This window comes from Rhodococcus sp. P4_E4 (assembly GCF_056401575.1).
Window position 1 is genome coordinate 113,259 of the sequence record NZ_JBFUJB010000026.1, and the last position, 47,279, is coordinate 160,537.

Below are 47,279 nucleotides of genomic sequence, written 5' to 3' on the forward strand. Positions count from 1 at the left end.
TGGGGTGCCGCGGTCGCGTGGCAGGTGGCTGCCGAACGGCCGGATTTGCTCGATACCGTTACCACGGTGTCGGTTCCGCACCCGCTGGCCTTCATCAAGGCGATGGTGACCAGCACTCAGGGACTGAAATCGTGGTACATGGGGGCGTTCCAATTACCCTTCGTTCCTGAGAAGATTCTGGCCTCGTCATCGCTGGGCGAGAAGTTCCTGGTCTCGAGTGGGCAGACGCCGGAGAATGCGCGGCGCGATCTGAACGCCATGCTCGCTCCCGGCAGACTGCGCGGCGGTCTGAACTGGTACCGCGCGATGTGGATGACCAAGCCGAACCCGGCAGCTGCCCGGGTCACCGTGCCGACCCTGCACGTCTGGAGTGACGGCGACGCCGCCATCGGGCCCAAGGGTTCTGCCCTCACTCCCGCGTTTGTCGACGGTCCGTATCGGTTCGAAGTTCTCCGGGGTGTGAGCCACTGGATTCCCGACGAGGCGCCGACGGAGTTGGACCGGTTGCTCAGCGAGCATTTCAGCAGCTGACCGAGTTGCGTACTGAAGCCCCCGCCGTCCGGCGGGGGCTTCAGTCGTCAGCGAGGTCGTCGACCAGCGGTGGTCAGCGAGTTCCGAATCGCTCCTCCACCTGTTCCTTCGTCAGGCCGAACTCCTCGAGCGTGTACTTGTGCGACGGTTTGCGAGCACCCGAGCGGCTTTCCTCGTGCATGGCCTCCATCGACTGCTGGGCGGTAGATGTCAACGGGATGTCGAAGTGCGTGTAGATGTTCTCGACGGTTCCCAGTGGATCGGTGACGAAGTCCTGATAGTCGACGTCGATGAACTGCGCGGGATTGTGGTGTGCGCGTGCACTGTCGAACTGCTCGAGCCCCCTGGCCCACAATTCGAGCTGACTTTCGCCGATCACCTTGTCGGTGAACGTGTTCGACCAACCCTCTGTCGCCTGGGCGGCCAGGCTGCATACCGACGGAATGATCGTCGTAGGGGAGCGGTGAGTCTGGATGACGAGAGCGTCGGGGTACGCCTCCATCAATTCGTCGAGCGCAAACAGGTGGCTCGGGTTCTTGAGGACCCACCGTCGATCCTGATCGGGCAGACCGATCAGCTGCAGGTTCTTCTTGTGTCGTGCATAGGCGTTCGACCACTCCTGGTCCTTCAGCCATGCGGAGTACGTGGGTAGATTCGCCAGGCACTCGTACGACACGGACTTGAACGTCTGACGCAAGAGTTGCCAACATTCTTCGACTTCACTGGCCGACATGTAGTGCACGCCCATGAATTCGGGATGCTCGACGTGGTGTTGACCGAATGTCTCCTCGATCTTGGCGAAGACCGGGTTCGATTCCCACGTATCGCGAGGCGGGCGAGGCTGAGGGAACTCGGTCAGCCACATCTCGAGGCCCTGGTGAGCCGGGTCGACCGTGAGGAGGCGGTGCAAGGCAGTGGTGCCCGTGCGTGGCAATCCGGTGACGAAGATCGGCCGCTCGATCTTGACGTCGGCGTGTTCCGGATGCTCCTTCCACGCCGATTCGCTGAGGAGACGGGCCACCAGGGCGCCGCGAAGGAATACCCGAGAGATCTTGCTGCCGAAGGGCGTCAGATCCTCGTCGCGGTCGTAAGACTCGAGGAGGACCGACAGAGCCTCGGTGTAATCGTCGACGCCGAAGTCCGTCAGGCCGGTCATCCGCGTCGCCGAGGCATGGAGATCCTCGACGGTGCCGACGTGAGTGCGTTCAGTCATGGTGCTCCTAGTGATGGAATTCGCCGCAGTTGACGTCGATGCATTGGCCGGTGATCGCGCTGGCCATCGGGGACGCCAGGAAGATCGCCGCATCGGATACTTCATCCGTCGTCGGCAGGCGCTTGAGGTCGGTGTTCGACGCAGTGTGCTCGTAGATCTGCTCGACAGTCATGCCGAACTTCTCCGCCTGGTGCGCGAAGTATCCCTTGAGGGTGTCGCCCCAGATATAGCCGGGTGCAATCGAATTGACACGAATTCCCTGCGGGCCGAGTTCGGTGGCCAGGGACTGCGACATGGCGAGCAGGGCCGACTTCGCCATCTTGTAGCTGCCGTAACGCTCTTGCGAATGCCGCAACACCATCGAATTGATGTTCACCACGGAGCCGTCCGACTCGGCAAGTGCCGGCGTGAACAGCTGAGTCAGGCGCAACGCCCCGAGAACGGTCAGTTCGATGCTGTCGCGGATGTGCTGGTAATCGGTGCGAGCCAACGGTTTCATCGACGGAATCGAGAATGCATTGTTGATCAGAGTGTCCACTTTGCCGTAGGCGGCAATGGACTCGGCCACCAGATTCTCGGCGGAAGCCTGGTCGGTGATGTCGGTGGCAACGGTGACGGCGCGCCCACCGGCATCGACTATTTCTTTCGCAACGTCGTCGAGTCGCGATTGCGTACGTGCTGCGAGAACAAGACTCGCGCCGGCCGACGCACATCGAAGGGCCAGAGCGCGGCCGAGTGCCGGGCCGACTCCGGAGATGACTACTACACGGTCTTCGAGCAAGGCGGTCATGATTACCCCAGCATTCGGTTGTCGATGGCGGCCTGGCGCTGGGCAATGCGCGCTGCCCAGTCCTCGGCGGTGATGGTGTTGGTGTCGAAATGCGGCAGGTGCTTCGCAATATCTGCGACGGCGACAATTTCGACGGCGGGACCGTCCTGCGGCGTCAGCTCGCGGGACACGCGCTGCCAACGGAACTGCAGAATGCCGCGCGGATGTCCGACGGTTTCGATCCAGTTGGTGACACCGGGGTTCTTCTCGCTGACCACCATTCGGACCATCCCGTCCGGATCGACCTGTGCCTGGCCGTTGTTGAGGGAGGTCTGATGATTGACGTAGTCCAGTGAGATGTACCAGAGGCTCCCCAGTTGGAAGCCGAGATACGGTGCGTCGGAGGCGGGAACGGTGATGATCATCGCCTGCTCGTCGGTGAGTTCGTAATGTCCCACCGACGAGTACTGCGTTGCCAGCCCGCCCGGTGTCAGGCGTGGTTCGGTCATGGTGTTGACCGTGAGCTTGAGGTAGAACCACTCCGGGAACTGGAGCCACGTCTTGACCCGCGTGACCAGTGCCTTCCCAGCCCGGGCGTAACGCTTCTCGGTCTCTTCGGCGGTGAGAGGTGGCGGCGCTATCCCGATCGAATCGGTGCGCTCGATGCGGATCACGCCGCGCTGCTGACTCCAGTCGCTGTAGACCTCGCGAACGACCAGCTGCGAGGATCCGGGCGCCAGGGTGTAGTAGTTGGCTCGTCCGTCGGCGGGGCCGGGGCCGAACCAAGCGACGAAGTTGCCGTCGTCGTCTATCTCCAGCTCGCGGTCGTCGAAGGCGATTTCGCTGCCGGGAACGTTCGAGTTGGTGTAGTTCCCACTCAACACCTGGAAGCTGAGATCGGCTGTGGTGCCGCGCTTTCCGGTGACCTTGTATTCCTTGTCGTCGTTGATACGGGCGCCGAAGTAGAGGGTGTCCGGGTTGTCGAGACCCATCTTGGTGAATGGTCCGGTGCCCTGGATGAAACTCGGATGGGTCTTTTCGCTGGCCCAGGCGGCATGCGTCGTCGCGATGATTCCGCCGGCCAGATATTGGTATCCCTCCAGTAGATCCTGTTCGGATCTGATGTGCGGCGCAGTCTCGATCAATTTCTCGGCTTCGGCGATCGCCTCGGCAAACGGGTCCGTCAGCACGCTGGCTCCTCACAGTTCCGACTATGTCGCCGGTCCAGAGCGTCGTGGTACAAATATGTACCTATTTGGTAGATGTTGGGTATTTCGACAATAGAACGCGTTCTAGGGAGTGGTCAATGGGTGGACCGGAGAAGACGCCTGAAGCAGCACGCCAGAGGGGGAGACAATCGCCTCCCACCGAACGGGTGGTTCAGGTGCTCGACTACCTCGTCGGCCGCCCTGATCAGCGGTTCGGGCTGTCGGAACTGGCCCGCGCGCTCGAGATCAGCAAGCCCACCTGCTTGGGAATCCTCACGGCGCTGGCTGATCGTGGATACCTGACTCGGGACGAGGTGTCGAAGACCTATGGGCTCGGTCCGGCCTTGATCGCGGCCGGACGTGCAGCTCAGCGAGGATTTGCCGTCGGACCCATTGCCCGCACCCATCTGGAGAAAGTGAGCACGGAGTTCGGAACGACGTGCACGGCGTCCGGTGTGATCGGTGATCAGATCAGCGTTCTCGAAGTGACCGGACCGATCGGAGCGCGTCGCGCTGCCAAGGTCGGTCAGGTGTACCCGTTCGCACCACCGGTCGGACTGATGTACGTCCTCTGGGGTTCGGATCACGACATGGACAGTTGGCTGGGCAAAGAGCCGAGCCTGCCGGTGCGCTTGGATCGCGAGCGTCTGTGGAACGTGGTCCGCGAGTGTCGCGCTGCGGGGTATCTGGTCGAGAGTCTGGATCCAGTCGGGCAGCGACTGCACACGTTGATGGCGGGCGTTGCGACGCACGATCTTCCGCCGGAGGTGCGTGAACTGCTCGGGGAGATGGTGTCGAGCCTGGGCGAGAGGGTGTATCTCGGGCGCGACATCAGCTCTGACGACGAGCATCCCGTCAGTCTCATCGCGGCCCCGACCTACGACGCCGAAGGGCATCAGGCCCTTGTGCTGACACTTTATGTGGGCGGGGCGATCACCGGCGCCGAGATCGAGCGAAGGGCCGCGGCGTTGGTTGCGGCGGCGGATGCGGTGACGGCGGAAGTTGGTGGCCGGAGTCCGGTTCGCGGTTTGTGACGTCTGATTGCCGGTCATTGACCTTTGGGTAGAACGAGTTCTATTCTGTGATTGCGTTCAATTTAGAACCAGTCCGGTACATAAATGTACCGATGCGGAAATGGTGTTCCGCACGGAGTACGTGATGCTCAGGAGCGAAAGACATGGCAACACTCCAGACCCCGCCCACCTACGAGTTGTCGCATTTGCGGGCACTCGAAGCGGAGGCGGTCCATATTTTCCGCGAAGTCGCAGCGACTTTCGAAAAGCCGGTCCTCCTGTTCTCCGGAGGTAAGGATTCCGTCGTGATGCTGCACGTAGCGGCCAAGGCATTCTGGCCTGCTCCATTGCCGTTCGCCGTGATGCACGTTGACACCGGTCACAATTTCGACGAGGTGATCGAGTTCCGCGACCGCACGGTCGATCGCTTCAACCTGCGTCTTGTCGTCTCCAGTGTGCAGGACGACATCGACGCCGGACGCGTCATCGAGGACACCGGAGTCGGTTCCAGTCGCAATCGCCTGCAGACGCACGCGTTGCTGCGCGGAATTCGCGACAACAAGTTCGACGCCGTGTTCGGTGGTGCTCGCCGAGACGAGGAGAAGGCGCGCGCCAAAGAGAGGGTGTTCAGCTTCCGGGACGAGTTCGGGCAGTGGGATCCCAAGGTGCAGCGACCTGAACTGTGGAACCTGTACAACGGCAAACACCGTAAGGGTGAACACATTCGGATCTTCCCGCTCTCCAACTGGACAGAGCTCGATATCTGGCAGTACATCGAGAAGGAACGGATCGACCTTCCCGGCATCTACTACGCCCATCGTCGCGAAGTTGTTCCGCGCGACGGAATGTTGTTGGCACGCACCCGCTTCCTCGAACTTCGTGCCGGCGAGGAGTCCTACGAGGCGTTGGTGCGCTTCCGTACGGTCGGCGACGCAACTTGTACCGGATGCGTCGAATCGTCGGCCGAAACACCGGCCGCTGTCGTGGAAGAAGTTGCGGCGAGCCGTATCACGGAGCGTGGCGCAACCAGAGCTGATGACCGGATTTCCGAAGCTGGCATGGAAGATCGTAAGAAAGAGGGGTACTTCTGATGCCGCAACTGCTGAGAGTCGCTACAGCGGGCAGTGTCGACGACGGAAAATCGACACTCATCGGCCGGTTGCTCTACGACTCCAAGTCGATCTTCGAGGACCAACTCGAGGCCGTGGAGCGAAGCAGTCGAGAACGCGGCGACGAGTACGCCAACCTCGCGCTACTGACCGACGGATTGCGCGCCGAGCGTGAACAGGGCATAACGATCGACGTGGCCCACAGGTATTTCGCGACCCCTCACCGGAAGTTCATCATCGCGGACACACCCGGGCACGAGCAGTACACCCGCAACATGGTGACCGGCGCTTCGACGGCCGACCTTGCCCTGATCCTGGTGGATGCACGCAAGGGTGTGCTCGAACAGACGCGACGGCACGCTTTCTTGTCGACTCTCCTGGGGATACCCCACCTCGTGCTGTGTGTGAACAAAATGGACCTCGTGGGCTGGTCTCAGGAACGGTTCGAGGAGATCAAGGAAGAATTCCGGCAATTCGCGATCAAACTGGACGTCCACGATCTGACGTTCATTCCGGTGTCGGCGCTGTTGGGGGACAACATCGTTGCCCGGACCGAGAACATGTCCTGGTACGACGGGCCTTCTCTGCTGCACCATCTCGAGCAGGTACACATCGCTTCGGATCGCAACTTGATCGACGCGCGTTTCCCGGTGCAGTACGTGATCCGTCCGCAGAAGCAAACGGATGCCGACCTCCACGATTTCCGTGGATACGCCGGAACGGTGGCCAGTGGCGTCTTCAAACCCGGCGACGAAATCGTGGCATTACCTTCAGGATTCACCTCGACGGTGAAGGCAGTCCACGGGCCGGGCGGTGACGTGATCGACGAGGCGTTTGCGCCCTCGGCCGTCTGCATCGAGCTGGCCGACGATCTCGACGTCAGCCGCGGGGACCAATTGTGTCGGCTCAACAACCGGCCGCAGGTCGGGCAGGAAATCGATGCGATGGTCTGTTGGTTGACTGAACAGACCACCCTGTCGGAGAACAACCGCTACTCGTTGCTGCACACCACGCGCTCCACGAAAGCGCAGATCGTCAAGCTCGACTATCGCCTGGACGTGAATTCTCTGCACCGCGACGAGAAGGCAGAATCTCTGTCCCTCAACGAGATCGGTCGCATCTCGATCAAGACGCAGCAGCCGTTGATGTTCGATCCCTACCGCCGCAATCGGGTGACGGGCAGCTTCATTCTCGTGGACGAGACCACGGGTAATACCGTCGCGGCCGGAATGATCAACGGTCCGACACTCAAGGAATCGCGCGTCGTCTGGCACAGTGCGGAGGTTTCTCGTGAGGAACGTGCGACTGCCGGCGCCACCGTCTGGCTCACCGGTCTCTCGGCCTCGGGTAAGTCGACGATCGCGGTGGAACTCGAACGCCGCTTGGTGGCCGCGGGTATCCCGGCGTACCGCCTCGACGGCGACAACCTCCGGCACGGATTGAACGCGGATCTGGGATTCAGTGCCGAGGACCGAGCCGAGAACGTCCGCCGAGTCGGCTCGGTGGCGCAGTTGTTCGCTGATTCAGGTGCAGTGGCAGTGGCCTGCCTGATCAGCCCGTACCGCGAAGATCGTGATCGAGTGCGGGCGGCGCACGAGGCCGCCGGGCTGAAGTTCGTCGAGGTTTACGTCGACACCCCGATCGAGCAATGTGAAGCCCGAGACCCCAAGGGTATGTACGCCAAGGCCAGGGCCGGGGAAATCAAGGGTTTCACCGGAGTCGACGATCCGTACGAGGCTCCAGTCAGTGCCGAGCTGGTGATCAGACCCGAAGACGGAACGCCTACCGAACTTGCGCTGCGAATTATGGAAGTGTTGGACCGGTGAGCGAATCCACACACAGCAGAATCGCCGACGAGGCACTCGCGGCGGAATTGGCGCAGGCCGCTGGTGCGATCCTCCTGGGGATCCGAGCCGAGGGCCTGGGTGTCGACGACGGTCGTGAGCTTGGTCGCCGGGGCGACAAGGCCGCCGATTCCTACATCCTCGACCGGTTGGCCGCCGAGCGGCCGGAGGATTCCGTGCTCTCGGAGGAGTCTGCCGATGATCGCAATCGTCTGGACGCATCCCGGGTTTGGATCATCGATCCGCTGGACGGCTCCAAGGAATACGGCTTGCCGGATCACGCGGATTGGGCAGTGCACGTGGCGCTTTGGGAGCGCGGTAGCGGAATTACCGCAGCCGCGGTTGCTCAGCCGGCGCTCGGAGCGGTGTACTCCAGTGGCGACGAGGCCGATTCGGTTCCCGCGAATTCGCCGCTCCGCGTAGTAGTCAGCGGATCGCGACCGCCCGCATTCACCGAGGCGGTGGCAGCCGAACTCGGCGCCGACGTGGTGCACATGGGATCGGCCGGCGCCAAGGCGATGGCGGTCGTGCGAGGCGAGGTCGACGCCTACCTGCATGCCGGTGGGCAGTGGGAATGGGATTCGGCCGCACCCGTCGGCGTCGGACAGGCGGCCGGGCTGCATTGCAGCCGCATCGACGGTTCGCCGCTGCTCTACAACGAATCTCACCCCTACCTTCCGGATCTCGTGATCTGCCGACCGGAGTTGGCTGAGTCGATCCTGGGTGCAATTGCCAAGCACTCCACGGAGTCTGCGGTCAGTGGGCGCGTCGCCATGGCGCGTGAATACGTGAACGCATTGCTCACTCACGACGCAACGAAGGTCCGATTCGCAGCTGACGCCTGGCGGGTCGAGAACGGTCAGCGAACCGGTGACACCGGCGCGTTCATCAGCAACGAGCTCGAACAGGGGCAGCAATATCGCGGAATCGTGGCGATACGTGAACTCGCGCTGCGTGAGTGGGGCGAGAGCGTCGTCGCGCGGTATCTGCTCGACCTCGGAACACCTGGCCAGGCACCGGCCGTCACAGTTTTCGTCACCGAGTACTTCGGGATACCGGCAGGCGAGATCGAAAGCATCCTGGCAATCATCGAACCCTACGAAAACGATTCGAAAGAGGCTGGAACACAATGACATCGGACAAGCTGATCACCGATTTCTGCGCGCTGTGGGCGGCCGCCGATGTTGCAAAGATCGTCGACTACTTCACCGATGACGTCGTTTATCACAACATTCCGATGGAGCCCGTGGTCGGTCGCGAGGCCGTCCGGGCGTTCATCGAGCAGTTTGTCGGTGCCTTCGGCAACATCGACTTTCAGATCAAGCGTCAGGTCGCGGACGGCAACACCGTCATGAACGAGCGCGTCGACGTCTTCACCATCAACGGCGCCGAGGTAGCGCTCCCGGTCATGGGGGTATTCGAAGTCGAGGACGGAAAGATCAAAGCCTGGCGCGACTATTTCGACATGGCACCGATCAACGCGGCAGCCGGCCAGGCCTGATCGGGGCGGCTACTCCGCGATAACAGCGTGCGGGTAGTCCTCCGAGCGGTGCTGGAAACGCGTAATGGCGGGATTCACGATGACGCCGTCACGGATTTCGATGGCGCGGTCGACGGTCTCGTCTGCCTTCCAGGCCGTCTCTCCTGCCATCACAGTGGGCAGGTAGGGAAGAAGTGATTCGCTGATCTCCCACGACGCGGAGTTCCACAGGTACGACGGGCTGTGATCGACGCCGTAGTAAGTGATGTTGTCGCCGACGATGAAGGTCGGATCCGCGAACGAGGTTGGACGAGCCCAGCTGAACCCCATGCCTTCGTCGCACGAGACGTCGACGATGAGGCTTCCCGGTTGGAAGTCCATGAGATCTTCCTCGGTCAGGAACGTCAGCGGGGCATCCGTGTTCTGCAGTACGCAGTTGACGACGATGTCGTGCTCGGCCAGGAAGCCCGGTACCGGCACGCTGTGGTTGTCGAGCATGACGTGGCTGCCGCGGACATCGCCGTTGTTGTTGTCGAACGAGACCATTCGCGCCGAGTGGATGGGGGAGCTGACGGCGGTGACGCCGCGCTGAGTCAGTACGTCCACTTCGTGGATACCGTGCGCCTTGAGTGCAGTGACAGCGCCGCGTGCAGTGGCACCGAAACCGATCACGGCAGCAGTGAGACGGCGGCCGTAGTCTCCGGTGGAACCGATCAACTGCAGGGCGTGCAGTACCGAGCAATAGCCGGCCAACTCGTTGTTCTTGTGGAACACATGCAGATTGAACGATCCGTCGCTGTGCCAGAAGTTCATCGCTTCGAAGGCGATGAGAGTCAGTTTCTTGTCGATCGCGATCTGTGTCAGCTCGGTGTCCTGGACACAGTGCGGCCAGCCCCAGAGAACCTGACCCGACCGTAGTTCGGCGAGGTCACGCACCAACGGCTTCGGTAGCAGAACCACATCGGTTTCCGCCAAAATCTGCTTGCGCGTGCGGATTCCGGCCACCAGACGCGAGAGGTAGTCGTCGGAGTAGCCGAAGGGGTGGCCGTAACCCTCTTCGAGGTAGATCCGAGAACGTAGTTCGGCATCGATGCGATCGAAATGCGCAGGATGGATCGGCAACCGGCGTTCTGCCGGTTTGCTCGACTGTCCGATGACTCCAAGGGTGCGTGCGTTGTTCAATTGTGTATCTCTCGATAGGAGCAGGTAGAGATGTCAGGCAGGCGCCTGAGGGACGAGCAGAAGCCGCAGGAACGCTGGCAGATTGCCTCGGCCAGGATCGCGTGAAGGCGTGCCGGCTGCGCTGCTGTCGATCGCCGACGGCAACAGAAAGGCGCGCCGGTATGTGCTCAGTCTAGTCCTGAACGGTCCTCGCCCGGCGGCCGGGCGAGGTGCGGTGCTGCTCCGACGTAGGGCTACTGCTCGCGCAGGCGTGAATCCAGCACGGCCAGTTGAATTTTGCTGGCATCCGTGTGTACTTGACGACCTTTGTCGGTGACGTCGATGAAGACTCCGCGCCGGTCAGCCTCGCACAGTGCTCGCTGAACCAGTCCGGCCTTCTCGAGGCGGGCGACGCTGCGGGAGAGCGCACTGGGACTCAGGTACATCTCCGAAGCCAGATCCTGCATCCGTGGACGCTCACACGAGGTGTCCATGAGTCGGTCGAGGGCCTCGAAGTCGCTCATACTCAGGCCGTGCGCCGACTGCATCTGGCGATCGAGTTCGCACGCGATGTCGTTGTAGCTGGTCGACAACGAGCGCCAGGTGTTGCGCAATTCCGATTCCGACGTCACGACCGCATTCTAGTTGAAGACTCGATTACGTGCAATTGCATTAAATGCTTGTGCATTAAGTGCATGTGCATCTATTCTCGCTGACGTGACTTGCACAGACTCGACACTCAAACCATTCGATTCGCCGGAATCCCCGGGTTCTACGGAATCCACGGATCCGGCCACAGGAGAGGGCTGGTCCCTCAAGCTGTGGGGCATCCTCGCGGTGCTCTGCCTCGTGTTGTTCCTCGACGGTCTCGATGTGTCGATGGTGGGCGTCGCTCTACCGTCCATCGGCAACGAACTGGGCCTGTCCACTACTTCGCTGCAGTGGATCATCAACGGCTACGTCCTCGGATTCGGCGGCTTGTTGCTACTCGGTGGACGTACCGCCGATCTTCTCGGGCGCAGGAAGGTCTTCCTGATCGCGCTGACCGTGTTCGCAATCGCTTCGCTGGTCGGTGGCCTTGTCGACAACGGAACACTGCTGATCGCATCACGATTCGTGAAGGGACTGGCGGCGGCCTTCACTGCGCCGACTGCAATGTCCATTCTCACCACGACGTTCAAAGAGGGCCCGGCCCGTAACCGTGCGCTGTCCGTGTTCTCCGTGTTCGGCGCCAGTGGTTACTCGTCGGGCCTGATCCTGGGTGGGCTGTTGACCAGTGCCGGTTGGCGATTCACGTTCCTGATGCCGGTTCCGTTTGCCGTCATCGCGCTGATCGGTGGGTACTTCCTCATTCCGCGGGACCGTCCCGCAGATGCCGGGGGACACGACCTCGTCGGCGCCGTCACCCTGGTGACGGGAATGCTTCTCACGGTGTACACGATGGTTTCGGCTCCGACCCGTGGGTGGGCACACCCGATGACGCTGGGTTCGTTCGCCGTCGCTGCCGTGCTTCTGGCGACGTTCTTCTTCGTGGAGAAGAAGGTGGCGCATCCGCTTGTGCGACTTGGGCTTCTGCGCGTCGGCACCATCGTTCGTGCGAATCTGGCCATCATCGCGCTCTTCGGTTCCTACCTGAGCTTCCAGTTCATGATGACGATCTTCCTGCAGTCGGCCCTCGGATGGTCGCCCCTGAAGATGGCGATGGCACTGCTCCCCGCGGGCATCATCGTCGCCTTCGGATCGCCGTTCGTCGGACGGCTGGTCGACCTGTACGGCAGTGCCAAGCTCATCATCGCGGCACTGACCTCGCTCAGCGTCGGGTACCTCTGGTTCCTCTTCGCGGGCAGCGATTCACCGTCGTACGTCGTGGCGATTCTGCCGAGCGTCATCCTGCTCGGACTCGGATTCGCGTTGGGCTACACCTCGATCATGGCCCAGGCCACCTCGGGTGTCGACGACTCGGAGCAGGGTTTGGCGTCCGGGCTGGTGAACACGTCCGCTCAGGTCGGCGCGGCGCTCGTACTCGCTCTCACTACCGCCCTCGTGACCGCCGGATCGCACACCGCATCCGGTGCCGGTACCGCCGGATTCGAACAGTTCCATCCCGGACTGATCCTGGTTACCGGAGTCGCGCTGGTGGGCTTGGCGATCACCGTCTCGCCGCTGGTACGTGGCAGGTCGCTGCGGGGAAGATCCGTGCGTGAAAGGCGCGCTGAGGAAGAAAAGGAATTGGCCGAGGTCAACTGAATACTTGCTTCATCCGCGAATGCGCTCGGCCGCGTAGGAGACAATCCTGCGCGGCCGAGTTGCTGTGTCTGAACTATCGGGTGGCAGATTTCAGGGCTGCGTCTTTCGGGGCCGCGTCTTTCAGGGCTGCGTCGAAACTTGTCGACGTAGCTTGCGAACCGAGAATCAAGGCAAGACGCACCAACATGGCTTCGCGGTCGGACGGATCAGCCTGGTCGAGTGCGTTCGACAGTGCCAACCAGACGTGCTCGCGGTGGCCCTCGTCGTCGATCACCGCAGTTGTCGCCGACTGTGCCGTATCGAAGTGCGTCGGCGCAGTGCCGGCGGTGAGGTGCTTGGCCACGTCGTTCAATTGCGTGGGATCGCTGATGCGGCAGAGCGTCAATCCGTCGGGCCGAATCACGAAGATCTCGCCGACACGAGCACCGAGGGCAGATGCGAGATTGCCTTCGGCATCGCGAATCGTGGAGTCGTTAGTTCCCGCGGTGATCACCCGTACGGTTTCCGGTGCAAGGGCCTGAGCGAGAATCTCGGCTTGCGTGTCGAGTTCGGATACCAGCTCAGCTGACAGTCCGAAAGCCAGCAGGCCGAATCCAGTACCGCGCAGACTGTTCAAGGAGGTTTTCGAACCGTCCGCCGAGACCTGGACGACTCTGTCTTCCAACGGATCCCCGGGCAGTACGCCCTCGGTGCCCGCAGCTGTGGGCCACGTCAGCGGCGAGAGACGGGCGTGCGTTGCACTCGACTGGCGCGGGTTGATGAGGTGCGCGAATTCGCTTCGCTTGGTGGCGAGTTCGAGTACGGCGTCGCGGGTGGTCCGGTATCCATGACTGCCGGGCGACATGATGAGCGTCGACTTGCCTGCATTGTCGACGTTCTGCTGCCACGCGCTGCGACGTTCCTTCGAATACGCGTCGAGGATGGCGGTATCGGCAGCTCCGTTGATGACGGCCGCCAGTTGCCACACCAGGGTCTCGGCATCTTCCATGCCAGAGTTGAGGCCACGAACACCGAAGATCGGAACGAGATGCGCGGCGTCGCCGGCAAAGAGCACACGTCCGTGAGTGAAATCTTCCAGGGCGAGTGCATGGGCGCGGTAGAAGCCGAACCATTCCAGGGTCCAGGGGATGTCGCTCTGGAGCCATTCGAGGTGACGCGTGATGCGGTCACGGATGCGATCTTCTTGCGTCTCCGCTTCCGGATCGTCCGACGCGTCGAGCTGGTAGTCGATGCGCCAGATGTCCCGTGGTTGGCGGTGCATGATGATCGTGGAGCCCGGGTTGCTGGGTGCGTCGAACCACACCAGACGCTCGGCCGGGAGTTCCGATTCCCAATGAATGTCGGCAATGACGTAGTTGCCCTCGTAGCTGTTGCCCTGCAAGCGGATTCCGCTGAGTTCGCGCATCTTGCTGCGTCCACCGTCGGCAGCCACGACCCACGCCGCACGCAGTTCGCGGGTTCCGAACGCGGTGTCGACGGTCAGAGTTACCTCGTCGTCACCGCCGGAGATGCCGGCGATCGACGACGACCAGTGGAAGTTCACCAGTGGGTGGGCGAGCAACTTGTCGGTCATGATCTGTTCGAACTCGGATTGCGAGACGTTGACCATGGGTCCGCGCGCGTCGTGCTCGGCGGATGCCATCCGGAACTGCAGTACTTCCTGATCGCGGTAGTAACTCCGACCACCCACCCACGGTAGAACGATGTCTTCGAGTTCGGCACCGAAACCAAGGCGTTCGGCAACTTCGAGGCTGTGCCGTGACACGCAGATCGCGCGACTGCCGAACGAGACCTGATCGGCCGCTTCGAGAATCGTGACGGCAATGCCGCGCTGCGCCAAGCCCATGGCTACGCCCATGCCGACTGGGCCGGCTCCGACGATCACGACGGGAAGTGCGTCGGCCGAAGGCGCCATGGAAGCGAAGTCCTCGGGGGCGTACTTCTTCGGATGAAAGTAGGTCGACATGGTCACGAGGCTTTCTGTGCGGCAGTGTTTTTCGGGATCAGTTGAGGTTCCGGGAGTAGCAGGATGGAAACCAAGCTGATCACGGCAATGATCACGAAGTAGACGGTGATGGCGAACGAGGTGTCGAAGGCGGCGTAGAGCGCGGTGGCGATCATCGGGGCCAGACCGCCGCCGAGGATTGCGCCGATCTGGTAGCCGAGTGACGCTCCGCTGTAGCGGATGTGTGCGGGGAACAATTCGGCGAACAGCGCCGCTTGTGGGCCGGCGCAGCAGCCGAGCGTGAAGCCGAGGGCGATCATCGATACGAGCATCACCGGGACGATCGCTGTGTCGATCAGCGGAAAGAACACCGCCGCCGCCACTACCAGGGCGATCGAACTGCGGATGTAGACGGTCCGGCGTCCGAGAGTGTCCGACTTGTGAGCGCTGAAAGCCATTCCCGCCATCCAGAACGGGCAGGATGCGATGAGGAGGAAGAGCATCGTAGTTTTGCTGAAGCCGAGTTCGGACTCGCCGTATTTGAGCACGTAAACCATGTACGCGTACGCAATTCCGTTGGTGGCGATGAAGGTTCCACCGGCGAGGAGCACTGTCTTCCAGTGTCTGGTGAGAACCTCGAGAATCGGCATGGACTCCGCCGGTGCTTCGGACTTCGAAGCGGTGAACTCGTCACTTTCCTCGAGGCCGAGACGGATCCACATCGCAACGCCCACAAGAACTGCGCTGAGCAGGAACGGGATTCGCCATCCCCAGGAGTTGAATGCATCGTCGTCCATGAAGGCGGCGAGGGGGAGATAGACGAGATTGGCCACCAGTACGCCTGCGGGAACACCGATTTGTGGTGCGCTGCCGTACAGCCCCTTCTTGCCCTCCGGTGCGTTTTCGGTGGCGACCAGAACTGCGCCGCCCCACTCGCCGCCGACACCGAGTCCCTGAACGAATCGCAAGGTCACCAGGAGTATGGGGGCGAAGACGCCGATGGCGGCGTAGTTGGGTAGCAGGCCGATGGCAACGGTGGCGCAGCCCATCAGCATCAACGAGGTGACCAACATGGATTTGCGTCCGATGCGGTCGCCGAAGTGGCCCATCACGATTCCGCCGATGGGACGCGCGACGAATCCGACGGCGAGGGTGGCGAAGGCGGCCAGGGTGCCGGCCAGATCGGACGTGCCGGGGAAGAACTGCTTGCCGAGCACGAGCGCGGCGGCGGTGCCGTAGATGAAGAAGTCGTACCACTCGATGGCGGTGCCGACAAAGCTGCCGAGTGCGGCCTTGCGCGCCTTGACCGTCGCGGCGGTGCGCGTAGCGGTCGGTGAGGCGATGGAGGTCATGAAGTGCCTTTCGAGATGAATGTGGCTTGAAGAAACAATGACGTGCGCCACAACAATTGAAAAGCGAAAGAATTGGAGGTTCTTGCACGGAAAATCCGTGGAATCAGCTCCGCTGCCTGGTAGTGGGACTATTGGGCAGGTTCCGAGGGTGAAACGAATTCTATGAAAGCGCGTGCGACGCGGCTGAGGCGAGTGTTCTGGTGCCACGCGAGAACTACGTGCACCGACGGCACGACAGGGGAAGCGATGGTCTTGACGACTACCTCGAGCCCCTCGTACGTGACGTCCATCTTGGGGCGCTGGAGCAACAGCGTCCAGCCGAGTCCGCGTCCGACAAATGCCCGCGCCGTCTCGAAGTTCGCGGTTCTGTATGCAACCTTCGGGATGAATCCGCCTGCGCGGCAGACGTCGAGCGCGTGTTTGGTGCTCGGCGGCGCGTCGAGGAGAACCATCGGGTGTTCCGCGAGATCCGGAAGATGGATCGGTCGCTCGGACCGCGCGAGTGGGTGTTCTGCACCCAGGACGATCAAGGGTTCGCGGATGGCCAACGGAACTGTGCGCAATTGTGGAGACAGGTCCAGGTCGTAAGCGATCGCGAGGTCCAACTCGCCGTTCTCGAGATGTGTCTGGAGCCGATTCTGAGTGTCCTCGCGGAACTCCACCTGCGCGTCGGGATTCTCACGGGTGAACCCGGCGATCATCGACGGCAATACCGTCGGCCCCAGAGCAGGATAGCAACCGATCGCGATGGGCCCCGACACGCTTCCGCCGGTTCCGAGCGCATCGGATTCGAGCTCCCCGGCTTGCTGAAGTAGCGCCCGGGCGCGCACCAGAACGGATTCACCGGTGCGGGTCAGTTGAATGCCGAATGAGCGACGGCGAACGCACAGTTGAACTTTGAGCGCGCGTTCGAGTTCGGTGAGCGACGCGGACAGGGCGGAGGGGGAGAGGTGCAAGCGCTCGGCCGCGGCGCTGATCGTCCCGGTCTCGGCTACCGCGACAAACGCAGCCAGCTGACGCATCGTGTACGTGGGAGCAGGATCGATGCGAGGCATGAGATCGACAGTAGTCGGATAGATTGCCCTGAATATTTTGGTGCGGCACCGTGGAGAAGTCGACGATCAATCGCTGACCTGCGTCTTCGTGGTGCCCCCGGCAGGATTCGAACCTGCGACCTTTCGCTCCGGAGGCGAACGCTCTATCCCCTGAGCTACGGGGGCGCACCGAACTTTCGGTGTGCCGATTGGGCTGCGTTAGCGTAGCGCATCACGGGGGGCCAAGACCAAACCGGCACCCGTCTCGGCATGGCGTCGTCGCGGGAGGCAGTCGAGGATGCGGCCGGGGACCATGGTCGTCGAATCATCTGTACCGACTGACTCGGATGCTTTTTACGCCTAGGCTCGGCTCTGAGCACAGGCTCGGGCGGACTGCTCGGGCACCCTCGTGAGGTACGGGAGTCGTTGATGACCGATCACCACTATTCCGAAGACCAGCTCGCGCTCGACCTGAAGTGGTGGGCAGCGGCCAACTACCTGACCGTTGCGCAGATCTATCTGAAAGACAACACGCTTCTGCGGGAACCGTTGCGAGCCGAGCACATCAAGCCTCGACTGCTCGGACACTGGGGGACCAGCCCTGGCCTGTCGATGATCTACACGCTCCTCAATCGGCACATCGTCGCCACTGATGCTGACTGGCTGTACGTCACGGGCCCGGGGCACGGCGGCCCGGCGCTGGTCGCGTCGACGTATCTCGAGGGAACGTATTCGGAGATCTATCCGGAAGTCTCGGACGACGCCGAGGGTATCCACCGGATGTGTCGGCGATTCTCGGCTCCCGGCGGAGTGCCCAGCCATGTGAGTGTGCAGACACCCGGAAGCATCCACGAAGGCGGCGAGCTCGGCTACGCCCTTGCACATGCGGCCGGCGCTGCCTTCGATCATCCGAACCTCGTGGTGGCCTGTGTGATCGGCGACGGCGAAGCGGAGACCGGGCCGTTGTCCGGCTCGTGGAAGCTCCCGGCGTTCCTCAATCCACGACGCGACGGCGCGGTGTTGCCGATCCTGCACGTGAACGGCGCCAAGATCGCGGGCCCGACCGTGTACGGGTGCAGCAGCGACGAGGACATTCAGGCCTACCTCGGCGGCCAGGGGTGGGCGCCGATCGTCGTCTCCGGTGACGACCCCGACGTCGTGTTTCCTCAGTTGTATCAAGCGATCTCGCAGGCACACGAGAAGATCCGCGAGATGCAGGGTGCCGCACGCCGCGGCGACGAGTGGACGGGTTCGTGGCCGGCAATAGTCTTGCGGACGCCGAAAGGATGGACCGGTCCGCACACCGTCGACGGAATCTTGGTCGAGGGCACACATCGTGCGCACCAGGTGCCGTTGTCCGGCGTGCGAACCAACGAATCGCATCTGCGGCAACTCGAAGAGTGGATGCGGTCGTACCGTCCGGACGAGTTGTTCGACGCCAACGGATCACTGGCCGCGGAACTGGCGGCGCTCTCGCCGGCGGGGGACAAACGCATGGGGAGCACTCCCTACGCGAACGGTGGGCGACTTCGCGTCGATCTCCCGATGCCGCCGCTCGAAAAGTACGCGCTTCCCATTCAATCCCCGGGTTCGACCTTCCACGAGACGACACGAGTTCTCGGCGAGCTTCTGCGCGACATCTACGCCGCCACGGAAACCGAGGACAGCGGCGGGATCTTCCGACTCTTCTGTCCGGACGAGACGTCGAGCAATCGCCTCGGCGCCGTGTTCGAGACAACCGACCGCTGCTGGCAACTGCCGATCACCGACTACGACGACGGACTGTCCTCGGACGGTCGTGTCATGGAGGTCCTCAGCGAGCACCTCTGCGAGGGTTGGCTCGAGGGCTATCTGTTGTCCGGTCGACACGGGATGTTCGCGAGCTACGAAGCGTTTGCGATGGTGAGTGTCTCGATGCTCATCCAGCACGCCAAGTGGCTCCAACATGCCGTCGACCTGCCGTGGCGGGCGTCCGTCGCTTCGCTCAACGTGCTGCTGACCAGTACATGCTGGCGCAACGACCACAACGGATTCAGTCATCAGGGCCCCGGCATGATCGACGCCGTTATTCCATTGGCACCCAGTGTGATCCGCGTGTGGCTACCGCCGGACTCCAACACCTTGCTCTCGATCTCGGACCACTGCCTGCGTAGTACCGACCACGTCAACCTGATAGTCGTGGACAAGCAACCGCACCTGCAATACCTCACGCTCGAGCAAGCGCACGAGCACTGCGCGGCGGGCGCTTCGGTGTGGGAATGGGCCGGAACCGAAGCACGCGGACAGGAACCGGACGTGGTCCTGGCCGCTGCGGGAGATGTGCCGACGCAGGAGATCCTGGCTGCTGCACAGTTGCTGCGCGATCACACGCCAGAACTGATCACCCGCGTCGTCAACGTCGTCGATCTGATGGCCTTGCTGACGCCAACCGAGCATCCCCACGGATTTGGGGAGCGTGTCTTCCTCGATTTGTTCACCGCGCAGACCGACGTCGTGTTCGCATTCCACGGATACTCGCGTGCGGTGCACGAACTGATTCACGGGCGTCCGAGTCCCGAACGCTTCCACGTTCGCGGATTCAGTGAACAGGGAACAACCACAACACCGTTCGACATGGTTGTCCTCAACAAGATGAGCCGCTACCACCTGGTGATCGAGGCGCTACGACGCTCCAAGCGTCGGCCGGCCGGGGCGTCCGAGTTGGCGGAGTTCTGCCGGACACAGCTCGAAAAGCACTCGCGTTACATCGTCGAGCACCTCGAAGACATGCCGGAGGTAGAAAACTGGACCTGGTCCTGAAATTCAGGACCAGGCCCAGTTGGGTCTGAACATTCTCGGTTCAGCTCAGTGCAGTGCAGTGCAGTGCAGTGCAGTTCAGTTCATGGGCAGCGGCACTGCGCCGCGAGCTGCCAACATGTCGGTCATCAGCTTGGACTCGCTCTGCTGCGTGTTGACCATGGTCTGCGCCAGGCTGCGCACCGGACCCTCGGTGGCGTCGGCAGCTGCGTACTCCATCATCGGAAGCCCACCTTCGTGGTGACGAAGCATCAACTGCAGGAACAAGGTGTCGAGTTGCAGGCCTTCCGCCGCGCGGAGAGCCGCGAGGTCCTCGGGGGACGCCATGCCAGGCATGGTGTCGACCGGGCCGGAATGAGCCATGTCCATCGTGGCCGAAGTCCCGTGCGATCCGTGGCCGGAGCCCGAATCCGACGACATCCACTCCATGTACGGACCCACCTTGGACAGCGGCTGATCCCACATGATCAGCCACGCCTGCATCTGACCGAGCTGGTTCTGCTGCGTGGTCAAGATGTCGAACGCCAGCGTGCGCACATCGTTGTCCGTTGACTTCGTCAGGGCGATGGACGCCATGTCCACGGCCTGGCTGTGGTGCACGCTCATGTCCTGCGCGAAGCCCACGTCCACCGAATCAGATGCCGGAACGGTCAGTGACGACTTCGCATCGGGTCCGACGAGGTTCGTCAGTGCGCCGAGGGCAAAACCGACGGCGATCGCGCCGATCAGACCGATGATCAGCAGTGCGGTGCGCTGACTCGGCTTCGAAGGCTGATCGGTGGTCTCTGAACTATTCACCGGACTATCCACCGGCGGGAATCTGTTCGTCGGTGGCCGGGGTCGCGCCCGTGCCGTCCATCTGGATGGCGTCGGCGCCCGGAGGCGTCGGATCGAACGGCGACGTCGACGGGGTGAACAGCGGGTTGGTGCAGCTCGCTCCGACCTCGGGGTAGACGTTCGGGTTCTGGTTCAACGCGGTGATGAACTGATCGATGCGATCGTCGTCGGCCTTGTCGATCTCGAGGCGATGGCCCCACGACTGCAGAGAAATGGGGCTGCTCTGGCCGGGGAACGGCGACATCAGCATGTAGGACTTGCCGTTGACGCGTCCGGCGAGGCTGTCGATCTGGTCCTGGTCGACGAGATCGGGGTTGTACGTGATCCAGATGGCGCCGTGCTCGAGCGAGTGGACGGCGTTCTCGGTGCGAATCGGGTCGGCGTACACGGTTCCGGTGCAGTTCGCCCAGGTGGCGTCGTGCGGGCCACCGAACGGCGGGGTCTGGTCGTACGCCACGCGCTGAGTGGAATCGACGTGCTGGCCGGCCGGGTACTCGATCTTGAGGACGCCGTCGATCTTGTCGGACGGATCCTTGTTCTCGGAGCTGTACTTGTACGGCTCGAGGGCCTGCCGCTCCTCGACCTTGGGCCACAGATTGATACCGAGCACGGCGATGAGTGCGAGCACAGCCACACCGGCGCCGATCGACAGCCAGGGGATCTGGCGGGGAGCGGGGACACCGCCCTTGCCCTTCTTGGCCGGCCGACTGTTCTTGTTGGCGGCCTTGATGGCCTTGGCTGATTTGGCCCCGGAGTTCTTGTTGGGACCGCGACTATCGGAACCGCTTGGCATCGATTGGGCTCTTTCGGTGTGTGGGCTTGAGGTGTGGCGCGCCCGCGCATGAAGGTACGCGGTGGTAGCTCGGGCATTACCACTGTACTTTCCGAGTCTGAGGGCAAACTTTGAGAGTGGCGTGCGACACGCCACAGCGGCCCCGCGCACGTTCACGGAGAGCGAGGCGTGAGGCGAGTCTCCACTTCCGGTGTGCAGGCAATAGGATGAATACCTGTGACTCCAGCTGACCTTGCCGAACTGCTCCGCGGAACCGCAGCGAGCGTCCTTGCCGATCGTGGCCTCGACGTATCCGTGCTGCCCGAAACCCTTACCGTCGAGCGACCACGCAACCCCGAGCACGGCGATTACGCCACCAACATTGCCATGCAGGTAGCCAAGAAGGTCGGCACCAATCCCCGCGAGCTGGCGGGCTGGATCGCCGAAGCCCTCACCGCTGCCGACGGAATCGAATCCGCCGAGATCGCCGGACCCGGCTTCCTCAACATCCGGCTGGACAAGGACGCCCAGGGCGCGATCGTCGTGTCGGTTCTCGAAGCCGGTGCGTCGTACGGCTCGGGTGACTCCCTCGCCGGCAAGAAGATCAACCTCGAGTTCGTCTCGGCCAACCCCACCGGACCGATTCACCTCGGTGGAACCCGTTGGGCTGCAGTCGGAGACGCGCTCGGACGCATTCTGTCCGCGCAGGGTGGATTGGTCACACGTGAGTACTACTTCAACGATCACGGTGCCCAGATCGACCGCTTCTCGCGTTCACTGATCGCTGCAGCGAAGGGTGAACCTGCTCCGGAAGACGGTTACGCCGGTGCATACATCGCCGACATCGCCGCCTCGGTTCTGAAGCAGCGTCCCGACGTCATGGAGCTGCCCGCCGACGAGCAGCAGGAAACCTTCCGCGCCATCGGCGTCGAATTGATGTTCACGCACATCAAGCAGACCCTCCACGACTTCGGCGTCGACTTCGACGTCTACTTCCACGAGAACTCGCTCTTCGAATCCGGTGCGGTCGAGAAGGCCGTCGAATCCCTCAAGGGTTCGGGCAACCTCTTCCACGAAGACGGTGCGTGGTGGCTCAAGAGCACCGACTACGGCGACGACAAGGACCGCGTCGTCATCAAGAGCGACGGCAACGCCGCCTACATCGCCGGTGACATCGCCTACTTCCAGAACAAGCGCGCCCGCGGGTTCGACCTCTGCATCTACATGCTCGGTGCCGACCATCACGGATACATCGGCCGTCTCAAGGCTGCCGCGGCCGCATTCGGCGACGATCCGGACACCGTCGAGGTGCTGATCGGCCAGATGGTCAACCTCGTCAAGGACGGCACTGCCGTCAAGATGAGCAAGCGCGCAGGCACCGTCATCACCCTCGACGACCTGGTCGAGGCAATCGGCGTCGACGCCTCGCGTTACGTCATGATCCGCTCGTCGGTCGACTCGAGCATCGACATCGATCTCGACCTGTGGACCAAGACCAGCAGCGAGAACCCCGTCTACTACGTCCAGTACGCGCATGCACGCCTCTCGGCGATCGCTCGCAACGCCGCGGACCTCGGTCTGTCCGCCGACGCGAGCAACCTCGCCCTGCTCACCGTCGAGCAGGAGGGTGACCTCATCCGCACGATCGGCGAGTACCCACGCGTCGTGTCGAGCGCGGCGAATCTGCGTGAGCCGCACCGTATTGCCCGCTACCTCGAAGAACTCGCGGGTGCGTACCACCGCTTCTACGGCGCGTGCCGCATCCTTCCGCAAGGCGACGAAGACGCCACCGACGTGCACCGCGCGCGTCTGGCTCTCTGCGCCGCCACCCGACAGGTCCTGGCCAACGGCCTCGAACTGCTCGGCGTCACCGCACCGGAGCAAATGTGAACGCGCACCCCGCCGGCCCCAAGCATGCCGAGCAGTTGCAGGCCCCCGGCTTGCCCGACCGTCCTGCCAGCCCCGAAGCCTTCGGTGAACTCTCACCGCAGGTGTGGCCGCGCAACGCTTCTCGCGGCGACGACGGTGAAGTGACCCTCGCGGGTGTCAAGGTCGGTGAACTTGCCGAGAAGTACGGCACCCCGCTGTTCGTCATCGACGAGGACGACTTCCGCTCGCGTTGCCGCGACATGGCCCGCGCCTTCGGCCCGGATGCCAAGGTGCACTACGCATCCAAGGCATTCCTCTGTGGCGAGATCGCACGCTGGGTCGCCGACGAAGGCCTCTCGCTCGACGTCTGCTCCGGCGGCGAACTGGCGATCGCGTTGCACGCGGACTTCCCGGCCGAGCGAATTGCCATGCACGGCAACAACAAGTCAGTCGCCGAACTGGCCGCTGGTGTCGCCGCGGGCGTCGGGCATGTCGTGCTCGACTCGGCGATCGAGATCGACCGACTCGATCGTGTCGCCGGTGAGGCCGGTGTCGTTCAGGACGTGTTGATCCGACTGACCGTCGGCGTCGAAGCGCATACCCACGAATTCATCTCCACCGCACATGAGGACCAGAAGTTCGGTTTCTCGCTGGCCGGGGGAGCGGCGATCGACGCGGTCCGTCGCGTCTTCGCTGCCGACAACTTGCGACTGGTCGGCCTGCACAGCCACATCGGTTCGCAGATCTTCGACGTCGACGGTTTCGAGGTGGCAGCGCACCGCGTGATCGGTTTGCTCCGCGACGTCGTCACCGAGTTCGGAGTCGAGAAGACCAAGCAGATTTCGATCATCGACCTCGGCGGCGGCATGGGGATCTCGTACATCCCCTCCGACGACCCGCCGCCCGTCGACGAACTGGCAGCAAAGCTCGGCCACATCGTGCGCAACGAGTCCGCCCTGGCCGGATTGCCGGAGCCGACGCTTGCCGTCGAACCCGGCCGCGCCATCGCCGGACCTGGCACGGTGACGCTCTACGAGGTCGGCACCATCAAGGACGTCACGGTGGGTAGCTCGCTGACACGCCGCTACATCAGCGTCGACGGCGGGATGAGCGACAACATCCGCACGTCCCTCTACGGTGCGGAGTACGAAGCCAAGTTGGTTTCGCGAACTTCCGAGGCTGATCCCGTCGTTGCACGTATCGTCGGTAAGCACTGCGAGTCCGGTGACGTGGTCATTCGGGACACCTGGATGCCCGACGACGTCGGGCCCGGTGATTTACTAGCGGTAGCAGCGACCGGTGCATACTGCTATTCGATGTCGAGCAGGTACAACCTGCTCACCCGCCCAGCCGTGGTGGCGGTGCGTGACGGAGTCTCACGTGTGATTCTGCGGAGGGAAACAGTGGAAGATCTGCTCAGCTTGGAGGTATCGCAGTGACGAGCGAATCGGCGCATCGCGCTATCGGTGTGGCCGTTCTCGGCCTCGGCAACGTCGGGAGCGAGGTCGTCCGGATCATTCGTGAGCAGGCCGAGGAACTCGAAGCTCGCGTCGGCGCCCCGTTGGAACTGCGGGGAGTTGCCGTCCGCCGTATCGGCTCGGACCGCGGAATTCCCGAGGAACTGCAGACGACGGACGCCGAGTCCCTGGTCGGTCGTGACGACGTCGACATCGTGGTCGAGGTGATCGGCGGAATCGAGCTCCCTCGCAAGCTGATTCTCTCTTCCCTCAACTCCGGTAAGTCGGTCGTGACCGCCAACAAGGCGCTGCTCGCGGACCACACCGGTGAATTGGCGGAGGCTGCAGAGGCCAACTCTGTCGACCTGTACTTCGAGGCCGCTGTTGCCGGTGCGATCCCCGTGATCCGCCCGCTCACACAGTCGTTGGCTGGAGACCGTGTCAACAAGGTCGCCGGAATCGTGAACGGCACCACCAACTTCATCCTCTCCGCGATGGACGAGACCGGCGCCGACTACGAGGAGACCCTCGCCGAAGCCGGACGCCTCGGATACGCAGAAGCCGACCCGACCGCGGACGTCGAAGGCTACGACGCCGCGGCGAAGGCAGCGATCCTCGCGTCGATCGCATTCCACACCCGCGTCACTGCCGCGGACGTGTACCGCGAAGGAATCTCCACGATCACCTCCGCAGACCTGGCGTCGGCGAAGGCACTCGACTGCACGATCAAGTTGCTCTCGATCTGCGAGCGCATCGTCACGCCCAAGGGCAAGGAGCGGATTTCTGCTCGCGTGTACCCGGCGCTGGTTCCGCTCAGCCATCCGCTGGCCTCGGTCAACGGCGCGTTCAACGCCGTTGTCGTGGAAGCAGAGAACGCCGGCCGGCTCATGTTCTACGGCCAGGGCGCTGGCGGCGCCCCCACCGCTTCCGCGGTGATGGGTGACCTGGTGATGGCGGCGCGCAACAAGGTTCACGGCGGCCGCGGCCCCCGCGAGTCCAAGTACGCCAAGCTCAAGGTCGCCCCGATGGGCGACATCCTCACGCGCTACTACGTGAACATGGAGGTCGCGGACAAGGAAGGTGTGCTGTCCGCAGTCGCCGCCGAGTTCGCCAAGCACGGCGTGAGCATCTCCGTCGTCCGCCAGGAGGGCGCCGGCGCCGGCGCGCGTCTGGTGGTCGTCACTCATGTAGCAACCGACGCGGCTCTCTCCGAGACCGTGGCGGCCCTCAACGAACTCGAATTCGTCACCGCTGTGACCAGCGTGCTGCGACTGGAAGGCACTGAACAATGACCGGCATCGTCAACCCCGTCCACAAGGCATGGCCGGGTCTCATCGAGGCATACCGGGACCGTCTCGCGATCGGTGACAACTGGAAGACCGTCACCCTGCGCGAAGGCGGCACCCCGCTCCTGCCGGCCGGCCACCTCTCCGAGATCACCGGCTGCGACGTCTACCTCAAGGTCGAGGGTCTCAACCCCACCGGTTCCTTCAAGGACCGCGGCATGACGATGGCCGTCACCGACGCCTTGGCCCGTGGCCAGCGCGCAGTTCTGTGCGCGTCCACCGGCAACACCTCCGCCTCGGCCGCTGCGTATGCAGCCAAGGCAGGCATGACCTGCGCCGTGCTCATCCCGCAGGGCAAGATCGCCATGGGCAAGCTTGCGCAGGCAGTCATGCACGGCGCCAAGATCATTCAGGTCCAGGGTAACTTCGACGACTGCCTCGAACTGGCACGCAAGACCACGGCGGAATTCCCCACCATCGGTCTGGTCAACTCCGTCAACCCGGTGCGCATCGAAGGTCAGAAGACCGCGGCATTCGAGATCATGGACGTGCTCGGCAAGGCTCCCGACGTGCACGCTCTCCCGGTCGGAAACGCAGGAAACATCACCGCGTACTGGCGCGGATACTCCGAGTACTACGCCGACGGTCTGACCACGGTCAAGCCCCGCATGCTCGGCGTCCAGGCAGCCGGTGCGGCTCCGCTGGTCAACGGCGCACCCGTCAAGGACCCCGAAACCATCGCTACCGCAATCCGAATCGGTTCCCCCGCTTCCTGGAACGGCGCTGTCGCCGCGAAGGAAGAGTCGAACGGTGCATTCCGTGCCGCCACCGACGAGAAGATCCTCGAGGCTTACCGTCTGATCGCCGCCACCGAGGGCGTCTTCGTCGAACCGGCGTCGGCAGCCAGTGTCGCCGGCCTGCTCGCCGCACGTGCAGAGGGCTGGCTCGAGCCGGGCCTGACCGTCGTGTGCACGGTGACCGGTAACGGTCTCAAGGATCCTGACACGGCTTTGAAGGGTATGCCGAACGTCGAGCCGATCGGTGTCGATCCCGTTGCCGTCGCGGCTGCCCTCGAGCTTGCATAGTGTCCGTGGATTCATCGACCACTCCGCGGAATCCGGTGTCTGACATGACTATAACCCTGCCTATCGGCCTTTCGGTGACTGCTCGCGTCCCGGCCTCGAGTGCAAACTTGGGGCCGGGGTTCGACACCCTCGGTCTGGCGTTGGGGTTGTACGACGAAATCGTGGTCACCACAACGGATTCGGGCCTTCAGATTCGCGTCGAAGGTGAAGGCGCTGCCGACGTACCTTGGGGTCCTTCGCATCTCGTGGTTCGCGCTATCGAGCGCGGTCTCGAAGCGGCCGGGGTGTGGGCCAGTGGCCTGGACGTGTTGTGCCGCAACGCGATCCCGCACTCGCGCGGGTTGGGATCCTCGGCTTCTGCGGCTGTCGGCGGACTGGCAGCAGCCAACGGTCTGGCGCGCGCACTCGATGCCGAGATCGGCTTGACGGAAGAGCAGTTGGTTCAACTCTCGTCCGAGTTCGAAGGTCACCCGGACAATGCGTCTGCCAGTGTTCTCGGTGGCGCAGTGGTCTCGTGGAGTTGCCCACCGGCCGTCGAAGGCGACGAGCCGATCTACTCCGCGGCGAAACTCGATGTCCATCCCGACATCCGTGCTGTGGCACTGGTTCCCGAGGAGCGCTCGTCCACCGCACACACTCGTGGCCTCCTGCCCGAATTGGTTCCGCACCAGGATGCCTCGTTCAACGCGAGCCGCAGCGCGCTGGCTGTCGTTGCGCTCACTGCTCGGCCCGATCTGTTGATGGCAGCCACCGAGGATCGCCTGCATCAGGCGCAGCGCGCACCCGCACTGCCGCTCACGACGCGATGGATCGGGATCTTGCGCGCGACGGGCATTGCTGCGACCGTTTCGGGAGCAGGCCCCACCGTGTTGGCGCTCAGCACAGAACCTTTCCCCGTCGAGCTCGCCGAAGCGGCGCGGGCAGACGGACTACGTGTGCTCGAATTGGACATCGCCGACGGCGTCGAAGTATCCACGACGACTGTCTGATCCCTGCCTTGGTCCTGGTGATCGCCCACTACCGATCGGTAGTGAACTGACACACCCAGTCGTCCAGATTCTTGCCGGACTCAGGTTTGGACGCTATCCTGGGCTATGTCCGTACATCGTGCGCGTCAGTCGCCGGTGCATCACCAGGGGGCAAAACTCCTTCCCAATCGGGGTCCACAGTCCTTGGCATGATTCTCGCAGGCATGATCCTCACGCTTGTACCTTCTCCGAAGGTTTGAATCCTCCGCGGATCGAACACTCAGAGGTTCCATATCTCTGGGGTTCAACACACGGGGGAGTGAATCGTCGACGAAGGCGCGTTGGGCAGGTTTGCGAGCGCATGAAAAGTTTGAGGCGAGAGTTTCCGACAATCATGTGACGGCGGACAAGCCGGCAGTTCTGGACAGCAACCACGTACGGCACCACCGAGTTCGGTATTCAATCGAACTGCGGGACGAACCCTCGACTTTGCGCAGTGCGAGTGAGGGAAGGAAAGGACCTCCGTGACCGATACGGACCTCATCGCCACTTCTGCACCCGCCGGGTCGGAATCAGGCGACAATTCTCAGGCGTCATCTTCAGCATCGAACGGTGCGGTGGCGACCTCCACGAAGCGTGCCGAAACGCGCCGTGGTGCCGGACTCTCCGGCATGGTGCTCACCGAACTCCGCACTCTTGCGGGTGAACTGGGCATCAAAGGCACTTCCGGCATGCGCAAGGGCGACCTGATCGCAGCCATCAAGGAGCGCCAGGGCGGCAGCGCAAAGGCTGCACCCGCACAGAGCGAACTCACTCTCGACGACGCACCCGTTGCGCGCACTCGTGCCAAGAGCACCCGCGCCGCACGCACCGAAACCCCCGCAGCCGAAACGGCTCCCGCGGCAGAATCCGCTCCTGCCGAGGCAGCGCCTGCGCGTACCGAATCCGCCGAGGATTCCGATCAGAGCGCACCCCGTCGTGGACGTCAGCGTCGCGGCGCCGCTCGTCGTGCAGGTTCACCCGACCAGGGTGAACTGAGCATCGAGCAGGACACTCCTTCGGCAAAGTCCGACGCGGACACCTCGAAGGCCGCCGATACCTCGAAGGTCGCCGAGACCGCCAAGGCTGAGGCTCCGGCCGAGCGTCCTGCGCGCACCGAGGGCAAGTCCGACGCTGATCAGGCTCCCGCCGAGCAGGGCAACGAGCGTCCCCGCCGCGAGCGCAACCGGGACAATCAGGGCCAGCGAGACAACCAGGGCCAGCGCGAGAACCAGGGCAACCGGGGCAACCAGGATCGCCAGGATCGCCAGGACCGTCAGGATCGCGGCAACCAGAACAACGCCGGCCAGAACAACGCCGGTCCGCGTACGGACAACCGCAACAACGGACCGGACGACGACGAAGAGGGTGGACGCGGACGCCGCGGACGCCGTTTCCGCGAGCGCCGTGGCCGTGGTCGCGACCGCGGTGAGGGTGGCGCACCCAACGATTCGCGCGAGACCGAAATCCGCGAGGACGACGTCCTTCAGCCGGTCGCCGGCATCCTCGACGTCCTCGACAATTACGCCTTCGTGCGTACATCCGGGTACCTCGCCGGTCCCAACGACGTCTACGTCTCCATGAACCTGATCCGCAAGAACGGCCTTCGCCGTGGCGACGCCATCACCGGTGCCGTCCGCGTCTCGCGTGACGGTGAGCAGGGCAGCCAGCGTCAGAAGTTCAACCCGCTGGTCCGCATCGACACGGTCAACGGCGGCGACGTCGAGGCCGCGAAGAAGCGCCCTGAGTTCAACAAGCTCACGCCGCTGTACCCGAACCAGCGTCTGCGCCTCGAGACCGAGCAGCACATTCTCACCACGCGTGTCATCGACCTGGTGATGCCCATCGGTAAGGGCCAGCGCGCCCTCATCGTGAGCCCGCCCAAGGCCGGTAAGACCAGCGTGTTGCAGGCGATCGCGAATGCCGTCGCCACCAACAATCCTGAGTGCTACCTGATGGTCATCCTCGTGGACGAGCGTCCCGAGGAAGTGACCGACATGCAGCGCAGCGTGAAGGGTGAGGTCATTTCCTCCACCTTCGACCGCCCGCCGGGAGATCACACCGCAGTTGCCGAGCTGGCAATCGAGCGTGCGAAGCGCCTGGTCGAGATGGGTAAGGACGTCGTCGTACTGCTCGACTCCATCACGCGTCTGGGTCGTGCGTACAACAACTCCTCGCCGGCGTCCGGACGCATCCTCTCCGGTGGTGTCGACTCGACGGCGCTCTACCCGCCGAAGCGTTTCCTCGGCGCTGCCCGCAACATCGAGAACGGCGGATCGCTCACCATCATCGCCACGGCGATGGTCGAGACCGGATCCACCGGCGACACCGTGATCTTCGAAGAGTTCAAGGGCACCGGCAACGCCGAGCTCAAGCTCGATCGCAAGATCGCCGAACGCCGCGTGTTCCCGGCCGTGGACGTCAACCCGTCCAGCACGCGTAAGGACGAGCTGCTCCTGAGCCCGGACGAAGCTGCTGTGCTGCACAAGCTCCGCCGCGTCCTGTCCGGTCTGGACTCGCATCAGGCCATCGATCTGCTGATCGATCGACTGAAGAAGAGCAAGAACAACCTCGAGTTCCTGATGCAGGTCTCCAAGACCGCACCGGGTGCGATCGACGACTGATCGACTCGACGTCAAAGGCCCACAACCAGCTGGTTGTGGGCCTTTTGCGTGGGCGGAACAAAACCGAGGGGCAGTGCGTTGACAACTTCGTACAGCCACCCCGAGGCGTGCGAGACGCGGATTATCTGGTGAGGTACCGCATCTGGCATACTGAACGGCCGAGTCCGGTTCCGGTTCACGATGTCGATTGGCGACGTCGACCCGGCGACCATTGAAAGGGACACCATGAAGGCAGGAATCCACCCAACCTACGTAGCGACCACCGTCGTCTGCGGTTGCGGTAACACGTTCGAGACCCACAGCACCAAGGAGTCCGGACGCATCAACGTCGAGGTTTGCTCGCAGTGCCACCCGTTCTACACGGGCAAGCAGAAGATTCTCGACACCGGTGGACGCGTCGCTCGCTTCGAGGCTCGCTACGGCAAGCGCGCAGACAGCAAGGTCCCGGCCACCGAGTCCTAGCTGTTCCGCCGACGCCCGATCTGCCATGCGCAGATCGGGCGTCGGCTTTTTTGTGCCTGCACTCGGTTTGCGCGTTTCCCGGGTCCCGGCGTCGAAATACCTTCAAGCGCGCACCGTAGGAATCGAAACTCAGAGCGGAGCGAACCATGGCAGGCGCAACCCAGCCCTCGGCCATCGACGACATCTTGGCGGAGCACGCCGGTCTCGAAGCGCAGATGTCCGATCCGGCGCTGCACAACGACCCTGCCGCTGCCAGGCGCGTCGGTAAGCGGTTCTCCGAGCTCTCGCCGATCATGTCGACGTACAACAAGCTCACGGCTGCGCAGGACGATCTGGAAGCTGCGCGCGAACTCGCCGCCGACGATTCCAGCTTCGCCGCCGAGATCCCCGATCTCGAAGCCGAGGTCGCGCAGCTCGAGCAGACGCTGACCGATCAGTTGGCACCGCGTGATCCGCATGACGGCGACGACATCGTCCTCGAAGTGAAGTCCGGTGAGGGCGGCGAAGAATCCGCGCTCTTCGCCTCGGACCTGGCCCGCATGTACGTCCGCTACGCGGAACGGCACGGCTGGCGCGTCGAGATCCTCGACGCGACGGTCTCCGATCTCGGCGGATACAAGGAAGCCACGCTGTCGATCAAGAGCAAGTCAGATACCCCGGACGGAGTGTGGGCGAGGCTCAAGTTCGAGGGCGGGGTTCACCGCGTCCAGCGAGTGCCCGTCACCGAATCCCAGGGACGCGTACACACTTCGGCCGCCGGCGTTCTGGTCTACCCGGAGCCCGAAGAGGTCGAGCAAGTCCAGATCGACGAGAGTGACCTGCGTATCGACGTCTACCGTTCGTCCGGCAAGGGCGGTCAGGGCGTCAACACCACGGACTCCGCGGTTCGAATCACGCACCTTCCGACCGGCATCGTCGTCACCTGCCAGAACGAGCGCTCGCAGCTCCAGAACAAGGCGCGTGCCATGCAGGTGCTTGCAGCCCGTTTGCAGGTAGTCGCCGAGGAAGCCGCGGACGCAGAAGCGTCGGCAGGTCGCCAGAGTCAGGTTCGGACGGTGGACCGTTCGGAGCGCATCCGCACCTACAACTTCCCTGAGAACCGCATCACCGATCACCGCATCGGATTCAAGTCGCACAACCTCGACGCAGTGCTCGACGGTGAGCTCGACGCACTTCTCGACGCATTGGGCAAGGCGGACCGAGAGGCGCGTCTCGCGGCCGAGTAGATGCAGACCATGACTGACCTCCATCCCGCCGGGAACTCGGTGAACCGCGTGTCGGTCGAGCGTGGCAGGCTGTACCCGTGAGTCGACTTCCACTTCGTTTGGCGCTGATCGAAGCTGCAAAACAGCTCGACGCCGCAGGTGTGCCCAGCCCACGCACCGACGCCGAGTTGTTGGCATCCCACCTGCTCGGCGTCGAACGCACGCGTCTCGGGCTGATTCCGTTGGTCGATCCCGAGGTCATCGCGGCGTTCGACGAGTTGGTTGCGCAACGCGTGAAGCGGATTCCGTTGCAGCACATCATCGGAGTCGCATCGATGGGCAACATCGACGTCGCTGTCGGTCCGGGTGTCTTCATTCCGCGGCCCGAAACCGAATTGCTCATGGGTTGGGCGCTCTCGTTCCTCGAAGGTTGCGGAAGCAAGCCGCCGGTAGTTCTGGACCTGTGCACGGGATCGGGTGTACTCGCGCTGTCCATCGCCGAGGCCCGTCCAGACGCCGTCGTTCACGCCGTGGAGAAAGAGCCCGCCGCGTTGGCGTGGGCGCGTCGTAATGCTGCCGACCGCGAGGCCGCCGGTGATACACCGATCCATCTGCATCAGGGCGATGTCACTGATCGGAACCTGTTGCCAGGGCTCGAGGGCGGCGTCGATCTGGTCGTGTCCAATCCGCCGTACATCCCCGAAGGCGCGCAATTGCAGCCTGAGGTCATGGATTACGACCCGCACACCGCGTTGTTCGGTGGCGCCGACGGTCTGTCCGTCATCAAACCCATGATCAGCAACATCGCGAGGTGGCTTCGAATCGGCGGCGCGGCAGGCATCGAGCACGACGACACCAACGGCGACGGCGTCGCTGCGCTGTTCTCGGCGCGCCGGGTATTCGGCGACGTTGCACAGCATCCCGATCTTGCCGGTCGTCCGCGTTTCGTCGTCGCGAGACGTGTCGCCACCGACGTGGAAGCGCAGCGGAATCGAACGCCCGAAGTGCAGAGTGAAAGGATGGCTGAGTGAGCACCGTGTACGACTGCAGTCAGACAGATTCCCGAACCGCAGGCTTGGCCGCCGCGAAGAACGCGCTCAAGGCCGGCCGACTCGTAGTTCTCCCTACCGACACCCTTTACGGACTCGCCGCGGACGCGTTCGACAGCGAAGCTGTCACGAGTCTGTTGCGCGCCAAGGGACGCGGGCGAGACATGCCCGTCCCGGTACTGGTCGGATCGTGGAACACCATCGACGGGCTCGTCTACAGCGTGCGCCCCCAGGCGCGGGATCTGATCCGCGCGTTCTGGCCCGGCGGACTGAGCTTGGTCGTCGAGCAGGCGCCTTCACTTGCCTGGGACCTCGGTGATACCCGCGGAACCGTCATGCTCCGCATGCCGCTGCACCCGGTTGCCCTCGAACTGTTGCGCGATGTCGGACCGCTTGCCGTCTCGAGCGCCAACATTTCGGGGCGTCCGCCGGCAACTACCGTCGAGGAAGCCCGAGATCAGCTCGGCGGATCTGCCAGCGTGTATCTCGACGGAGGCAAGGCCGAACACGCCGTTGCTTCCACGATCGTCGACCTGACCGGCAATTCACCGCGTATCTTGCGAGTGGGTGCCGTCTCGGCAGAATCCATCGCCGAGGTATTGGGCACCAGTCCGGAAAGCCTCGTAGAGGGAGTTTCGTAACGATGGTCGGCGCCGGCGGCGAGCGCGCGGGGGAATCCACGTATTGGGGACCGGATTTCGGTGAGCTTGCCACGGCGGACCCCGAGATCGCGGCTGTTGCGCTGGCCGAACTCGAGCGTCAGCGCGGCGGGCTTCAACTCATCGCGAGCGAGAACTTCACCAGCCCCTCGGTACTGGCTGCCTTGGGTTCGACCCTGAGCAACAAGTACGCCGAGGGCTATCCGGGTCGGCGTTACTACGGCGGGTGCGAGTACGTCGACGTAGCCGAGAATCTGGCGATCGACCGGGCAAAGGCACTGTTCGGCGCCGAGCACGTCAACGTCCAGCCGCATTCGGGGGCCACCGCGAATCTCGCGGTGTACGCCGCATTCGCCAAGCCCGGCGACACCGTATTGGCGATGAGTTTGCCGCACGGTGGGCATCTGACTCACGGGTCTCGGGTCAGCTTTTCGGGGCAGTGGTTCACCACCGTTCCCTATCACGTCGATTCGGCCACCGAATTGATCGACTACGACGAGGTTCGCACCCTGGCTCTGGCGCGCAAACCGAAAATCATCATCGCCGGCGCGACCGCGTACTCCCGAACCATCGACTTCGCAGCCTTCCGGTCGATCGCGGACGAGGTCGGTGCGATCCTGTGGGTCGATGCCGCCCACTTCATCGGACTCGTGGCAGGCCGGGCGATACCGTCGTGTGTTCCGTATGCCGACGTGGTCTCCGCGACGACGCACAAGGTCCTCAGAGGCCCGCGCGGCGGAATGATCTTGTGCCGCAGCGAGCATGCCACGGCTGTCGATCGCGCGGTGTTCCCCTTCATTCAAGGCGGCCCGATGATGCATGCGATCGCTGCGAAGGCGGTTGCCTTCAAAGAAGCGTCGACGCCGGAATATCGTTGGTATGCACAGGAAGTGGTTGCCAATGCGTCGGCGCTCGCGCAGTCGTTGGAAGCTCGCGGCCTGCGCACCGTGTCCGGTGGAACCGACACGCATCTGGCGCTTCTCGATCTGCGCGCAAGCGGTGTCACCGGCGTCGACGCCGAGCGTAGGTGCGGACTGGCTTCGATCACGCTCAACAAGAACGCGATTCCGTTCGATCCGCAGTCGCCGGCCGTCACGTCCGGAATCCGCGTCGGATCCGCGGCCGTGACGACCCAGGGGTTCAACAGTTCCGACATGAGCGTCGTGGGGGAGTTGATCGCGCGTGCAGTCGTAGCGGATCCAGCCACCACGTCAGGGGAGGCCGAGTTGGCATCGGTTGCCGACGGCGTTCGCGAACTGGTACGGGCAAAACCTGCCTATCCCCGCCGGACGGGTGATCTCGCGCAGTGATCACTTCGTACGAGGCGACCACATATCTGGCACAGGGTGGCGGGGGAGCGGGTGTGCCCATCCGTGAACTGTTGCTCGTGCTGTGTACGGCGGCGGTAGTGACATACCTGGCGACTGGCGCAGTCCGGTTGTTGGCGCTGCGGTTCGGCGCAGTCGCGATTCCTCGTGATCGGGACGTTCACGTCGAGCCGATTCCGCGCCTCGGTGGCGTCGGAATGTATATCGGCATGGTTGTCGGTCTGCTGTTTGCGCAGCAATTACCGGCGCTCACAAGAGGTTTCGGCTTCGGTAGTCCAGATGTACACGCTGCGCTCGTAGCGGGCGCCGTCATCGTCCTCGTGGGCGTGATCGACGACAGGTGGGGCCTCGACGCTCTCACCAAGTTCGTGGGTCAGGTGACTGCTGCCGGAGTGCTTGTGGTGATGGGCGTCAGTTGGTTCATCATCTACAACCCTTTCGGTGGTGACGGTGGGTCCACGATCATCCTCGATCAGATTCAATCGGGACTGTTCACGGTGGCTATCGCCGTGGCGACCATCAACGCGATGAACTTCGTCGACGGTCTCGACGGATTGGCCGCCGGTTTGGGCCTCATCGCGGCCTTGGCGATCCTCATCTTCTCGATCGGTCTGCTCCACGATCAGGGCGGCGACGCGAGTGTCTACCCGCCGGCGATGATCGCGGCGGCCTTGGCAGGCGCTTGTCTCGGTTTTCTTCCGCATAACTTCAATCCAGCGCGCATTTTCATGGGCGATTCCGGGTCGATGTTGATCGGTCTCATGCTTGCCGCGATCTCCACCAGTGCATCCGGTCGTATTCCGCTCACTGCTTACGGAACCCGCGACCTGGTCGGCCTCCTCGCGCCGTTGTTGCTGGTCGGTGCTGTGATGTTCATCCCGATGCTGGACATGCTCCTGGCCGTGATCCGCCGGACTAAAGCGGGCGTCAGTCCGTTCAGTCCGGACAAGATGCACCTGCATCATCGCCTCCTGCAAATCGGACACACGCACCGACGGGTTGTGCTGGTCATCTACCTGTGGGTCAGCGTTCTGGCTTTCGGTGCCGTCGGATCCTCGCTGCTCAATCGACAGCTGGTTGTCGTACTGGTTGCGGCCGGGTTGGTCATTGCCTTGTTCTTCACGGCGGTGCCGTCCCTGATCGATCGCAAGCAACAGCGTCGCTAGCCAAGTTTCCCGATCCATTACCCTTGGGCATCGTGACGAACACGCCGCAGCCTGTACCTGCCTCGCAACCCATCCCTGATTCGACCGCCGCCATGAAGTCGGCCGTGAAGTGGGGTGTGATGGGGCTGATCGCGCTGGCCGTGGTCGGCGCGCTCCTGGGCGGGCTCTTCGCCGGCAAGGAAGGCGTCTACGGAGCCCTGATAGGCGCAGCCGTCGGCGGCGGGTTCATCCTGTTCACGGCGCTGGGCGTGCTACTCACAGCGAAGTTGCCTGCGCTCACGGCCGGCGCAGTTCTTCTCGGCACGTGGCTGCTGAAGATGATTCTCGCGATGGTTGTTCTCTTTGTCCTCTCGGACATGGATTTCTACAACAAGACCGCTCTCGTCCTGGTCATCATCATGTCGCTGGTCGTCGTGCTCGGCGCGGAGACATACGGCGTTCTCGGAACCAAAACTCCGTACGTCGATCCCACTCCCAGCAGCAACGTCGACGACGACGAGTAGTACTACAAGAGGTAACTAATCGGACTTCCAGGTACCCCATCTACACAATGTCGTAGATGACTTGATAAGGTTCGGTTCAAGCGAGAGCAATGGTGGGCCGAGTAACACTCAGCCGACGATGCCATGTGCTCGCAGGTGGTCGAAATTCTGACCACTGAGTCGACGAGAGTCGCCGACACCGACAGACGCCAGGCCCCTCTAGGGTTCTCCAGCTGCTGACGAATGCGCGAGTCGAACTTGTCGACTTGTAGATCGTCAATGTCCGATCGAACCGCAGTCAATGATGGCTGCGGACCGACTACGGGAGAGAACGCTGAGCGTCACCACCCTGGCCGCGGATGAATTCCATGCGCCGTCACTAGACGATTTTTTCCCGCCCTCCGTGTTGATTCACGCGGGCCCCTTCGAGCTCGACCGTCTGATGCTGATTCGTCTGCTGATGTCGGTGCTGGTCGCAGCCTTCTTCGTGATCGCGATGCGCAGCCCTCGATTGGTTCCCCGTGGGATGCAGAACGCCGCTGAGCTTGCGCTCGACTTCGTTCGTATCAACATCGCCGAGGAGATCCTGGGCAAGGAACAGGGCAAGCGCTTCCTGCCGGTCATCACGACGATCTTCTTCATCGTGGTCGCCAGCAACATGGCCAGCATCATTCCTTTCCTGAACATCTCGCCGAACGCACGAATCGGTATGCCCCTGGTACTCGCGGCGCTCGCCTACATCGTGTTCAACTACGTCGGAATCAAGAAGTACGGCTTCTTCAAGTACGTCAAGAGCAGCATCGTCGTTCCCGGCGTTCCGCTGCCCCTGCACTTCTTGTTGGTGCCCATCGAGTTCATCTCGACCTTCATCCTGCGCCCGTTCACGCTGATGGTTCGTCTCATGGCCAACATGTTGGCCGGCCACATCCTGCTGGTGCTGTTCTTCAGCGCGACGAACTACTTCTTCTTCGTGTCCGGCGGATTCCAGGCGATCTTCGGCGTTCCGTCGATCATCGCCGGTATCGCATTCACGTTCTTCGAGCTGCTGGTCATCTTCCTGCAGGCTTACGTGTTCGCGTTGCTGACCGCGGTGTACATCGAATTGGCGCTCCACGCCGACGAGCACTGACCTTTTACCTCCTCACCAGCTACACCAAGAACTGAGCCTCTTGCCGAATCCGGCAGAGGTCAACAGAAAGGGAATGGAACACCATGAGCATCGCTTACCTCGCTCAGGAAGTTGTCGAGACCAAGTCGCGCGGCTACGGAGCCATCGGCTACGGCCTCGCAGCAATCGGCCCCGGCATCGGCGTGGGCATCGTTGTGGGCAAGGCAATCGAAGGCATGGTCCGCCAGCCCGAGATGGCCGGCCAGGTTCGTACCACCATGTTCCTCGGTATTGCATTCACCGAGGCCCTCGCATTGATCGGCCTTGTCGCCGGTTTCATTTTCTAAGACAGACATGGGAGCCACCTTCGCAGTGCTCGCGGCAACAGAGGAGACACACAATCCTCTCTTGCCCGAGACATACGACATCGTGTGGTCCGCGGTTGCGCTCGTCGTAGTCGGTTTTGTCTTCTGGAAGCTCGTTCTTCCGAAGTTCCAGAAGGTCTTGGCCGAACGCACCGAGCAGATCGAGGGCGGCATCAAGAAGGCCGAAGACGCACAGGCAGAGGCAGCGGCCGCGCTCGAGCAGTACCGCGCGCAGCTCGCCGAAGCTCGTACCGAGGCAGCGCAGATCCGTGAGGAAGCGCGTACCCAGGGTCAGCAGATCATCGCTGACATGAAGGTTCAGGCGCAGGACGAGAGCGACCGCATCGTGGCCGCAGGCCACAGCCAGCTCGTCGCCCAGCGTCAGCAGATCGTCGCTGAGCTCCGCTCGGATCTCGGCAAGACCGCTGTAGACCTGGCCGAGAAGGTCATCGGGGAGTCTCTCGCCGACGACGTGAAGCGCGCCGGAACGGTTGATCGTTTCCTCAACGAGCTCGACACCGTCAGCGCTGATTCAGCCAGGAAGTGAGCAACATGTACGCAGCGAGCCGTGAAGCCTTGGCGCAGACTCGTTCTGCGCTGAGCAGTGCCCTGGGCGCCGTCTCTGCAGGAGCCGCAACTGCTGCTTCTGCTCAGGCTGGGTCCGAGCTCTTCTCGGTGGTCGAGGTACTCGACGGCCAGCGCGCTCTTCGCAGCGCGCTGGCTGACGCTTCGGCACCGGCCGCTGGTCGCCAGGCTTTGGCAGAGCAGTTGTTCTCCGGAAAGGTCGGCGCCGAGGCGCTCGCCACCGTGAAGGCAGCTGCAGGCCAGGACTGGTCTGCGGCCCGCGACTTGGTCAACTCGCTCGAACTGCTCGGACGCGAAGCTCTGCTCCGCGCCGCAGCCGATCAGAGCCAGTTGGACACCGTTGAGGACGAGCTCTTCCGTCTCGGTCGCATCGTGGCAGGGGATCCCAGCCTGGAGCAGACGCTCTCGGATCTGTCGGTTCCCGCAGCCCGCAAGCGTGAGTTCCTCTCCCGCTTGCTCTACGGCAAGGTCACTGCGGTCACCGAGGCACTCGCCGGACAGGCCGTCGGCCGGTTGAAGTCTGCACCCGCAGACACTTTCGATCAGCTGTCGAATCTTGCCGCAGCGCAGCGCGATACCACCGTTGCTCACGTTCGCAGCGCCTCGGCGTTGAGCTCGGAGCAGTCGGATCGCTTGGCCAGCACTCTTACCCGCACCTACGGGAAGCCGGTAGCAGTACACGTCGAGGTTGATCCAGAACTCCTCAGCGGCTTGGTCGTCCGGGTGGGCGACGAGGTTATCGACGGCAGCGCAGCGGGTCGACTCGCAGCACTGCGGAAGAACCTCAAGTAGTCCTTCAGCCGAACACATACTCCAGATCTTTTCGAAGACCAGACACCGAGAGCAGGAAAAACATGGCGGAGCTGACGATCTCCTCCGACGAGATCCGTAGCGCGATCGACAACTACACCGCGAGCTACTCCCCGGAGGCCTCCCGTGAGGAGGTCGGCACAGTGACCGACACCAGTGACGGCATTGCGCACGTCTCTGGCCTGCCTTCGGCTATGTCCAACGAGCTGTTGGAGTTCCCCGGTGGAATCGTCGGCGTCGCGCTCAACCTGGATGCCACCGAAATCGGTGCCGTCATCCTTGGCGATTACCAGAACATTCAAGAAGGCCAGGAAGTAAAGCGCACGGGCGACGTTCTGTCGGTTCCCGTCGGCGATGCTTTCCTCGGCCGCGTCATCGACCCGCTGGGTGCGCCTATCGACGGCCTCGGCGAGATCGAGAGCACCGAGAATCGTGCACTCGAGCTCCAGGCCGCTTCGGTGCTCGAGCGCCAGCCGGTCGAAGAGCCGCTCCAGACCGGTATCAAGGCTATCGACGCCATGACCCCGATCGGCCGCGGCCAGCGCCAGCTCATCATCGGCGACCGCAAGACCGGCAAGACCGCGGTCTGCATCGACGCCATCCTGAACCAGAAGGCCAACTGGGATTCCGGCGATGTCAACAAGCAGGTGCGCTGCATCTACGTTGCCATCGGTCAGAAGGGTTCCACCATCGCGGGCGTCAAGGCTGCCCTCGAGGAGAAGGGCGCGATGGAGTACACCACCATCGTTGCTGCTCCGGCCTCTGATTCCGCAGGCTTCAAGTGGCTCGCACCGTACACCGGCTCGGCCATCGGCCAGCACTGGATGTACCAGGGCAAGCACGTTCTGGTCGTGTTCGACGACCTGACCAAGCAGGCAGAGGCGTACCGCGCCATCTCGCTGCTGCTGCGTCGCCCGCCGGGACGCGAGGCTTACCCCGGTGACGTCTTCTACTTGCACTCCCGTCTGCTGGAGCGTTCGGCGAAGCTGTCCGACGCACTCGGCGGCGGCTCGCTGACGGCTCTGCCGATCATCGAGACCAAGGCGAATGACGTCTCGGCGTACATCCCGACCAACGTCATCTCCATCACCGACGGTCAGGTGTTCCTCGAGTCCGACCTGTTCAACAAGGGCGTTCGCCCCGCGATCAACGTCGGTATCTCGGTCTCCCGCGTCGGTGGCGCTGCACAGACCAAGGGCATGAAGAAGGTTTCCGGTTCGCTGCGTCTGGAACTGGCTCAGTTCCGTGAGCTCGAAGCGTTCTCCGCTTTCGCATCCGACCTCGACGCTGCCTCCAAGGCTCAGCTCGAGCGCGGTGCCCGTCTGGTCGAGCTGCTCAAGCAGGATCAGTACAGCCCGATCCCTGTCGAGGACCAGATCGTCTCGATCTACCTCGCCGGCGAAGGCATCTTCGACAGCGTTCCGATCGGTGACGTCCGTCGCTTCGAGAAGGAACTGCTCGAAGACCTCAAGCACTCGGCTGCTGGCGTCTACTCCAGCATCAACGGCGGTAAGGCACTCGATGCCGACAACGCTGCTGCGCTGATCGCTGCAACGAACAAGTTCAAGGAAGGCTTCATCGCATCCGACGGAAGCCGGGTCGTGAACGAGGCCGAGGCTGACGCTTTGGGCGCCGACGAGGTCGAGAACGAGCAGATCAACGTCAAGCGCAAGACCGTCAGCAAGTGACGTACGCGCCCATGACACTGCGAATTCCGAAGGGAGAGTGATTGATCGATGGCGAGCATTCTCGAATTGCGGTCTCGTATCAAGTCGGTCAACTCGACCAAGAAGATCACCAAGGCACAGGAACTGATCGCGACTTCGCGTATCACCAAGGCTCAGATTCGCGTCGCCGCGTCCAAGCCGTATGCCGAGGAGATCACGAAGGTACTCACCGAATTGGCGAGTGCGTCTGCTTCGCTCGATCACCCGTTGCTCAACGAGCGCCCGGAGCCCAAGCGGGCTGCGGTCCTCGTTGTCACCAGTGACCGCGGCATGTGTGGTGGCTACAACTCCAACGTCCTCAAGCAGGCAGAAGAGCTCATGGCTCTCCTCCGCAGCGAGGGCAAGGAGCCGGTCGTGTACGTGCTCGGTTCCAAGGGACTCGGCTACTACACGTTCCGCGGCCGCGACATCGGTGCTGCGTGGACGGGCTTCTCGCAGGATCCGGGTTACTCGGATGCAGCGAAGGCCAGCCGCCACCTGGTGGAGCTGTTCATGGCTGGTTCGGGTAACCAGGTTGCCGCTCCGAACGGTGAAGGCACGATCGAGGGCGTCGACGAACTCCATATCGTCTACACCCGCTTCGTGTCGATGCTGACGCAGACTCCCGAGGTTCGCCGTATGGCTCCTCTCGAGGTCTTCGTGTCGGAAGAGCGCATCGAACTCGGTGACGACATGCTGACCAACGGCCACGACGACGACCATGACAATGGCCCCGTCGCGGACTTCAGCTTCGAGCCCGAGCCCGAGAAGCTTCTCGGTGCTCTTCTCCCGAAGTACGTCAGCACTCGTATCTTCTCGTCGCTTCTCGATGCTGCGGCATCGGAGTCGGCAGCCCGTCGTACCGCCATGAAGGCCGCGACGGACAACGCAAACGAACTGGTGAACACGTTGAGCCGTCAGGCCAACCAGGCTCGCCAGGCCCAGATCACCCAGGAAATCAGCGAGATCGTCGGCGGCGCCAACGCGCTCGCCTCGAGCGCAGGAAGTGACTAGCACATGACCGCAGCAGTAACCGAAAACAACGGGGCAGGTTCGGCTTCGGCCGTAGCCGGCCGCGTCGTGCGGGTCATCGGTCCCGTCGTGGACGTTGAATTCCCGCGTGGCGCTGTTCCTGAACTGTTCAACGCCCTGAACGCCGAGATCACGCTTCCCTCGGTCGCCAAGACGCTGACGCTCGAGGTTGCACAGCACCTCGGTGACAACCTGGTCCGCACCGTCTCCATGCAGCCCACCGACGGCCTCGTCCGCGGCACTGCAGTGACCGACTCGGGCAAGCCGATCTCGGTTCCCGTCGGTGACGTCGTCAAGGGCCACGTGTTCAACGCCCTGGGCGATTGTCTCGACACCCCCGGCCTCGGCCGCGACGGCGAGCAGTGGGGCATCCACCGCAAGCCACCAGCCTTCGATCAGCTCGAAGGTAAGACCGAGATCCTCGAGACCGGCATCAAGGTCATCGACCTTCTCACCCCGTACGTCAAGGGTGGAAAGATCGGCCTGTTCGGTGGCGCCGGCGTCGGCAAGACCGTTCTGATCCAGGAAATGATCACGCGTATCGCTCGCGAGTTCTCGGGCACCTCGGTGTTCGCAGGCGTCGGTGAGCGTACCCGTGAGGGCACCGACCTCCACCTGGAAATGGAAGAGATGGGCGTCCTCCAGGACACCGCCCTTGTCTTCGGCCAGATGGACGAGCCGCCCGGAACGCGTATGCGCGTCGCCCTGTCCGCACTGACGATGGCGGAGTACTTCCGCGACGTTCAGGGCCAGGACGTCCTGTTGTTCATCGACAACATCTTCCGCTTCACGCAGGCAGGTTCCGAGGTTTCCACCCTCCTCGGCCGTATGCCTTCGGCAGTGGGCTACCAGCCCACGCTGGCGGACGAGATGGGTGAGCTCCAGGAGCGCATCACCTCGACCCGCGGTCGCTCGATCACCTCGCTGCAGGCTATTTACGTGCCCGCCGACGACTACACCGACCCCGCGCCGGCTACGACGTTCGCGCACCTCGATGCCACCACCGAGCTCTCGCGCCCGATTTCGCAGATGGGTATCTACCCCGCTGTGGATCCGCTGAGCTCGACCTCCCGCATCCTGGAGCCCGGCATCGTCGGTGCCGAGCACTTCCGCGTTGCCAACGAGGTCAAGCGCATCCTGCAGAAGTACAAGGAACTGCAGGACATCATCGCCATCCTCGGTATGGACGAGCTTCAGGAAGAGGACAAGGTCCTCGTCGGCCGCGCCCGTCGTATCCAGAAGTTCCTCGGCCAGAACTTCATCGTTGCCGAGAAGTTCACCGGTGAGCCCGGCTCCGTCGTGCCGCTCCGCGACACGATCGAAGCCTTCGACCGCGTCTGCAAGGGCGAGTTCGATCACCTGCCCGAGCAGGCATTCAACAGCTGCGGTGGACTCGACGACGTCGAGGCTGCAGCCAAGAAGATGGCCGGGAAGTAGTCCACGATGGCTGAGATGACCGTAGAACTCGTTGCCGTCGAGCAGCGCTTGTGGTCTGGTTCGGCGACGCTGGTCAGCGCTCAGACCACTGAGGGCGAAATCGGCATCATGCCCGGGCATGAGCCGGTCCTCGGCCAGCTGATCGAGGGCGGAACCGTGTCGATCACCCCGGTCGACGGCGAGCGTATCGTTGCTGCAGTACACGGAGGGTTCCTCTCCGTCACTGCGACGACGGTGACGATTCTTGCCGAGTCCGCGGACATGGCACAGGACATCGACGTCGAGGCAGCCAAGGCTGTCTTGGCCGAGAACTCGGGCGACCTCGAAGCGATTGCGGTCGCCAAGGGTCAGCTCCGGGCCGTCGAGCGCGCGTAAGTTACTCGAGTAAAGCCGCGACGGGAGCCGACGAACAGTGACATTCGGAATGACTGTGTTGATCATTCTGGTTGTGCTGCTCGCGGTTCTCGTCGCGGCTTTTCTGTATCGTCTGCTGGTTCTACGTCGCGGCGGTACCGCTGCACTGCTTCGTGTTCTGCCATCCCCGGGGGACAGCGGGTGGCGTCACGGAATCATTCGCTACGGCGAAAGCACCTTCGTCTTTTTCAAACTGTCGAGTCTGCGGCCGGGCCCGGACTCCAGGATTGATCGTCAAGGAATCGAGGTCGAGAGCCGTCGCTCTCCCTCGGGTACCGAATTCGACATCATGAGCGACGACATCGTCGTGGTCAAGGTCAACGACGGATCGTCGGCCTACGAAATCGCCTTGGACAGTGGAGCATTGACAGCATTCCTGTCCTGGGTCGAATCACGGCCGGACGGGCGCGCCCGTAGGCGACGCACCGCCTGACCGGTCCCGCTCAAGCCCCGGCGCCGGGCTTCCAGAGCACATCGCCTTCAGGATTTGCCACTCTTCCCATGATGAAGAGCAGATCCGACAATCTGTTGAGATATTTCGCGGGGAGGACGCTGGTGTCTTCCGGGTTCGCATCGATGGCGGACCAGGCCGCACGCTCCGCACGCCGCGAGACGGTTCTTGCTACGTGAAGCAGGGCACCCAGGGCAGTTCCGCCGGGCAGAATGAACGAATTCAACGGTGCCAGTTGCTCATTGAGCTCATCGCACCATCCTTCGAGTCGATCGATATAGGCCTGAGTCACTCGCAGCGGTGGGTACTTCGGGTTCTCGACGACAGGGGTGGACAGGTCGGCCCCCGCGTCGAAGAGGTCGTTCTGGATCTGGCGCAGCATCGCGAGCAGATTCTCCGGGGGTGTGCCGAGGGCAACGGCCACACCGATCGCCGCGTTGGTCTCGTCGCAATCCGCGTAGGCGATCAGACGCGGATCGTTCTTGGAGACTCGCGAAAAATCACTGAGGCCGGTGGTCCCGTCGTCGCCGGTCCGGGTGTAGATCTTCGTCAGGTGAACAGACATAGGGCTACGGTACCGGCGCGGTGCCGACGAGGTTGTGGCTCTAGGCTGTGAACCGTGAGTGAGCACTTTCTTGTGACCGGGGGTAACCGCCTCGAAGGTGAAGTACTGGTGGGAGGGGCCAAGAACAGTGTGTTGAAGCTGATGGCCGCTGCGCTGTTGGCCGAAGGCACCACTGTGGTGACCAACTGCCCGGACATTCTCGACGTGCCCCTGATGGCGGACGTCTTGCGAGGGCTGGGCTGCGAGGTCGAACTCGAAGACTCCGAAGTGCGGATCACGACGCCGGCCGAGCCGAAATATCACGCTGATTTTGACGCAGTGAAGCAGTTTCGGGCGTCGGTGTGTGTGCTTGGTCCGCTGGTCGCGCGTTGTCGACGCGCCGTTGTCGCACTTCCTGGCGGCGATGCGATCGGTTCGAGGCCACTCGACATGCACCAATCCGGGCTCCGCCTGTTGGGCGCGCGTAGCGAAATCGAACACGGATGTGTCGTTGCCGAGGCAGACGACCTTCACGGCGCGAACATTCGCCTGGTCTTCCCGTCTGTGGGTGCAACCGAGAACATCTTGATGGCAGCAGTGCTCGCCCGAGGTGAAACGGTGATCGACAACGCTGCACGTGAGCCCGAGATCGTGGATCTCTGCAACATGCTCAACGAAATGGGCGCCAAGGTATCGGGCGGCGGAAGTTCGACGCTCACCATTCAAGGCGTCCGCAAGTTGGAACCGACTACGCACCGTGTCATCGGTGACCGCATCGTTGCCGCAACATGGGGTGTCGCTGCCTCCATGACCAGGGGTGACGTCCGCGTTCGCGGGGTGAACCACAAGCATCTCGGGTTGGTCCTCGACAAGCTTCGGACAGCCGGCGCGGAGGTGACTCCCGAGGTCGACGGCTTCCGTGTCATCCAGCGCGAACGGCCTAAGGCGGTCAATTTCGCAACCTTGCCTTACCCCGGATTCCCCACCGACCTGCAGCCGATGGCAATCGGTTTGGCGGCGGTTGCCGAGGGCACGTCGATGATCACCGAGAACGTATTCGAATCGCGTTTCCGATTTGTAGAGGAAATGATCCGACTCGGCGCCGACGCTCGTACCGACGGTCACCATGCTGTGATCCGCGGAGTTCCAGTGCTGTCGAGTGCGCCGGTGTGGTCTTCGGACATTCGGGCAGGCGCCGGGCTCGTGCTTGCCGGGTTGGTCGCGGACGGAACCACCGAAGTCCACGACATCTTCCACATCGACCGTGGGTACCCGCGTTTCGTCGAGAATCTTCGTGGACTCGGGGGAGTGATCGAGCGGGTGGGCTCCGAATAGGTTCGGTGCTCGGCGTCACACCCGGGCCTATTCGCGATTGGCGGAAAGGCGCAACTGTCTGACCTGGCCTTAGCCGGCCAATCGCTGTAGTGACCAGGCGATTTGTGAATTGATTGAAGGTTCGCGTAACTTATTCCAAGTCAGAGCGACACGGACACCGACTCCCGCCTTCACGGCGAGTGACACGAGGTTGTACGAAGTGCCTGACCAAATTTCGAAGTAGTTTCCATCGTGTATGGTTGTGCTTCACCTCCAGTTCTTCCCCGAATGTTCAGCGGTTTGCGCCGATGATCATGATGGGATAGGCTAGAAAAGTTGCCCCGGAGCGGCGGCCATAGGGTCGTGGTGATGGTGTGTGCGTGTTCTTTGAGAACTCAACAGTGTGTCGATGAATGTCAGTGCCAAWTATTTTTTGGTACTTCACATCCGCGAATGATCAACCGCCTCTTGGGGTTTGGTTGGTTTGTGTGTGGTGTGAGTATTTTTCGTCGGTGATTGTTCA

The 47,279-nt window shown here is 62.8% G+C and carries 42 protein-coding genes and 1 tRNA gene (1 of these 43 only partly in view); 31 read left to right on the forward strand and 12 right to left on the reverse strand.

Features of this window, described 5'->3' with window-relative positions; genetic code table 11:
* On the forward strand, positions 1-531 hold the 3' portion of the coding sequence (locus AC1DVN_RS26865) for an alpha/beta fold hydrolase (RefSeq protein WP_141489198.1). The gene continues 315 nt to the left of window position 1, outside the view; only the last 531 of its 846 coding nucleotides appear in the window; its start codon lies beyond the left edge, outside the window; the stop codon is at positions 529-531.
* 73 nt (positions 532-604) lie between these two features.
* Here AC1DVN_RS26865 and AC1DVN_RS26870 read toward each other — a convergent pair whose 3' ends face one another.
* The 3 genes from AC1DVN_RS26870 to AC1DVN_RS26880 are packed head-to-tail and all read right to left on the reverse strand — an operon-like array spanning position 605 to position 3,703.
* The gene (locus tag AC1DVN_RS26870; protein ID WP_020908307.1) at positions 605-1,744 is read right to left on the reverse strand and encodes a sulfotransferase family protein; all 1,140 of its coding nucleotides are present in this window, start codon (positions 1,742-1,744) and stop codon (positions 605-607) included.
* A gap of 7 nt (positions 1,745-1,751) precedes the next feature.
* Positions 1,752-2,534 (reverse strand): SDR family oxidoreductase, encoded by a 783-nt coding sequence (locus AC1DVN_RS26875; protein WP_007726165.1) that lies wholly within the window; start codon positions 2,532-2,534, stop codon positions 1,752-1,754.
* Positions 2,535-2,536: 2 nt separating this feature from the next.
* Entirely contained in the window at positions 2,537-3,703 is a 1,167-nt protein-coding gene (locus AC1DVN_RS26880) for a hypothetical protein (protein WP_021344867.1), read from the reverse strand.
* A gap of 116 nt (positions 3,704-3,819) precedes the next feature.
* Here AC1DVN_RS26880 and AC1DVN_RS26885 point away from each other — a divergent pair, with 116 nt between their 5' ends.
* The 5 genes from AC1DVN_RS26885 to AC1DVN_RS26905 all read left to right on the forward strand — a co-directional run bounded on the left by AC1DVN_RS26885 (position 3,820) and on the right by AC1DVN_RS26905 (position 9,188).
* Positions 3,820-4,755, forward strand: coding sequence for a helix-turn-helix domain-containing protein (locus AC1DVN_RS26885; RefSeq protein WP_060939010.1), 936 nt, complete (start codon positions 3,820-3,822; stop codon positions 4,753-4,755).
* Between the two features lie 143 nt (positions 4,756-4,898).
* The gene (cysD, locus tag AC1DVN_RS26890; protein WP_060939011.1) at positions 4,899-5,825 is read left to right on the forward strand and encodes a sulfate adenylyltransferase subunit CysD; all 927 of its coding nucleotides are present in this window, start codon (positions 4,899-4,901) and stop codon (positions 5,823-5,825) included.
* Complete coding sequence (cysC, locus tag AC1DVN_RS26895; RefSeq protein WP_060939012.1) at positions 5,825-7,669, forward strand: adenylyl-sulfate kinase; 1,845 nt, start codon at positions 5,825-5,827, stop codon at positions 7,667-7,669. The genes cysD and cysC overlap by 1 nt, the downstream gene beginning before the upstream one ends.
* Entirely contained in the window at positions 7,666-8,820 is a 1,155-nt protein-coding gene (locus AC1DVN_RS26900) for a 3'(2'),5'-bisphosphate nucleotidase CysQ (RefSeq protein ID WP_060939013.1), read from the forward strand. Before cysC ends, AC1DVN_RS26900 begins: the two co-directional genes overlap by 4 nt.
* Positions 8,817-9,188 (forward strand): nuclear transport factor 2 family protein, encoded by a 372-nt coding sequence (locus AC1DVN_RS26905; RefSeq protein ID WP_042952314.1) that lies wholly within the window; start codon positions 8,817-8,819, stop codon positions 9,186-9,188. Before AC1DVN_RS26900 ends, AC1DVN_RS26905 begins: the two co-directional genes overlap by 4 nt.
* Before the next feature lie 9 nt (positions 9,189-9,197).
* Here AC1DVN_RS26905 and AC1DVN_RS26910 read toward each other — a convergent pair whose 3' ends face one another.
* Positions 9,198-10,349: a N(5)-(carboxyethyl)ornithine synthase gene (locus AC1DVN_RS26910; RefSeq protein WP_060939014.1), complete on the reverse strand. Its 1,152-nt coding sequence runs from the start codon at positions 10,347-10,349 to the stop codon at positions 9,198-9,200.
* A 233-nt stretch (positions 10,350-10,582) separates the two neighbouring features.
* The gene (locus AC1DVN_RS26915) at positions 10,583-10,960 is read right to left on the reverse strand and encodes a MarR family winged helix-turn-helix transcriptional regulator (RefSeq protein WP_019749191.1); all 378 of its coding nucleotides are present in this window, start codon (positions 10,958-10,960) and stop codon (positions 10,583-10,585) included.
* Between the two features lie 85 nt (positions 10,961-11,045).
* Here AC1DVN_RS26915 and AC1DVN_RS26920 point away from each other — a divergent pair, with 85 nt between their 5' ends.
* Positions 11,046-12,575, forward strand: a complete 1,530-nt coding sequence (locus AC1DVN_RS26920; RefSeq protein ID WP_020908302.1) for an MFS transporter — start codon at positions 11,046-11,048, stop codon at positions 12,573-12,575.
* 73 nt (positions 12,576-12,648) lie between these two features.
* Here the strand turns inward: AC1DVN_RS26920 and AC1DVN_RS26925 are convergent, their stop codons facing one another.
* From AC1DVN_RS26925 to AC1DVN_RS26940, 4 genes are all read right to left on the reverse strand, one after another.
* Positions 12,649-14,541 (reverse strand): FAD-dependent monooxygenase, encoded by a 1,893-nt coding sequence (locus tag AC1DVN_RS26925; protein WP_279218081.1) that lies wholly within the window; start codon positions 14,539-14,541, stop codon positions 12,649-12,651.
* A gap of 2 nt (positions 14,542-14,543) precedes the next feature.
* The gene (locus AC1DVN_RS26930) at positions 14,544-15,872 is read right to left on the reverse strand and encodes an MFS transporter (RefSeq protein ID WP_020908300.1); all 1,329 of its coding nucleotides are present in this window, start codon (positions 15,870-15,872) and stop codon (positions 14,544-14,546) included.
* 128 nt (positions 15,873-16,000) lie between these two features.
* Positions 16,001-16,927, reverse strand: a complete 927-nt coding sequence (locus AC1DVN_RS26935; RefSeq protein ID WP_020908299.1) for a LysR substrate-binding domain-containing protein — start codon at positions 16,925-16,927, stop codon at positions 16,001-16,003.
* Between the two features lie 89 nt (positions 16,928-17,016).
* Positions 17,017-17,092, reverse strand: a tRNA-Arg gene (locus AC1DVN_RS26940).
* 243 nt (positions 17,093-17,335) lie between these two features.
* Here AC1DVN_RS26940 and AC1DVN_RS26945 point away from each other — a divergent pair.
* Positions 17,336-19,705: a phosphoketolase family protein gene (locus AC1DVN_RS26945; protein WP_477994418.1), complete on the forward strand. Its 2,370-nt coding sequence runs from the start codon at positions 17,336-17,338 to the stop codon at positions 19,703-19,705.
* Between the two features lie 75 nt (positions 19,706-19,780).
* On the opposite strand, the gene AC1DVN_RS26950 is transcribed toward AC1DVN_RS26945, so the two are convergent.
* Together AC1DVN_RS26950 and AC1DVN_RS26955 are read right to left on the reverse strand one after the other, a co-directional pair.
* Positions 19,781-20,500 carry a DUF305 domain-containing protein gene (locus tag AC1DVN_RS26950; protein WP_477994419.1) on the reverse strand — a complete coding sequence of 240 codons (720 nt, stop codon included), beginning with the start codon at positions 20,498-20,500 and terminating at the stop codon, positions 19,781-19,783.
* 4 nt (positions 20,501-20,504) lie between these two features.
* Positions 20,505-21,332, reverse strand: a complete 828-nt coding sequence (locus AC1DVN_RS26955; protein WP_021334274.1) for a DUF3105 domain-containing protein — start codon at positions 21,330-21,332, stop codon at positions 20,505-20,507.
* Positions 21,333-21,548: 216 nt separating this feature from the next.
* Here AC1DVN_RS26955 and argS point away from each other — a divergent pair, with 216 nt between their 5' ends.
* The 22 genes from argS to AC1DVN_RS27065 all read left to right on the forward strand — a co-directional run bounded on the left by argS (position 21,549) and on the right by AC1DVN_RS27065 (position 44,880).
* Entirely contained in the window at positions 21,549-23,201 is a 1,653-nt protein-coding gene (argS, locus tag AC1DVN_RS26960; protein WP_019749183.1) for an arginine--tRNA ligase, read from the forward strand.
* Positions 23,198-24,619 (forward strand): diaminopimelate decarboxylase, encoded by a 1,422-nt coding sequence (lysA, locus tag AC1DVN_RS26965; RefSeq protein WP_477994420.1) that lies wholly within the window; start codon positions 23,198-23,200, stop codon positions 24,617-24,619. Before argS ends, lysA begins: the two co-directional genes overlap by 4 nt.
* On the forward strand, positions 24,616-25,929 hold the full coding sequence (locus tag AC1DVN_RS26970) for a homoserine dehydrogenase (RefSeq protein WP_007726192.1): 1,314 nt from the start codon (positions 24,616-24,618) through the stop codon (positions 25,927-25,929). The genes lysA and AC1DVN_RS26970 overlap by 4 nt, the downstream gene beginning before the upstream one ends.
* Positions 25,926-27,008, forward strand: coding sequence for a threonine synthase (gene thrC, locus AC1DVN_RS26975; RefSeq protein ID WP_003941280.1), 1,083 nt, complete (start codon positions 25,926-25,928; stop codon positions 27,006-27,008). Before AC1DVN_RS26970 ends, thrC begins: the two co-directional genes overlap by 4 nt.
* Positions 27,009-27,052: 44 nt before the next feature.
* Positions 27,053-27,997, forward strand: coding sequence for a homoserine kinase (gene thrB, locus AC1DVN_RS26980; protein WP_477994421.1), 945 nt, complete (start codon positions 27,053-27,055; stop codon positions 27,995-27,997).
* A 503-nt stretch (positions 27,998-28,500) separates the two neighbouring features.
* Positions 28,501-30,639 carry a transcription termination factor Rho gene (gene rho, locus AC1DVN_RS26985; RefSeq protein WP_021344853.1) on the forward strand — a complete coding sequence of 713 codons (2,139 nt, stop codon included), beginning with the start codon at positions 28,501-28,503 and terminating at the stop codon, positions 30,637-30,639.
* Between the two features lie 225 nt (positions 30,640-30,864).
* Complete coding sequence (gene rpmE / locus AC1DVN_RS26990) at positions 30,865-31,101, forward strand: 50S ribosomal protein L31 (protein WP_003941310.1); 237 nt, start codon at positions 30,865-30,867, stop codon at positions 31,099-31,101.
* A gap of 146 nt (positions 31,102-31,247) precedes the next feature.
* Positions 31,248-32,327, forward strand: a complete 1,080-nt coding sequence (gene prfA, locus AC1DVN_RS26995; protein WP_003941341.1) for a peptide chain release factor 1 — start codon at positions 31,248-31,250, stop codon at positions 32,325-32,327.
* Positions 32,328-32,404: 77 nt separating this feature from the next.
* Positions 32,405-33,337, forward strand: a complete 933-nt coding sequence (gene prmC, locus AC1DVN_RS27000; protein WP_019749178.1) for a peptide chain release factor N(5)-glutamine methyltransferase — start codon at positions 32,405-32,407, stop codon at positions 33,335-33,337.
* Positions 33,334-33,996 (forward strand): L-threonylcarbamoyladenylate synthase, encoded by a 663-nt coding sequence (locus AC1DVN_RS27005; RefSeq protein ID WP_003941345.1) that lies wholly within the window; start codon positions 33,334-33,336, stop codon positions 33,994-33,996. The genes prmC and AC1DVN_RS27005 overlap by 4 nt, the downstream gene beginning before the upstream one ends.
* A 2-nt stretch (positions 33,997-33,998) precedes the next feature.
* Positions 33,999-35,324 (forward strand): serine hydroxymethyltransferase, encoded by a 1,326-nt coding sequence (locus tag AC1DVN_RS27010; protein ID WP_097387200.1) that lies wholly within the window; start codon positions 33,999-34,001, stop codon positions 35,322-35,324.
* Positions 35,321-36,508: a glycosyltransferase family 4 protein gene (locus AC1DVN_RS27015; protein ID WP_019749176.1), complete on the forward strand. Its 1,188-nt coding sequence runs from the start codon at positions 35,321-35,323 to the stop codon at positions 36,506-36,508. Before AC1DVN_RS27010 ends, AC1DVN_RS27015 begins: the two co-directional genes overlap by 4 nt.
* Before the next feature lie 32 nt (positions 36,509-36,540).
* Entirely contained in the window at positions 36,541-37,011 is a 471-nt protein-coding gene (locus tag AC1DVN_RS27020) for a Cg1360 family ATP-synthase-associated protein (RefSeq protein ID WP_019749175.1), read from the forward strand.
* A gap of 280 nt (positions 37,012-37,291) precedes the next feature.
* Positions 37,292-38,119 (forward strand): F0F1 ATP synthase subunit A, encoded by an 828-nt coding sequence (gene atpB / locus AC1DVN_RS27025; protein WP_019749174.1) that lies wholly within the window; start codon positions 37,292-37,294, stop codon positions 38,117-38,119.
* A gap of 83 nt (positions 38,120-38,202) precedes the next feature.
* Positions 38,203-38,445, forward strand: a complete 243-nt coding sequence (locus AC1DVN_RS27030) for an ATP synthase F0 subunit C (RefSeq protein ID WP_003941327.1) — start codon at positions 38,203-38,205, stop codon at positions 38,443-38,445.
* A 7-nt stretch (positions 38,446-38,452) separates the two neighbouring features.
* Positions 38,453-39,010, forward strand: a complete 558-nt coding sequence (locus AC1DVN_RS27035) for a F0F1 ATP synthase subunit B (protein WP_019749173.1) — start codon at positions 38,453-38,455, stop codon at positions 39,008-39,010.
* A 5-nt stretch (positions 39,011-39,015) separates the two neighbouring features.
* Positions 39,016-39,840: a F0F1 ATP synthase subunit delta gene (locus AC1DVN_RS27040; RefSeq protein ID WP_003941304.1), complete on the forward strand. Its 825-nt coding sequence runs from the start codon at positions 39,016-39,018 to the stop codon at positions 39,838-39,840.
* A 62-nt stretch (positions 39,841-39,902) separates the two neighbouring features.
* Positions 39,903-41,546, forward strand: a complete 1,644-nt coding sequence (atpA, locus tag AC1DVN_RS27045; protein ID WP_019749171.1) for a F0F1 ATP synthase subunit alpha — start codon at positions 39,903-39,905, stop codon at positions 41,544-41,546.
* Between the two features lie 48 nt (positions 41,547-41,594).
* Complete coding sequence (locus AC1DVN_RS27050; RefSeq protein ID WP_003941320.1) at positions 41,595-42,578, forward strand: F0F1 ATP synthase subunit gamma; 984 nt, start codon at positions 41,595-41,597, stop codon at positions 42,576-42,578.
* 3 nt (positions 42,579-42,581) lie between these two features.
* Positions 42,582-44,033: a F0F1 ATP synthase subunit beta gene (gene atpD, locus AC1DVN_RS27055; protein WP_003941349.1), complete on the forward strand. Its 1,452-nt coding sequence runs from the start codon at positions 42,582-42,584 to the stop codon at positions 44,031-44,033.
* A gap of 6 nt (positions 44,034-44,039) precedes the next feature.
* Positions 44,040-44,408: a F0F1 ATP synthase subunit epsilon gene (locus tag AC1DVN_RS27060; protein ID WP_019749170.1), complete on the forward strand. Its 369-nt coding sequence runs from the start codon at positions 44,040-44,042 to the stop codon at positions 44,406-44,408.
* 49 nt (positions 44,409-44,457) lie between these two features.
* Positions 44,458-44,880 carry a DUF2550 domain-containing protein gene (locus AC1DVN_RS27065; RefSeq protein ID WP_029255703.1) on the forward strand — a complete coding sequence of 141 codons (423 nt, stop codon included), beginning with the start codon at positions 44,458-44,460 and terminating at the stop codon, positions 44,878-44,880.
* Between the two features lie 10 nt (positions 44,881-44,890).
* Here the strand turns inward: AC1DVN_RS27065 and AC1DVN_RS27070 are convergent, their stop codons facing one another.
* Entirely contained in the window at positions 44,891-45,463 is a 573-nt protein-coding gene (locus AC1DVN_RS27070) for a cob(I)yrinic acid a,c-diamide adenosyltransferase (protein ID WP_019749169.1), read from the reverse strand.
* A 54-nt stretch (positions 45,464-45,517) separates the two neighbouring features.
* Between AC1DVN_RS27070 and murA the strand changes: the two genes are divergently transcribed.
* Positions 45,518-46,777, forward strand: coding sequence for a UDP-N-acetylglucosamine 1-carboxyvinyltransferase (gene murA, locus AC1DVN_RS27075; RefSeq protein ID WP_003941314.1), 1,260 nt, complete (start codon positions 45,518-45,520; stop codon positions 46,775-46,777).
* Positions 46,778-47,279 lie beyond the last annotated feature (502 nt).

Bases quoted from the DNA above. Each gene is read 5' to 3' on its own strand.
- atpB (WP_019749174.1), top strand. From the start codon at position 37,292: ATGATGGCTGCGGACCGACTACGGGAGAGAACGCTGAGCGTCACCACC.
- cysD (WP_060939011.1), top strand. From the start codon at position 4,899: ATGGCAACACTCCAGACCCCGCCCACCTACGAGTTGTCGCATTTGCGG.
- atpA (WP_019749171.1), top strand. From the start codon at position 39,903: ATGGCGGAGCTGACGATCTCCTCCGACGAGATCCGTAGCGCGATCGAC.
- cysC (WP_060939012.1), top strand. From the start codon at position 5,825: ATGCCGCAACTGCTGAGAGTCGCTACAGCGGGCAGTGTCGACGACGGA.
- thrB (WP_477994421.1), top strand. From the start codon at position 27,053: ATGACTATAACCCTGCCTATCGGCCTTTCGGTGACTGCTCGCGTCCCG.
- thrC (WP_003941280.1), top strand. From the start codon at position 25,926: ATGACCGGCATCGTCAACCCCGTCCACAAGGCATGGCCGGGTCTCATC.
- AC1DVN_RS27060 (WP_019749170.1), top strand. From the start codon at position 44,040: ATGGCTGAGATGACCGTAGAACTCGTTGCCGTCGAGCAGCGCTTGTGG.
- AC1DVN_RS27065 (WP_029255703.1), top strand. From the start codon at position 44,458: ATGACTGTGTTGATCATTCTGGTTGTGCTGCTCGCGGTTCTCGTCGCG.
- AC1DVN_RS26905 (WP_042952314.1), top strand. From the start codon at position 8,817: ATGACATCGGACAAGCTGATCACCGATTTCTGCGCGCTGTGGGCGGCC.
- AC1DVN_RS27040 (WP_003941304.1), top strand. From the start codon at position 39,016: ATGTACGCAGCGAGCCGTGAAGCCTTGGCGCAGACTCGTTCTGCGCTG.
- AC1DVN_RS27030 (WP_003941327.1), top strand. From the start codon at position 38,203: ATGAGCATCGCTTACCTCGCTCAGGAAGTTGTCGAGACCAAGTCGCGC.
- rpmE (WP_003941310.1), top strand. From the start codon at position 30,865: ATGAAGGCAGGAATCCACCCAACCTACGTAGCGACCACCGTCGTCTGC.
- AC1DVN_RS26935 (WP_020908299.1), bottom strand. From the start codon at position 16,927: ATGCCTCGCATCGATCCTGCTCCCACGTACACGATGCGTCAGCTGGCT.
- AC1DVN_RS26885 (WP_060939010.1), top strand. From the start codon at position 3,820: ATGGGTGGACCGGAGAAGACGCCTGAAGCAGCACGCCAGAGGGGGAGA.
- AC1DVN_RS27050 (WP_003941320.1), top strand. From the start codon at position 41,595: ATGGCGAGCATTCTCGAATTGCGGTCTCGTATCAAGTCGGTCAACTCG.
- prfA (WP_003941341.1), top strand. From the start codon at position 31,248: ATGGCAGGCGCAACCCAGCCCTCGGCCATCGACGACATCTTGGCGGAG.
- AC1DVN_RS26870 (WP_020908307.1), bottom strand. From the start codon at position 1,744: ATGACTGAACGCACTCACGTCGGCACCGTCGAGGATCTCCATGCCTCG.
- AC1DVN_RS26875 (WP_007726165.1), bottom strand. From the start codon at position 2,534: ATGACCGCCTTGCTCGAAGACCGTGTAGTAGTCATCTCCGGAGTCGGC.
- AC1DVN_RS26955 (WP_021334274.1), bottom strand. From the start codon at position 21,332: ATGCCAAGCGGTTCCGATAGTCGCGGTCCCAACAAGAACTCCGGGGCC.
- AC1DVN_RS26930 (WP_020908300.1), bottom strand. From the start codon at position 15,872: ATGACCTCCATCGCCTCACCGACCGCTACGCGCACCGCCGCGACGGTC.
- AC1DVN_RS26925 (WP_279218081.1), bottom strand. From the start codon at position 14,541: ATGTCGACCTACTTTCATCCGAAGAAGTACGCCCCCGAGGACTTCGCT.
- AC1DVN_RS27070 (WP_019749169.1), bottom strand. From the start codon at position 45,463: ATGTCTGTTCACCTGACGAAGATCTACACCCGGACCGGCGACGACGGG.
- AC1DVN_RS26945 (WP_477994418.1), top strand. From the start codon at position 17,336: ATGACCGATCACCACTATTCCGAAGACCAGCTCGCGCTCGACCTGAAG.
- atpD (WP_003941349.1), top strand. From the start codon at position 42,582: ATGACCGCAGCAGTAACCGAAAACAACGGGGCAGGTTCGGCTTCGGCC.
- AC1DVN_RS27010 (WP_097387200.1), top strand. From the start codon at position 33,999: ATGGTCGGCGCCGGCGGCGAGCGCGCGGGGGAATCCACGTATTGGGGA.
- AC1DVN_RS27035 (WP_019749173.1), top strand. From the start codon at position 38,453: ATGGGAGCCACCTTCGCAGTGCTCGCGGCAACAGAGGAGACACACAAT.